This window comes from Azospirillum brasilense (genome assembly GCF_007827815.1).
In the GTDB taxonomy this organism is placed as follows: domain Bacteria; phylum Pseudomonadota; class Alphaproteobacteria; order Azospirillales; family Azospirillaceae; genus Azospirillum; species Azospirillum brasilense_C.
This window is the reverse complement of sequence record NZ_VITH01000016.1, coordinates 114,730-165,298: the sequence shown is the minus strand read 5'-3', so window position 1 is coordinate 165,298 and position 50,569 is coordinate 114,730. Positions and strand designations below refer to the sequence as shown.

Annotated in this window: 34 protein-coding genes and 1 pseudogene (1 of these 35 cut by a window edge); 27 read left to right on the top strand and 8 right to left on the bottom strand. The window is 68.1% G+C overall.

The genetic code is table 11. The features are described 5' to 3' along the window. Positions 1-407: pseudogene (locus FBZ83_RS26325) on the bottom strand (hypothetical protein); the annotation flags it as partial. Positions 408-566: 159 nt separating this feature from the next. Further along, positions 567-2,033, bottom strand: coding sequence for a DUF2142 domain-containing protein (locus tag FBZ83_RS26320; protein ID WP_145689780.1), 1,467 nt, complete (start codon positions 2,031-2,033; stop codon positions 567-569). Positions 2,034-2,247: 214 nt separating this feature from the next. Between FBZ83_RS26320 and FBZ83_RS26315 the strand changes: the two genes are divergently transcribed. From FBZ83_RS26315 to rfbA, 11 genes are all read left to right on the top strand, one after another. Further along, complete coding sequence (locus FBZ83_RS26315) at positions 2,248-3,756, top strand: glycosyltransferase (protein ID WP_186466194.1); 1,509 nt, start codon at positions 2,248-2,250, stop codon at positions 3,754-3,756. Positions 3,757-3,921: 165 nt separating this feature from the next. Further along, complete coding sequence (cysD, locus tag FBZ83_RS26310; protein ID WP_145689778.1) at positions 3,922-4,827, top strand: sulfate adenylyltransferase subunit CysD; 906 nt, start codon at positions 3,922-3,924, stop codon at positions 4,825-4,827. Beyond that, entirely contained in the window at positions 4,827-6,719 is a 1,893-nt protein-coding gene (gene cysC / locus FBZ83_RS26305) for an adenylyl-sulfate kinase (protein ID WP_145689777.1), read from the top strand. Before cysD ends, cysC begins: the two co-directional genes overlap by 1 nt. A 147-nt stretch (positions 6,720-6,866) precedes the next feature. Next, positions 6,867-7,826: a UDP-glucuronic acid decarboxylase family protein gene (locus tag FBZ83_RS26300; protein ID WP_145689776.1), complete on the top strand. Its 960-nt coding sequence runs from the start codon at positions 6,867-6,869 to the stop codon at positions 7,824-7,826. A 437-nt stretch (positions 7,827-8,263) separates the two neighbouring features. Further along, positions 8,264-9,202 carry a replication protein RepA gene (locus FBZ83_RS26295; protein ID WP_094305486.1) on the top strand — a complete coding sequence of 313 codons (939 nt, stop codon included), beginning with the start codon at positions 8,264-8,266 and terminating at the stop codon, positions 9,200-9,202. Between the two features lie 138 nt (positions 9,203-9,340). Further along, complete coding sequence (locus FBZ83_RS26290; RefSeq protein ID WP_145689775.1) at positions 9,341-10,438, top strand: glycosyltransferase family 4 protein; 1,098 nt, start codon at positions 9,341-9,343, stop codon at positions 10,436-10,438. Positions 10,439-10,806: 368 nt separating this feature from the next. Further along, a complete protein-coding gene (locus FBZ83_RS26285) occupies positions 10,807-13,119 on the top strand; it encodes a glycosyltransferase family 2 protein (protein ID WP_247888482.1) in 2,313 nt (770 codons plus the stop codon). Between the two features lie 3 nt (positions 13,120-13,122). Then, positions 13,123-13,674 (top strand): dTDP-4-dehydrorhamnose 3,5-epimerase, encoded by a 552-nt coding sequence (rfbC, locus tag FBZ83_RS26280; protein ID WP_145689773.1) that lies wholly within the window; start codon positions 13,123-13,125, stop codon positions 13,672-13,674. 19 nt (positions 13,675-13,693) lie between these two features. Further along, positions 13,694-14,749, top strand: a complete 1,056-nt coding sequence (gene rfbB, locus FBZ83_RS26275) for a dTDP-glucose 4,6-dehydratase (RefSeq protein ID WP_145689772.1) — start codon at positions 13,694-13,696, stop codon at positions 14,747-14,749. Beyond that, positions 14,746-15,645, top strand: a complete 900-nt coding sequence (gene rfbD, locus FBZ83_RS26270) for a dTDP-4-dehydrorhamnose reductase (protein WP_145689771.1) — start codon at positions 14,746-14,748, stop codon at positions 15,643-15,645. The genes rfbB and rfbD overlap by 4 nt, the downstream gene beginning before the upstream one ends. 27 nt (positions 15,646-15,672) lie before the next feature. Beyond that, positions 15,673-16,536 (top strand): glucose-1-phosphate thymidylyltransferase RfbA, encoded by an 864-nt coding sequence (rfbA, locus tag FBZ83_RS26265; RefSeq protein ID WP_145689770.1) that lies wholly within the window; start codon positions 15,673-15,675, stop codon positions 16,534-16,536. A gap of 18 nt (positions 16,537-16,554) precedes the next feature. Here rfbA and FBZ83_RS26260 read toward each other — a convergent pair whose 3' ends face one another. The 5 genes from FBZ83_RS26260 to FBZ83_RS26240 form a co-directional block, all read right to left on the bottom strand. Beyond that, entirely contained in the window at positions 16,555-17,091 is a 537-nt protein-coding gene (locus FBZ83_RS26260) for a D-glycero-alpha-D-manno-heptose-1,7-bisphosphate 7-phosphatase (protein ID WP_145689769.1), read from the bottom strand. A 132-nt stretch (positions 17,092-17,223) separates the two neighbouring features. Next, a complete protein-coding gene (locus FBZ83_RS26255) occupies positions 17,224-19,596 on the bottom strand; it encodes a hypothetical protein (RefSeq protein ID WP_145689768.1) in 2,373 nt (790 codons plus the stop codon). 138 nt (positions 19,597-19,734) lie between these two features. Next, positions 19,735-20,781, bottom strand: coding sequence for an acyltransferase family protein (locus tag FBZ83_RS26250; protein WP_145689767.1), 1,047 nt, complete (start codon positions 20,779-20,781; stop codon positions 19,735-19,737). Between the two features lie 104 nt (positions 20,782-20,885). Continuing rightward, positions 20,886-22,244, bottom strand: coding sequence for an ABC transporter ATP-binding protein (locus tag FBZ83_RS26245; protein ID WP_145689766.1), 1,359 nt, complete (start codon positions 22,242-22,244; stop codon positions 20,886-20,888). Next, on the bottom strand, positions 22,234-23,028 hold the full coding sequence (locus tag FBZ83_RS26240; protein WP_145689765.1) for an ABC transporter permease: 795 nt from the start codon (positions 23,026-23,028) through the stop codon (positions 22,234-22,236). The genes FBZ83_RS26245 and FBZ83_RS26240 overlap by 11 nt, the downstream gene beginning before the upstream one ends. 377 nt (positions 23,029-23,405) lie before the next feature. On the opposite strand from FBZ83_RS26240, the gene FBZ83_RS26235 reads away from it, so the two are divergent. From FBZ83_RS26235 to FBZ83_RS26190, 10 genes are all read left to right on the top strand, one after another. Then, the gene (locus tag FBZ83_RS26235) at positions 23,406-24,374 is read left to right on the top strand and encodes a kinase (protein WP_200477207.1); all 969 of its coding nucleotides are present in this window, start codon (positions 23,406-23,408) and stop codon (positions 24,372-24,374) included. 179 nt (positions 24,375-24,553) lie between these two features. Continuing rightward, positions 24,554-29,254, top strand: coding sequence for a glycosyltransferase (locus FBZ83_RS26230; protein ID WP_145689763.1), 4,701 nt, complete (start codon positions 24,554-24,556; stop codon positions 29,252-29,254). A 32-nt stretch (positions 29,255-29,286) separates the two neighbouring features. Beyond that, positions 29,287-30,246, top strand: a complete 960-nt coding sequence (locus FBZ83_RS26225; protein ID WP_145689762.1) for an NAD-dependent epimerase/dehydratase family protein — start codon at positions 29,287-29,289, stop codon at positions 30,244-30,246. A gap of 31 nt (positions 30,247-30,277) precedes the next feature. Continuing rightward, the gene (locus tag FBZ83_RS26220; RefSeq protein WP_145689761.1) at positions 30,278-32,215 is read left to right on the top strand and encodes an HAD-IIIA family hydrolase; all 1,938 of its coding nucleotides are present in this window, start codon (positions 30,278-30,280) and stop codon (positions 32,213-32,215) included. A 145-nt stretch (positions 32,216-32,360) separates the two neighbouring features. Continuing rightward, complete coding sequence (locus tag FBZ83_RS26215) at positions 32,361-33,815, top strand: UbiA family prenyltransferase (protein WP_200477204.1); 1,455 nt, start codon at positions 32,361-32,363, stop codon at positions 33,813-33,815. 16 nt (positions 33,816-33,831) lie between these two features. Further along, complete coding sequence (locus FBZ83_RS26210) at positions 33,832-35,250, top strand: FAD-binding oxidoreductase (RefSeq protein ID WP_145689759.1); 1,419 nt, start codon at positions 33,832-33,834, stop codon at positions 35,248-35,250. Then, positions 35,247-35,987: an SDR family oxidoreductase gene (locus FBZ83_RS26205; protein WP_145689758.1), complete on the top strand. Its 741-nt coding sequence runs from the start codon at positions 35,247-35,249 to the stop codon at positions 35,985-35,987. The genes FBZ83_RS26210 and FBZ83_RS26205 overlap by 4 nt, the downstream gene beginning before the upstream one ends. A gap of 14 nt (positions 35,988-36,001) precedes the next feature. Beyond that, the gene (locus FBZ83_RS26200) at positions 36,002-36,973 is read left to right on the top strand and encodes an NAD-dependent epimerase/dehydratase family protein (protein WP_145689757.1); all 972 of its coding nucleotides are present in this window, start codon (positions 36,002-36,004) and stop codon (positions 36,971-36,973) included. A gap of 32 nt (positions 36,974-37,005) precedes the next feature. Then, positions 37,006-38,289, top strand: a complete 1,284-nt coding sequence (locus FBZ83_RS26195) for an NAD(P)/FAD-dependent oxidoreductase (RefSeq protein WP_145689756.1) — start codon at positions 37,006-37,008, stop codon at positions 38,287-38,289. Further along, positions 38,286-38,714: a GtrA family protein gene (locus FBZ83_RS26190; protein WP_247888481.1), complete on the top strand. Its 429-nt coding sequence runs from the start codon at positions 38,286-38,288 to the stop codon at positions 38,712-38,714. Before FBZ83_RS26195 ends, FBZ83_RS26190 begins: the two co-directional genes overlap by 4 nt. 38 nt (positions 38,715-38,752) lie before the next feature. Here FBZ83_RS26190 and FBZ83_RS26185 read toward each other — a convergent pair whose 3' ends face one another. Then, the gene (locus FBZ83_RS26185; protein ID WP_145689755.1) at positions 38,753-39,871 is read right to left on the bottom strand and encodes an NAD(P)/FAD-dependent oxidoreductase; all 1,119 of its coding nucleotides are present in this window, start codon (positions 39,869-39,871) and stop codon (positions 38,753-38,755) included. Between the two features lie 573 nt (positions 39,872-40,444). On the opposite strand from FBZ83_RS26185, the gene FBZ83_RS26180 reads away from it, so the two are divergent. The 6 genes from FBZ83_RS26180 to FBZ83_RS26155 all read left to right on the top strand — a co-directional run. Next, positions 40,445-43,309: a DUF4347 domain-containing protein gene (locus FBZ83_RS26180; RefSeq protein WP_145689754.1), complete on the top strand. Its 2,865-nt coding sequence runs from the start codon at positions 40,445-40,447 to the stop codon at positions 43,307-43,309. Positions 43,310-43,761: 452 nt separating this feature from the next. Then, a complete protein-coding gene (locus FBZ83_RS26175; protein WP_145689753.1) occupies positions 43,762-46,071 on the top strand; it encodes a DUF4347 domain-containing protein in 2,310 nt (769 codons plus the stop codon). Between the two features lie 184 nt (positions 46,072-46,255). Then, on the top strand, positions 46,256-47,263 hold the full coding sequence (locus tag FBZ83_RS26170; RefSeq protein WP_247888480.1) for an AAA family ATPase: 1,008 nt from the start codon (positions 46,256-46,258) through the stop codon (positions 47,261-47,263). After that, complete coding sequence (locus FBZ83_RS26165) at positions 47,253-48,143, top strand: ParB/RepB/Spo0J family partition protein (protein WP_145689751.1); 891 nt, start codon at positions 47,253-47,255, stop codon at positions 48,141-48,143. Before FBZ83_RS26170 ends, FBZ83_RS26165 begins: the two co-directional genes overlap by 11 nt. Before the next feature lie 488 nt (positions 48,144-48,631). Then, positions 48,632-50,029, top strand: a complete 1,398-nt coding sequence (locus tag FBZ83_RS26160) for a glycosyltransferase (protein ID WP_247888479.1) — start codon at positions 48,632-48,634, stop codon at positions 50,027-50,029. Positions 50,030-50,315: 286 nt separating this feature from the next. Then, on the top strand, positions 50,316-50,569 hold the 5' end (the start) of the coding sequence (locus tag FBZ83_RS26155; protein WP_186466193.1) for a site-specific integrase. Its footprint extends 853 nt past the window's final position; the window shows 254 of its 1,107 coding nt (coding positions 1-254); it begins with the start codon at positions 50,316-50,318; its stop codon lies off the right edge, out of view.

Here is a 50,569-nt window from a genome sequence, read left to right as displayed (position 1 = left end):
CGCCCGGCGCGGGCGGCGAAACCGGGGTCGATGCCCTGGACCGACCAGCCGAAGACGGTGCGCGCGACGTCGAGCGAGAAGCCGAAGCCGCAGCCGATCTCCAGATAGCGGCGGACCTTGGACGGGTCGATGGCGGACAGCGGCTCGGCCATCACGTCGATGCCGGCCCCCTGCTCCAGGTAGAAGGCGAGCGCGGCCTCGGTCGCATGCGCGCTTTCATACTCCGGCTGCCGGAGCGTCGGGAAGAAGGCGGTGCCGCAGCGGCCGCACAGGGCGAGCGGCAGCAGCGGGTTGGGCGGAACGGCCGAATGGACGGTCAGGCGAACGGACTTCGGGCTGGTGTCGGCGCAGGCCGGGCAAACCGCGTCGATGGGCGCGGCGCTGCTGGTGTTCCAGTCGATGTGCATCCTGCTCACAACCTGAAAAGGGTCCGGATCGGCCGGAAAGGGGAGTCCTGCGGCAATAGCAGAATACGCAACGGACAGGCAACCGCGCTGACGCCGCGCTCCGCCGCAAGCCCCCCGTTTTCCTCCGGCCTTCCGGAACGGCGTCCGCCCGGCCGGCCGTCAGCCGCCGCAGCAGCCTGCGACGGGCCAGAGGCTCCCCCAGACGCCCAGAACCTCCACGAGCACGGCCCCGCCCAGGGCCAGGGCGGCGGCGAAGAGGGCGAGGCGCAGGCCGCGGCGCGCCGCGGCCGGGTGCCAGGCGCCGGCCGCGGCGGCCAGCCCCAGAAGAACCAGGGCGTGCATGGGCAGGAAATAGCGCCCCTGGACGCCGTCCACGGTGGCGCCGCCGACCGGCGTGTAGCCGATCCAGAAGACCACCAGGAGGAGGAGCGCGTAGGCCGGCGCCGGAACGAGGCAGCCGACCGCGAAGCCGGGGTCGCGCCGCCGCGCGCCGTCGCACAGGGCGAGGGCCGGCAGCACCCAGAGGGCCGGCAGCACCCAGCGGTCGGACGCGTAGCCGTGCCAGGGCTGGGGGTGGCCGCCGTAGCGCCCGTAGCCGTCGCGCCACCACATCACCGCCCAGTCGCGCACCGTGGCGGCGAACACCCGCAGGGCCTCCAGAGGGTCGGCGCGCAGGCGGGCGAGTTGCGCGGCCGGATCGGCGGCGGTGCCCCAATAGGGTCCCGGGACGAAGGGATAGGCGGCGTTCCACAGGATGGCGACGCCCAGCGCGACGGCGAGGCACAGGCCGCCCAGCGCGACGCGCGACCGTTGGGTGCCCCCGGCGACCGCCGCAGGCAGGTAGAGCACCGCCCCGGCGAAGGGCGCCATGGTGAGCTTGAGCAGGCCCAGCCCCGCCGACAGGGCGACCAACCCCGCCCCCGTCGCCCGGCCGATCGGCGTGCCGCGCTCGCGCAGCCGCCAGACCAAAGCCAGCAGCAGGACGGGCAGGGTCAGGTTCAAGGGATCGGCGCTCAGCGAACAGGCGCTCTGCAGGGCCACCGGCGACAGGGCCAGGGCCAGGACGGCCACCCGGCCGGCCGGAAGCGCCCGCAGGATCGCGGCGACCATCAGGGCGTAGACGGCGAAATTGCCGGCACGCCCCGCCTGCATCTGGCCGAGCGGCCCCAGACCGGCGACGCGGGCCACGGCGACGCCCGCGGCCTGCGGCAGGTAGGCGAGCGGCGCGAAGCTGGCCGAACTGGGAAAGGCCACCACCTCCAGCGCCGGCGGCTGGGCGGCGAGGTGGTCGGACAGGGCCTGGGCCTCCGCGGGGTCGACCGGGCCGTGCTTCTGTATCCGGTCGATGTGGTAGAGCATCTGGAGATAGCCGGCCCGGTCGATCGGACCGCCCCAGGCGTTGGGGCCCAGCGTCTCCGCCAGAATATGGCCGTCGGCGATCTGCAGCACGCGCTGCCAGTGGAAAGCCTCGTCCTGGCCGGCGAAGGGCGGCGTCCGGGCCAGAAGCATCCCGCCGAACAGCAGGGCGTAAGCGGTGGCCAGGACCGCGATCAGAAGTGGCTCCAGCCGGACGGCGGCACCCGTCCGCGCGGGGAACCGGCGGACGAGGGGCGTGCCGCTGGACATCTGGCTTTTCCTGTTCCGTGTTCCCTTGGGCCCGGCCGCGATCCGGAGCGGCCGGGCCCGGTCGGACAGAAGCACAAGGCAGGCTTGCTTGGGAATGGCGAAGCGTCCTCGCCACGCCACCGGAGGGCTGTTAGAGTGCCCGCCCCGCACCCCCCCGACACCACCGCACCGGTTCCAGCCGAAGGCCGAGGCCGGTTCCGCCGAAGGCCGAGGAATGTCCGCCACCCTCCTGCATCTCGATCCCGGCCTGCCTCCCCGCGTTCCGCCACACAACGACCTGGTCTGGGGCTTTTCCGGATGGGCCTGCCGCCCGGGCGTCCGCCTGAGCGCGGCCACGATGGTGGTCGGCGCCGCGCGTTTCCCGGCCGCCGGTCTGAACACGCTCCGGCTCGACGCCGAGGCCGCGCAACGCCGCCACGGCGTCGAGCCGGATCTGGCCTGCGGCTTCTGGGGGCTGGCCACGCTGCCGGCGTCCGCGGAGGGCGGGACGCAGAGCGCGGTCCTGGCGCTGGAATGGACGGACGGCACGCGGGAGGAATGGCCGGCGGGTACGGTGGCCGTCACCGACACGGCGCTCCCGCCGCCGGCCGAACCACCGCTGGCCGAACCACCACTGGCCGAACCACCGGAAAACGCTCCAGCGGCGGGCGGGCCGCTCGTCGCCATCGCCATGGCCACCTACAACCCCGACCGGGCCCTGTTCCGGGCGCAGATCGAGTCCATCCGCTCCCAGACGCACGAGCGCTGGGTGTGCCTGATCGAGGATGACGGGTCCGACGACGCCCATTGGCAAGACATCATCGAGGCGACCTCCGGCGACGGCCGCTTCCGCCCGCTGCGCAACGGCGTCAACCTCGGCTTCTACCGGAACTTCGAGCGCGCGCTGGGCCGCGTCCCGGCCGAGGCGGAGTTCGTCGCCCTGGCCGATCAGGACGACCGCTGGGCACCCGGCCGTTTGGCCGCCCTGGTTGCCGCCCTGGAAAGCGGACCGGCGGGCGGACCCATCCTGGCCTTCGGCAACATGCGGGTGGTGGACGGCGCCGGCCGGGTCGTGTCGGAGACCTTCTGGCCCGGCCTGGACAGCCGGCACGACAGCCTCGACGCGCTGCTGATGGCCAACGCCGTCACCGGCTGCGCCTGCCTGTTCCGGGCCTCGCTGCTGCGGCAGGCCCTGCCCTTCCCGGCGCTCGGCCGGCTCGCCTACCACGACCACTGGATCGCCTGCTGCGCCGCGGCGGAAGGCACGATCGCCTATCTGCCGCAGTCGCTGGGCGACTATGTCCAGCACGGGGCCAACAGCCTGGGCTACCGGCGGCGCCCCGGCCTGCGGCTGGCCGCCAAGCTGTCGGCCGCGCTCGCCCTTGCCCCCGCCCTGGCGCTCGCCGCCCAATCGGCCGCGGGCCGCCGCCGGCTGGCCGGTTCATTGAAACTCCTGGTTTCCGTTCCGGACGCCGAGCTGGTCTGCCGCGCCGCCTTCGCGGAGACCCTGCGTCGGCGCACCGCTTGGGGGGGCGGATCGGAGGGCGACGCGCAGCGGACGGCGACGGACACCTTCCTGCCCGGGCCACGGCCGGGCCGCCGCCTGCTGGCCGCCCTGCTGCGGCGCGGACCGCGCGGACGCGCCTTCCGCGGGGTGGCGGCGCGCCTCCTCACGGGGCTTGTCATCGGGCGGCTGACGGGTTTGCTGGCGCGGCTGCGCCCGCCCTCCGCGGCGGAACGGTAACAAAACTGGGCGGACGCGCCAAAGTTCTTGGCACACTGGCTCACGTTGCGGTAAGCCCGGCAACAGCCCGTCTTGGTTGTTCATCCGGCCTCGTCTTCCGTCTGTTCGGGCCACCCGCCTGTTCGGACCGTCTGTTTTCAGGCCATATGTTTGTTTAGGAATCCAATGCCGAACCTGCCGGATGACTTGCGACTGCTCGAAGCGGAATCGATCGCCATTTTGCGCGAGGTCGCGGCGGCCTTCGCCCGGCCGGTCCTGCTCTACTCCATCGGCAAGGACAGCGGCGTCCTGCTGCATCTGGCGCGCAAGGCCTTCCATCCCGGACGGGTGCCCTTTCCGCTGCTCCACGTCGACACCGGCTGGAAGTTCCGCGACATGATCGCCTTCCGCGACGAGACGGCGCGCCGGCTGGAGCTGGACCTGATCGTCCACATGAACCAGGAGGGCGTCGCACGCGGGATCGACCCGATCCACTCCGGCTCCGCCGTCCACACCCGCGTCATGAAGACGGAGGCGCTGCGCCAGGCGCTCGACCGGTATGGTTTCGACGCGGCCATCGGCGGGGCGCGGCGCGACGAGGAGAAGAGCCGCGCCAAGGAGCGCGTCTTCTCCGTCCGCACCGCCAGCCACAGCTGGGACCCGCGCGACCAGCGGCCGGAGCCGTGGCGTCTCTGGAACACGCGCATCCGGCCGGGGGAGTCGGTCCGCGTCTTTCCGCTGTCCAACTGGACCGAGATGGACGTCTGGCGCTACGTGGCGGCGGAGGGGCTGCCGGTGGTGCCGCTCTACTTCGCGGCGGAGCGTCCGGTCGTCCATCGCGCCGGCACCCTGATCATGGTGGACGACGACCGCCTGCCGCTGAACCCCGGCGAGACGCCGGAGATGCGCCGGGTCCGCTTCCGCACGCTCGGCTGCTACCCGCTGAGCGGGGCCATCGAGTCCGGCGCCACGACGGTGGAGGACATCATCGCGGAGATGCGGGCGTCGCGGACCTCCGAACGGCAGGGACGCCTGATCGACGGCGATGAGCCGGCCTCCATGGAGCGCAAGAAGCGCGAGGGCTATTTCTGATGAACGCCGGCACGAACCCCACTCCCCTTCCCACACGGGGGCTGCTGCGCTTCCTGACCTGCGGGTCGGTGGACGACGGCAAGTCGACTCTGATCGGCCGGCTTCTGCACGACGCCGGGCTGGTGCCCGACGACCAGCTGGCGCAGATGCTGCGCGACAGCCGCGGCCGCACCGACGAGGAGGGCGGGATCGACTTCTCGCTGCTGGTGGACGGGCTGGAGGCCGAGCGCGAGCAGGGCATCACCATCGACGTCGCCCACCGCTTCTTCGCCACCGACCGGCGCAGCTTCATCGTCGCCGACGCGCCGGGGCATGAGCAGTACACCCGCAACATGGCCACCGCCGCCTCCACCGCCGCCCTCGCGGTGCTGCTGGTCGACGCGCGCAAGGGCCTGCTGACGCAGACGCGCCGCCACGCCATCGTCTGCTCCCTGATGGGCATCCGCCACGTGGTGCTGGCGGTCAACAAGATGGATCTGGCCGGCTGCGACGAGTCGGTCTTCGCCGCCATTGCGCAGGACTTCGCGGCCTTCGCCGCCCCGCTCGGCTTCGCCACGGTGACGGCGATCCCCCTGTCGGCCCGGCGCGGCGACAACGTCGTCCACCGCTCCGCCGCCATGGACTGGTATCGGGGCCCCGCCCTGCTGGAGCATCTGGAGACGGCGGCCGTGGAGGACGGGGACGCGCTCGCCGGGCCGCTGCGCTTCCTGGTGGAGTGGGTGAACCGTCCGAACGCGGACTTCCGCGGTCTGTCCGGAACCCTGCTGTCGGGCCGGCTGGCGCCGGGCGACGCGGTGACGGTGTGGCCGTCGGGGCGGCGCGCGCGGGTTGCCCGCGTCGTCACCTTCGACGGCGACCGGCCGCTCGCGCGGGCCGGCGACGCGGTGACCGTGACGCTGGAGGAGGCGGTGGACGCCGCGCGCGGCGACCTGCTGGCCGGCCCGGAGGAGGATGCGGGCGCGACGCCGGAGGTGGCCGACCAGTTCGCCGCGCACCTGCTGTGGATGGCCGAGGAGCCGCTGATCCCCGGCCGCTCCTACCTGCTGCGGATCGGCGCGCGCTGGATGCCGGCGACGGTCACCGCGCTGCGCCACGCGGTGAATGTGGAAACGCTGGAACACACCGCCGCCGCGACGCTGGTCATGAACGCGGTCGGCCTGTGCAACCTGTCCACGGCGGCGCCCCTGGCCTTCGACGCCTACGCGGCCAACCGCCACACCGGCTCCTTCATCCTGGTGGACCGCTTCTCCAACCGGACCGTCGGCGCCGGGATGATCCTGCACCCGCTGCGCCGCGCCGCCAACCTGCACCGCCAGGAGCTGGCCGTCTCGGCGGCGGAGCGTGCCGCAGCCAAGGGGCAGCGCCCGGCGGTCCTGTGGTTCACCGGCCTGTCGGGGGCCGGCAAGTCGACCGTCGCCAACCGACTGGAGCGGCAGCTGCACGCGCTCGGCCACCACACCATGATGCTGGACGGCGACAACGTCCGGCTGGGGCTCAACCGCGACCTCGGCTTCACCGACGCCGACCGGGTCGAGAACATCCGGCGCGTGGGGGAAGTGGCGAAGCTGATGGCGGAGGCCGGGCTGATCGTGCTCTGCGCCTTCATCGCCCCCTTCCGGGCCGAGCGGGAGGCCCTGCGCGCCCTGTTCCCGGAGGGCCTGTTCCTGGAGGTGTTCGTGGACACGCCGCTGGAGGAGTGCATGCGGCGCGACCCCAAGGGGCTCTATGCCAAGGCCCAATCCGGGAGCCTGCGCAACTTCACCGGCGTCGACTCTCCCTACGAGCGGCCGGACGCGCCGGACCTGCGGCTCGACACCACGGCGGAGGACGCCGACGCCCTCGCAGCGCGGGTGGTGGAGGATCTGCGCGCCCGGGGCATCCTCGGCACCTGAACCGAACCGCCTCCACCGGAGCTCCGCGCCCGACCCGTGGCGCGGCGCCACCACGCCCCCCAAATCTCTGGACATCCGGCCGCCGGCACGCGCATTCCTCGCCTTGGGGGCGGGCCGCCCCGGAAAAACGTCACCCAGGGGGACAGCATGGCCGGAATCCGCAGCTACAATCGACGCGTCCTGGTGACCGGCGGCGCCGGCTTCCTCGGTTCGCACCTGTGCGAACGCCTCCTTGCCCGCGGCGACGAGGTGGTGTGCGTGGACAACTACTTCACCGGCTCGCGCACCAACATCGCCCACCTGCTGGGCAACCCGCGCTTCGAAGCGATCCGGCACGACGTCACCTTTCCGCTCTATGTGGAGGTGGACGAGATCTACAACCTCGCCTGCCCCGCCTCGCCGGTCCATTACCAGCACGACCCGGTGCAGACGACCAAGACCAGCGTGCACGGCGCCATCAACATGCTGGGGCTGGCCAAGCGGCTGGACGCCCGCATCCTCCAGGCCTCGACCAGCGAGGTCTACGGCGACCCCGCCGTCCACCCGCAGCCGGAGGAGTATTGGGGCAACGTCAACCCCATCGGCCCGCGGTCCTGCTACGACGAAGGCAAGCGCTGCGCCGAGACGCTGTTCTTCGACTACCACCGCCAGCACCAGCTGGCGATCAAGGTGATGCGCATCTTCAACACCTACGGGCCGCGGATGCATCCCAACGACGGCCGTGTCGTCTCCAACTTCATCATGCAGGCGCTGCGCGGCGAGCCGATCACCGTCTACGGCGACGGCACGCAGACCCGGTCCTTCTGCTACGTCGACGACCTGATCGACGGCATGATGCGGCTGATGGATTCCGACCCCGCCATCACCGGCCCGATCAACATCGGCAACCCCGGCGAATTCACCATGCTGGAACTGGCCGAGCGGGTGATCGCGCTGACCGGCTCGCGCTCGACCGTGGAGCACCGCCCGCTGCCCCAGGACGACCCCCGGCAGCGCCGCCCGGACATCGGCAAGGCCAAGACCCTGCTGGGCTGGGAACCGGCAGTCCCGCTGCCCGAGGGGCTGGCCCGCACGATCGACGATTTCCGCCGCCGCTTCTTCTCCTGAAGCCGGCCACGGGCTCCTGCGAAGTTGGAGTCTTGTCGCGCCCCCCCGGTCCCATGGACGCCGGCCGGGGGCCGATCGTGCCGGATTCCCCGTCGCCACCCGCTCAAACCGAGAACGGCGAGTCGCACGGCGAATCGCCATCACGCCCGATTCGCCACAAAACCGCGATTCGCAAGGCTAGACCTGGAGTTTTGTCGCATCGACCCAAGCTTCCACAGGTGGAATGGGTTATCCCCTGGAGTGTTGTCGCGGGATTCCTGGAGTCTTGTCGCGCGACTCGCGATTCTCTACTGGAGTCTTGTCGCTCAAACAAATAGGTAAATCTAGTAACCTTACAAATAGTCTGCGCGACAAGATTCCAAATTGCCGCCACCAACCCGTCGTGTTATGGATCGAAACCTAAGTTGACCTGGAACAAACGGCGAGAACAGCGCGCTATGGGCCAGTTGCATCGCCTGATCAGTCAGGTGGGCCGCGAGCAGGCGAAAGCACTCCAGAGCGATCCGGATCAGCGCTCGCTGGTCGACATCGCTGCGGCGGTCTTGGAGGAGGAACGGCAAGAGCTTGGCATTACCTATTCAGGTTTTGCCTTGACCGCTCTTCCGCATCGCCGTCTGCCCGACGATCAGCCCTGGGAGCGGCGCGGTCACCGCATTCGTCTGTTGATCGAGCCCGGTCGACTGCCCGTGCGTGGCGGTGGCTTCAAGCTCTACGGCGTTCCTTACGGAAGCCGCGCGCGCATGATCCTGCTCTATCTGCAAACCCGGGCTCTCCAGACCGACAGCCGCGAGGTCGAGCTGGGCCGCAGCATGCACGACTGGCTGGACCGCATGGGCCTGTCCGTGGGCGGCCAGACCTACCGCGACATCCGGGAGCAGGCCTCGCGCATCGCCGCCTGCAACCTGACCTTCGCCTGGGAAGATGCCAACAGCCTGGGGTTCGAGAAGGATTCGATCGTCAAGGGCGGCATCCATTTCTCATCCGAGCACAACTCCCCGCAAGGCACGCTGTGGGAAGACCGCGTCCTGCTCTCCGAAGCCTTCTTCCGCGAACTGAAAGCGCACCCGGTGCCCATTTGGGAACCGGCGCTGCGCCACATCCAGAACAACAGCACGAGCATCGACATCTACATCTGGCTGGCCTACCGGCTGCACAGCCTGAACAAGTCAACCACGATCACCTGGCCGGCGGTTTTCGAACAGTTCGGCGCCGGTTACGCGCGGTTGCGCGATTTCAGGAAACGCTTCATCGAGGCCTTGCAGCTTGCGCTCGCGGTCTATCCCGACGCCCGGGTCGACGTGGAGGAGCACGGCCTGCTCCTGCACCCGTCACCGCCGCCGATTCCCGAACGGAACATGGCTCAGCTGATGCGATGACCCAACGGTCCCAGGCCACCCGGGGCCTCGCGACAAGACTCCAAACGCCCCGGCGGACCGGAGAGCGGCCAAAGGCGGAGGGCACGGCTTTCTTCGCGACAACATTCCAGGTGCAGCGCGCTTCCTGGTCCTCCTGTGATGCTCGCTGACGCCGCCCCCGGACCATCGGTCCTCCTGCTGAGCCGCTACGAGCGGTTGGGCGCCAGCAGCCGGCTGCGTTTCCTCGCCTACCTCCCGGCCTTGCGGGCCGCAGGCCTCCGGGTGACCGAGGCACCGTTGCTCGACGACGAGTATTTGCGGGCGCTCTATACCGGCCGACGGATCGACCGGTCGCGCATCGCCAAGGCCTACGCGCGGCGCCTTGCCGCGTTGCGGTCGGCACGGCGTCACGATCTCGTCTGGTTGGAGAAGGAGGCCCTGCCCTGGTTACCGGCACGCGTCGAAGCGGCGGCGGGGCTCGGCGCGGTTCCCTATGTCATGGACATCGACGACGCCTGGTTCGAGCGCTATGCCCGCCACCGGCTGGCGTCGGTGCGCGCCCTGCTCGGGACGAAGTTCGCGACGCTCGCGCGCAACGCCCGGATCGTGCTCGCCGGAAACCCCTATCTGGCCGACTGGGCGGCCGGCGCCGGCGCCCGCGACGTCCGCATCCAGCCGACCGTCGTCGAGCTGGGGCATTATGCCGCGCTCCCCGTTTCGGAGCGGAAGCCCGGCGATCCGGCAACGGTCGGCTGGATCGGCTCGCCCTCCACGGCGCACTATCTCGCCCCCATTGGCGGCGCGCTTGCCCGGCTCGGCCCGGCGGTGCGGCTGAGGGTGGTCGGGGCGGCCGGCCTCGACCTTCCCGTGCCCGCGACCTTCGTTCCCTGGCGTGAGGAAAGCGAGGCCGAGGAACTGGCCCGCTTCGACATCGGCGTCATGCCGCTCCCCGACGAACCTTGGGAGCGCGGCAAGTGCGGCTACAAGCTGATCCAATACATGGCGGCCGCCCGGCCGGTCGTCGCCTCGCCGGTCGGCGTCAACACCACGCTGGTGCAGGATGGTGTGAACGGCTTCCTTGCGGAAGGCCCGGAGGCCTGGGCCCAGGCGCTCGGCCGGCTGGCCGCCGACCCGGACCTGCGCGCCCGCATGGGAGCGGCCGGGCGCCGCATGGTGGAGGAGCGTTACAACCTCGCCGTCGCCACACCGCCGCTCGTGCAGGCTCTGCGCGAGGCGGTCCGTCCGGCGGCGCCCTGACGGCCGAACCCGGCCCATCCGCGGAATCGTCTGTATGGGCACGGATTTTTCAAGACGCGGCCCAAACAATGTTCAAGGCATCCGGCTTGCGTTCGCTCAATGGCCCGCGTATGCCTGTCGCTGGCCGCACAGGGCGACAGGGCCTGCCAATCGCAACAGTCACTCGGGTTTGACAGCGTGCTGCCGCATAAGAGATACGAAATCGTCAGGTCCTGGACAGCCATCCTCTTCAAAACGGTCGAAGGGCGGATGGCCGTGGATGCAGGCTTGGCGGAACAAAGGCGATTGTGGACTCTTCTATGAAGGACCTGGGTTCCTATAGGTTGCGTCGTCTGCGCCGACCGGTCAGGCTCCTTTCCCCGCAGTCCATGACGTCGACCCTCGGGGCGACTCTGGGCGCGGCCCTGACGCGCGTTCTGGGCGCCGGCAAGGGCGCCGGCCGCTTCTACCGGTACCGGCTGCACCGGATGACGCTGGAGCCGCTGCACGACCTCAAGGCGGATCCGGCGGGCGGATACGAGAGCATCGGCGGCGACCCGGCCTTCCTGCTGCGCTCCGACCGTGGCCGCGCCCCCCGCGACTGGTGCGTGATCTCCTACACGGTGCGCCGCGCGTCGGCCCCGGTCACCCCGGTGCTGTATGTGGACGAGGGTGACGGTTTTACCGACCGATCCGTGATCCGCCTGCCGGTGGACACCACCGGCACGATCCGCCAGCTGGTCTGCCTGCCGCAGGGCACCAGGGCCCTGCGCTTCGATCCGGCGACCCGGCCGCTGTCCTTCGACATCGCGGATTTCACGATCTGCGAGATCGGCAAGGGCAACCTCGTGCTCGACCATATGCGGCGCCACCGGCCGCTTCCCGTCCTGATGCACCTGTGGCGCCACGGCTGGACCGCGACCAAGCAGCGCGTGCTCCAGGAGATGCAACCGGGCAAGACCGCCGATTACGAAACCTGGATCAGGCTGTACGACGCGCTGGTGCCCGAGGAGCTTGCGGCGATCCGGGCCGACGTGGCACGGCTGGCGTGGCGTCCCCTGATCTCCGTCGTCATGCCGGTCCACGACACGCCGGAATCCTTCCTGCGCGAGGCCTTGGAGTCTGTGCTGGAGCAGCTTTATCCCGACTGGGAACTGTGCATCGCCGACGACGCCTCGACCGCGCCGCACGTCCCGGCGCTGCTCGCCGAGTACCAGGCGAGGGACCATCGCATCAAGGTGGTCCGGCGCGCGCGGAACGGCCACATCTCGGCCGCCAGCAACAGCGCGCTGGAACTGGCGACCGGCGAATTCGTCGCCCTGATGGACCATGACGACCGGTTGACGCCGCACGCGCTCTACATGATCGTGGCCGAGCTGAACCGGCATCCCGACGCCGACATCCTCTATTCCGACGAGGACAAGATCGACGCCAGGGGGCGGCGCCACGACCCGTACTTCAAGTCGGACTTCAACCTCGATCTGCTGCACGGCCAGAACATGATCAACCATCTCGGCGTGTTCCGCCGCTCGGTGGTCGAGCGGATCGGTGGATTCCGCGAGGGGTTCGAGGGCAGCCAGGACTACGACCTGACCCTGCGGGCGGTCGAAGCCACCGTCCCGGAGCGCATCCGCCACATCCCGGCGGTCCTCTACCATTGGCGGGTCTTTCCGGAATCCACGGCCTTTTCCATGGTCGATCTGCCGCGGGCCACCGCGGCGGCGCACCGGGCGCTGACCGAGCATTTCCAGCGGCGCGGCGTCCAGGCCAGCGTGGAGGTCTCGCCCTCCACCCACCGCTTCACCCGCATCCGCTACGCCCTGCCCGACCCGCCGCCCCGCGTGTCGCTGATCGTGCCGACGCGCGACAAGGTCGGGTTGCTGAAGGGCTGCGTCGACGGGCTGCTGCAGCGCACCGACTACCCCGACCTCGAAGTCATCATCGTCGACAACAACAGCGAAGAGGCGAAGACCTTCGCCTATTTCGACACGCTGAAGGACGAGCCGCGGGTCCGGATCCTGCGCTGCGAGGCGCCCTTCAACTATTCCGCCATCAACAATTTCGCGGTGGCGCGGGCGACGGGGCCGGTGATCGGCCTGATCAACAACGACATCGAGGTGATCGGGCCGGACTGGCTGACGGAAATGGTCGGCCACGCGCTTCGCCCCGAGGTGGGAGCCGTCGGCGCCAAGCTCTACTACGCCGACGGCACGATCCAGCACGCCGGCGTCATCACCGGCATCGGCGGCGTGGCGGGCCATGGGCACAAGGGGCTGCCACGCGACGCCCACGGCTATTTCAGCCGGGCGCAGCTGACCCAGAACCTGTCCAGCGTCACCGCCGCCTGCATGGTCATGCGCAAGGCGGTGTTCGACGAGGTCGGCGGTCTGGATGACAAGAACCTGGCGGTCGCCTTCAACGACGTCGATTTCTGCCTGCGCCTCCGCGAGGCCGGCTATCTGGTCGTCTGGACGCCCTTCGCCGAACTGTATCATCTGGAATCCGCCTCGCGCGGGCCGGACACGGCCCCGGACAAGGTCCAGCGGTTCAACGCCGAAGCCGCCTACATGAGCCGGCGCTGGGGGGACCGGATGGCCCGCGACCCCTACTACAACCCCAACCTGACCTTGGATTCCGAGGATCTCGAGTTGGCCTTTCCTCCGCGTGTCACGAAGCCCTGGTTCGACAAGGAAAGCACCTGACCCATGGACGTCATCTCTCTTGCCATTCCCGACGTGAAAATCATCCGCCCCAAGAAGTTCGGCGACTCCCGCGGCTTCTTCTCGGAAACCTACAGCAAGAAGGCGTTCGAGGCGGCCGGGCTGCATTACGATTTCGTGCAGGACAATCAGTCCCTGTCGGCCGAGGTGGGCACGGTGCGGGGCCTGCATTTCCAGCTGGCGCCCTTCGCGCAGGACAAGCTGGTGCGCGTGGTGAAGGGTGCGATCCTGGACGTCGCGGTGGACATCCGGAAGGGCTCGCCGACTTACGGGCAGCATGTCAGTGCCGTCATCAGCGCCGAGGAATGGAACCAGATCCTGGTCCCCATCGGCTTCGCGCACGGATTCTGCACGCTGGAACCGGACACGGAAGTCATATACAAAGTGACGAATTTCTACTCGGCCGAGCATGACCGCGGCCTTCTGTGGAACGATCCGGATCTGGGGATCGACTGGCCCGTCGCGGCCGACAAGGCCCTGCTTTCGGACAAGGACCGCAAGCAACCCCGCCTCGCCGACCTCGGCGACTGGTTCTGACAGGATAACAGGTGCCTCAATGAAGAAGATCATTGTCACGGGGGGAGCCGGTTTCATCGGCTCCGCCGTCGTCCGTCAGCTCCTGGCCGAAACCGACGCCTCCGTCGTCAACCTCGACAAGCTGACCTACGCGGCCAACCTGTCCTCGCTGCCGGGCGCGGCCGAAAATCCCCGCTACGCGTTCGAGAAGGTCGACATCTGTGACGGTGACGAGCTGCGCCGGGTCTTCGCGGAGCACCAGCCGGACGCCGTCATGCATCTGGCCGCGGAGTCCCATGTGGACCGCTCCATCGACGGGCCGGGCGAGTTTATCCAGACCAACGTGGTCGGCACCTTCCGCCTGCTGGAGGCGGCGCGCGGCTACTGGACGTCGCTGCCGGCGGAGAAGCGCGCGGCCTTCCGCTTCCACCACATTTCCACCGACGAGGTCTTCGGCACGCTGGGCGACGACGGCTTCTTCACCGAGACGACCTCCTACAGCCCGAACTCGCCCTACTCGGCCAGCAAGGCGTCGAGCGACCATCTGGTGCGGGCGTGGCACGAGACCTACGGGCTGCCCGTGGTCCTGACCAACTGCTCGAACAACTACGGCCCTTACCATTTCCCGGAAAAGCTGATCCCGCTGATGATCCTGAAGGGTCTGAAGGGGGAGCCGCTGCCGGTCTACGGCAAGGGCGACAACATCCGTGACTGGCTCTACGTCGAGGATCACGCCCGCGCCCTGCGGCTGGTGCTGGACAAAGGTGTGATCGGCGAAAGCTACAACATCGGCGGCTACAACGAGCGCACCAACCTGGACGTGGTGCGGACGCTGTGCGCGCTCTTGGACGAGCTGGCCCCGGCCGGCGCGCCGCACGACCGGCTGATCACCTTCGTCGCCGACCGGCCGGGCCACGACAAGCGCTACGCCATCGATGCCTCCAAGATCACCCGCGAGCTGGGCTGGACGCCGCAGGAGACCTTCGAGACCGGCCTGCGCAAGACCGTGGAGTGGTACCTGGAGAACCGGTCCTGGTGGGAAGCCATCCTGAACGGCTCCTACCGCGGCGAGCGGCTGGGGCTCGACGCGGCATGAAGATCCTCATCCTCGGCACCAGCGGGCAGGTCGGCACCGAACTGATGCGCGCCGCCTGGCCGCAGGGCACCGACCTGGTCGGGCTGGCCCGGCCGGACGTCGACATGGCCCGGCCGGAGACGGTGGAGGCGGCGATGGCCGCCCACGCCCCCGACCTCGTCGTCAACGCCACCGCCTACACCGCCGTGGACAAGGCCGAGGGCGACCGCGAGGCGGCCTTCGCCGTCAACCGCGACGGCCCGGCCCGGCTGGCGGCGGCCTGCGCCGCGCGCGGCGTGCCGCTGGTCCACATCTCCACCGACTATGTGTTCGACGGCACCAAGCCGGCCCCCTACACAGAGGACGACCCGGTCGCCCCGCTCGGCGCCTACGGCGCCAGCAAGGAGGCCGGCGAGGCGGCGGTGCGCGCCGCGCTGCCGCATCATGTCATCCTGCGCACCTCCTGGGTCTACGCCGCGCACGGGGCCAACTTCGTCAAGACCATGCTGCGCTTCGGGCGTGAGCGGGAGGAGATGCGCGTGGTCGCCGACCAGCACGGCGCGCCGACGGCCGCCGCGGACATTGCCACCGCCATCGTGGCCATCGCCGTGCGGATCGCCGCGGCGAAGGACACAGGACGCGACGTTCCCTGGGGCACCTACCACTTCACCGGAACGGGCGAGACGACCTGGCACGGCTTCGCCGAGCGCGTTTTCCAGCGGCTGGAGGCGGCCACCGGCCGGCGTCCGCGCCTGCTGGCCATCACCACGGCGGACTATCCCACCCCCGCCCGTCGCCCGGCCAATTCGCGGCTGGACTGCGGCCGGATCCGGACCGCGTTCGGCATCGAGGCCCCGCGCTGGGAAGACAGCCTGGACCGCGTGCTCGACGCGTTGCTTTCCCCCACCGCATCCTAGAACGACCTCACGACAGGCGGCGCGATCATGAAGGGCATCATCCTGGCCGGCGGGTCCGGCACGCGGCTTTATCCGGTGACCCGGGCGGTCAGCAAGCAGCTTCTGCCGATCTACGACAAGCCGATGATCTATTTCCCGCTCAGCACGCTGATGCTGGCGGGAATCCGCGACATCCTGGTCATCACCACGCCGCATGACCAGGCGCTGTTCCAGACGGTGCTCGGCGACGGGGCGCAGTGGGGCATCAACCTGACCTACGCTGCGCAGCCCTCGCCCGACGGGCTGGCCCAGGCCTTCATCATCGGCCGCGACTTCGTCGGCACCGACAGCTGCGCGCTGGTGCTCGGCGACAACATCTTCTACGGCCACGGCCTGACCAGCCTGCTGCGCCAGGCCGGCGAGAACACCCAGGGCGCCCGCGTCTTCGCCTACGGCGTCCGCGACCCGGAACGTTATGGCGTGGTCGAGTTCGACGAGCAGGGACGCGCGCTCAGCATCGAGGAGAAGCCGGTCAACCCGCGCTCCAAGTGGGCGGTCACCGGGCTGTACTTCTACGACAACGACGTGCTGGACATCGCGGCGTCGGTGAAGCCATCGCCGCGCGGCGAGTTGGAGATCACCTCGGTCAACGCCGCCTATCTGGAGGCCGGCCGCCTGTCGGTCGAGCAGATGGGCCGCGGCTACGGCTGGTTCGACACCGGCACCCACGACAGCCTGCTGGAGGCGGCCGAGTTCGTCCGCACCATCCAGCACCGGCAGGGCCTGCAGATCGCCTGCCCGGAGGAGATCGCCTTCACCTCCGGCTGGATCGACGCCGAGCAGGTGCGCCGCCTCGCCGAGCCGCTGAAGAAGAACGAGTACGGCCGCTACCTGCTGAGCCTGACGGAGTAGCGGAACGGCGCCGGCGCGTCAGCGCAGGCGGGGAATGAGGTCCGTCAGGCGGCCGATCGTCAGGGAGGCCGCCTGGTCGCCGTCTTGCGTGTCGCTCAGTTGCACCCGCAGGCCGACGCCGGCGGTGAGGGCGGCCTGCATGTCGGTCGCCTGATCGCCCAGGAACACCGACCGGGACAGATCAAGGTCCAGCCGCCGCGCCGCGTCCAGGATCATGCCGGGGTTGGGCTTGCGCCAGAAGCTATCCCGCGTGTAACGCGCGACCGGGCCTTTGGGGTGGTACGGGCAATGGAACAGCCCGGCCAGCTCCACGCCATGCTCGCGGAACGCGGCGCGCATCCACTCCGACAGCTCCAGGAAGGCGGCTTCCGTGTAATAGCCGCGGGCGATCCCGGACTGGTTGGTGACGATCACCACGCGGAAGCCGCGGTCCACGGCGTGGCGCGCCAGCTCGAAGATACCGTCCACGAAGACGAAGCGTTCCCGCTCCACGACATAACCGTGATCGACGTTCACAACGCCATCGCGGTCGAGCAACAAGGCCCGGTTCAGCATGATCTGGGTCCTCTGACCTTCTGTCGCTCCATCCATGGGTGGCATTGCAGGGCACCCTGGTCTTTCCTAGGACCGTTTCTGATTTCGGCACAAGCGGGCTGTGCCGAAACCAGCTTCAAGAAAATCAGTTGGTTACGGGACAATCGCGACGTTTTGCCAGTAAGCCCAATCCCACGAGCAATTGCCGCCGCAGTCCGTCTCAAACGTCAGTCGCCCCCCTGCCGGCAACTCGGCATCGATGGAGACACTCTGCACGCCCCGATCCGCGAGGGCGGTTGTCGGACGAAGGCAGCGCTCCCAAGCCTTTACGGAGGCTCCGTCGGGAGCGGCCATGGATATCCGGAAGCAAACACCATCGGTCGCGGTGTTGGCCTGCCAAGCCACGTCTCTGATCCCGAATTCCACGTCCACACGTTGCGCCGATGCGACGTCGAGGAACATGGAGGTGGGAGCATGCGCCAAAAGCTTCTGTTCGCTGATTTCGACAAAGGGTGCCCGCACGGAGGACGAGGACGCTAATGTCCGCAGCGTCTCGTACATGGCCAATTCCCGGCGCACGCCTTCAGCCAAAGTGGGCTGCCTCAGCCCATCGACATGCAGCGGCTGGAAATGAAAATGAATATTCGGCTTCACCCAGGGCAAAAAATTGTCTGTATCCAGACGGATGGAAACAACCTTGAGGTTCGGGAAAAGCTCTGGCATTCCAGCGGAAAGAGCTTCGAACGCAAAATTGTTCTCTATGTGTGGTGATATAATGAAACCAGATTTTGCGATGCCTGGAATAAGGCGGTATTTCTTTTCCTCTCCCCCGGCCAAGGTGACCGTCATGTCGACGGTCGGGACGCGAAATACGGTCTTAAGCAGTTTCCCAAGCAAGGTCATGTCAATGTCGACAGACATGAACAGTGCATCCGCATCCTGCGGAAGGGCAACATTTTCGGAGAAGCCGGCGCTGACGGTGTGCGCATCAGCGAGAAGCAATGGAGCAGGTATGGACCGCTTTCGCATCATCAGCATCGACGATTCGAGACGGACCGGTTCGTAGCGTTGGAGGATGTCGGGCCAAAGGGGACCCTCCGCCAAGGCGGGATGCCGATTATCAATCGAGCCGACGCTGAACAAGAGGTTGTCCGGAGCACGATCCCCAAGCAGGAAACGCCGGTTTGCTTCAATCAGCATTGGGGTGTACGTCGAGTACTCCTGGAAAATCGGCCGTGGACGATACTCATTGCCGCTTGCCAAGACCGCAGCCTGGATGGATGGCAAAACGTCGACCGTTCCCTGCAGGACAGGAATTGGCTCAGCTTTGCGAAGGGCCTCCAAGTGTCGATTGTAGTCTTCCTGCTTCTGCTCAATCCAATGGGAAGGGTTTGAGGCGAAGGCAGCAATATCGTTCAACGACTGCTTCGGCTTTGCGACGAACTGGCCATAGAGAAGTGGCCCGAATGGATAATTCTGGTCCGTGGAATACCGATAAGGTGCCACCAAGGACATCAAGAGCGCCAGCCCAAGCAGGAAGCTTGTCAACAGCCCTGCCCGCGTATTGTTGCCGAGAGAAGCGACGTACAGAGCAATCCCGCAACCGGCCGCAGCCCAAGCGATCATGCTGTGCAAGTCATGGCGAACAAAGCCAGCCTTGAACACCATAAACCAGAAAAGACCGAGACCGGCCAAAAGAGCCAGAACATCAAGCGGCCGCCCGGCCAAGCGACCGTTGCGGTATTCGATGGCTACAATGGCAAGGAATGAGATTGCTGACAAAACAAGGAAAGATACCAGTTCTGATGTGGAACCTGGCATTGCCATTGCTTCGCTGTATCCAGAAACTACTTGAAATCCGAGCGTCAAGAAATCAGCAAAATAGTGTAGATCTTGTCCAGATATGACATAGAAAAATAGAACGCTCGAGACGAATACGGGCGTGAAAACAGGAGGATTTTTCCTAAAAATGCGGTGGGCGTCGATTAGGATGACAATGGCCAAGGCCAAGGCACCAAACGAAATTTTGATCAATGCTGACAGGCCAGCCGCAACAGTGAACAGAACAAGGCGCCACGTTGGGACGGCTGTAGGAAGTCGAAAATATCCGGTCAGAATGAACAGAGGAAATGCAAAATAGAAGCTGTCTTCGAGAAGGGCAAATGCTCCTAAGATCAATGCTGCGCTAGTTATTATTGCGCGCACGAAATTTATGTTGGCAATAAGGCCGACGGCTCCAATGCCAAATACGATAGAGAGTGCGGCGCTTATCGAAACAACAGAGCCCCAAAGATTGCTCTGGAAGGTATGAGAGTAAAGATATCCATAAGGGCCAAAAGTAAAAATAACATCTCTTCCCCATTGCCATCCCTCTACAGCCGCTTTGGCGATTACGGCATTCCAGGACGGATCTAGGCCAGATTGAGGCATCTGTAGTCTGAAAGGCGATGAAATTAGAAAAATGATAGAAATAAGGGCGGCTGATGCCACGATCTTGCTGATTTTAGGCTCGGATGACTTGTTCATTTTTCTTTCAACCATACCCATATGCCAAGAAGGTATATCATTCAATTTGGCTCTCGAATGCCCAACGGTGCGTGAAACATCGTCTTGCATGGTGAGGGCCTGGGATTGTTCGGTGTTACGTCGCGGCGACACCGACGTTCAAAGCGTCACTGGTTTCTTGTCCGCCACCGGGGCATCGACCAGCTTTTTCCGGGCGTCGATCAGTCGTTTCAGGCGTTGGTAGAGCGTGAACTCACAAGAACCAAAGAAGATGCCACCCGCCAAGGCCATCAGAAGACCGGTCAGATAAATACCGAGGCCGTGCTGCCCGGAACCGGCATAGACACATCCCAAGATGGTCACGTGCATCAGGTAAAGGCCATAAGATGCGTTGCCCCAACGCACCAGGGGATGGTCCGCAGCGAAGCGCTCGCTGAACCGGGGGTCCGAGGCGCCAAGCACGATAAGGGATGCGCCAGCCACGACGAAAAGTTCCCGCATCAAGGGCCAGGTGATGATCAGGTCCCCGAGAAGCAGAACAATGCCGAGAATGAAGAAGTCACGGAATCGGCCGACTCCCGTTCCCTTCAGGTGCCAGCAGAAGTAGCCTGCAATAAAGCCCAGGTTGTACTGTGAAAGCAGGATTTGGGACGCGTTCGGCAACAGATGGGTGGACTCGCCGCCGAAGGCCATGATGACCACCATCCAGGCCAGCATCACGCCGATTCGCACAGCCGGATAGCGCAGTGCGATGAGAAGCGCGATCACCGCGTAGAAGGCGATTTCATAGACCAAGGACCATTCGACGCCCAGGGGATAGCCGATCTCTCCGAACGGCAGCAAGGAAACCGATTTGAAGGAGATGAGCTGCATGGGGTACGAGCCGAACACCGCTGTCTTGGCGGCAACGGCGATCGCGATGGCGGCGATGTACCCGAAGTAAATGCGCAGAGCGCGATGCCATAGGAATTTGCCGATGGATAGTCTTTCGGCCGACATCGCCATGATGAAACCCGAAATTACGAAGAATATCGCGACTCCTCGCGATAGAAGTCCGGGGTCGAAATAATCATGAAACTTTATGGGCGTCCCGCTCAAATTGTCATAATAAATAAAACTGTGATAAATTGTGACCATCGACGCGGCAACAAAACGGAGAACCTGAATTCCGTTGTATTGATGCTTGGGTGGGTTGTTCGGACTCAATTCTTCACTCCCGCGTCAAAAAACTGAATGGCTGTCAGCATGGCCCTTGAATCCAAACCAATTCATTGGTTCAAGGAACAAAGGGCTTTGGCGTCGAGAGTGGGTCACTCCTCCCAACCCGGCATCCGGACGCCGTCCACCTCCAGCGCGATGTCGTGCATGGGCAGTCCGATCAGGCCGCGGATCAGGTGGCTGGAATGGACGCGGAAGAACATGGCGTCGTCCAGCCAGTGGTGCTGGACGTGATCGTCCTGGGTGCCCTCGGCCACCGCGACGGTGACGGCGAAGTCGCCCGTCGGCAGATAGGGAAGCTGGAAGCGGAAGGAGGCGGCGAAGCTCTGTCCAGCGGGGACGGTGACGGGCAGCCCGCGGTAGGTCAGGTAGGTGTTGTCGCCGAACAGGTTCTGGCCCAGCTTGTCCTTGACGTAGAAGCCGACGATGGGGCCGTTGATCTCCTTCTGGGTCTGGCAGGTGACCTTCAGCACCACCTCTTCCCCGCCCTCCAGCGAGGGCAGCACCTCGCCCTGGGTGTTGAGCAGGTTGATCCCGACGATGCGCGCGCCCTGCGCCCCGAACCACGGGCTTTCGTCGTTGAAGTCGAAGATCTCGATCTCGTTGCGGTGCTGGGACGACTTCAGCAGCTCGCTGCGCGGGTCCCTGACCGGGGCCGCCGCGACCGGGGCGGTGGCGCGGTTGCCGCCGATGCGGAAGGCGTTGGAGGTGTCGCGCTCGCTGTGCAGATCCGCGATGTAGCGATAGCAGACGTCCTTGGCCGGGCCGATCTCCTGCACCTGGCCGCGGTCCAGCCACACCGCGCGGTCGCACAGGCTGACCACCTGGGCGGTGTCGTGGGACACGAAGAACAGCGTGCCGGTCTCGCGGAACTTGTGGATGAAGCGCATGCATTTCTGGGTGAACGCCGCGTCGCCGACCGCCAGGATCTCGTCGACGATCAGGATGTCCGCGTCCACATGGGCCGCGACGGCGAAGGCCAGGCGGGCGTACATGCCGCTGGAGTAGAGCTTGACCGGCTGGTTGATGAAGTCGCCGATGTCGGCGAAGGCGGCGATGGCGTCATAGCGCTGGTCGATCTGCTCGTTGCTCAGCCCCAGGACCGAGGCGGCGAGATAGACGTTCTCGCGCCCGGTGAACTCCGGGTTGAAGCCGGCTCCCAACTCCAGAAGCGCCGCGATCCGGCCGTTGACGGCCAGCGTGCCGCAGGTGGGGGTCAGCGTGCCGCACACCAGCTGCAGGAAGGTCGACTTGCCCGATCCGTTGCGGCCGATGATGCCGATCGTCTCGCCCTTGTGCACGGTGAGATCGATGCCGCGCAGCGCCCAGTACTCGTCGTAATAGCGCCGCCGGCCACGGGCCAGCATCTGCTTCAGGCGGTCCTGGGGCTTCTTGAAGATGGCGTAGGCCTTGCCGAGCCCGGCGGCCTGGATGGCGATTTCAGACGACATCGGCGAAGCCTTTGCGGGTCTTGACGAACCAGGCGTAGCCCAGCCAGGCGACGGCGTAGCTGAAGACGACCGACAGCAGCCACGGTCCCCAATCGGGCAGCGTTCCCCAGAACAGCAGGCCGCGCGCCTGCTCCAGGATCGGCACCAGGGGATTGAGCGCCAGCAGCGACCGCAGCTCCTCCGGAATGGCGGACGCCGGGTAGAAGATCGGGCTGAGGAACATGAGCATGGTCACCGCCACCCCGATGAACTGGCGGATGTCGCGCAGGAACACGCCGGCCGACGCGAGGAACCACGAGACCCCCAGCGTCAGCAGGGCCAGCGGCACCACCACCAGCGGAGTCAGCAGAACGGTCCAGGGCGGGATCCCGAACACCGGTCCGTAGAACAGCGCCAGCACCACGAGGCCGATCCCGGCGTTGTACAGCGCCCCCAGCAGCACCACGGCGGGCAGGATTTCCAGCGGAAACACCACCTTCTTGATGTAGCTGACGTTTTCCAGCATCAGCCCGGGCGCGCGGTTGACGGATTCGGCGAACACGTTGAACAGGATCAGGCCGGCGAACAGCAGGAGCGCGAACTCGCCGTGGCCGCCCCCCGACCCGTCGGTGCTCCAGCGGGCCTTGAACACGGTGCGGAAGACGAAGGTGTAGACCGCCAGCATCATCACCGGTGTCAGGATCGCCCACACCATGCCCAGCATCGAGCCGCGATAGCGGGCCATCAGTTCGCGCCGGGCCAGCCGGCCGATCAGCACGCGGTGGGCCCACAGATCGCGGATCATGGCCAACGGCCCGATGGATGCGGGCTTGCTCGATTGTCCGCTGATCACTCTCACTTCACCCTTACGCTTGCTGCGGCGGCAATCACCGGCGAGCCCTCCGCCGATGGCCGCGGAATTTAGAGCAGAAACGGATTTGTGCTCTAGTGTTTTGTACCGCCGGGCCTTTCGCACTGGGCCCGACGCTGCGGCGTTCCAGCCTTTTCTGCGACGCTCTTTTTTGCGACGCCGGGGCGCTCCTTTGTAACATGCGCCCCGCCGGCTAGACGTTTACGGGATGGATGCGTCGGTGTATAGGTCCTGCCGTCCGCACGCAATGCCCGCCCTCCAGGGAACAGACACCGTTTCGCCTCATGATCATCAGCAAGACCCCCCTGCGCATGAGCTTTGTCGGAGGCGGAAGCGACCTTCCGGGCTTTTACCGGCGTCATGGCGGCGCGGTGCTCAGCACCAGCATCGACAAGTTCATCTATGTGAACGTCAACCGCAAATTTGACGACGGCATCCGCATCGCCTACTCCCGGACCGAGGAGGTCTCCAGCATCGACCAGATCGAGCACCAGCTCGTGCGGGCGTGCATGGAGCATCTGGGGCTGGCGGGCGGCATCGAGATCACGACCATCGCCGACATCCCGGCCAAGGGGACCGGTCTGGGCTCCTCCAGCTCCTTCACGGTCGGGCTGCTGCACGCGCTCAACGCCTACCAGGGGCGCTACGTGTCGAAGGAGACGCTGGGCGCCGACAGCTGCCACATCGAGATCGACCGCTGCGGCGAGCCGATCGGCAAGCAGGACCAGTACGCCGCCGCCTATGGCGGGTTCAACCTGATCGAGTTCCACCCCGACGACCGGGTGGCGGTCACGCCGGTGATCTGCCGGCCCGAAACCCTGCAGACCATTGAGGAGAGCATCCTCGTGTTCTACACCGGCATCACCCGCTCGGCCTCGAAGCTGCTGGCCCAGCAGTCGGAGCAGGTGGACCGGCAGGCGGACAAGCAGCAGGTCCTGCGCCGCATGGTGCAGCTGACCCACGACCTGTACGCGGAGATCCAGGGCAACAACGAGGCGGTCTTCGGCGAGATCCTGCACGAGAACTGGATGCTGAAGAAAAGCCTGACCCAGGGCATCAGCACCGACGACATCGACGACTGGTACGCGGCGGCCCGCGCCGCCGGGGCCACCGGCGGCAAGATCCTCGGCGCCGGCGCGGGCGGTTTCCTGATGCTGTACGCGCCCAAGGAGCGGCACGAGGCGATCGCGGCGGCCCTGCCCGCCCTGCGCCGCATCAGGATGGGCTTCGAACGCCAGGGCAGCGCCATCATCTTCTACCAGCGCAACCAGGGGGCTTGAACGCCGTTGGGGCAAAAGAGCGGTTCGGAGACAAGGCGCAAGATTGAGCGAGCACGCCGCCGCCCCAACGCCACCAGGATTCATGCAGGCGCCGTGCGGAGCGCCCGACAAGGCCTGATCCATCCGCCGCGCCGTCACGATCCCGCGCCGACACCGCCTTATCAACGGAAAAGCCCGTCATGCCGGCAAGCCTGAACGACGACATCGCCCATCTCCTCCGGTCCGCGGTGGTCTGCGCCGAACCCCAGCGGCTGGTCTGGCCGCCGCCCTGGGTCGGCCATATCCCCTTCGCCTTCTGGGTGATCGAGCAGGTGCGGCCCGGCTGCCTGGTCGAGCTGGGCACTCACACCGGCAATTCCTACTGCGCCTTCCTTCAGGCGGCGGTCGCCTGCGACCTGCCGCTCAAGGCCTACGCCGTCGACACCTGGGAAGGCGACCCGCAGGCGGGCTATTACGGCGACGAGATCCACAACGCGCTCGCCGCCGACCACGACCGGCTCTATGGCGGGATGTCGCGCCTGCTGCGCATGACCTTCGACCAGGCTCTGACCTACTTCTCCGAAGGCTCCGTCGACCTGCTGCACATCGACGGCCTGCACACCTACGACGCGGTCAAGCACGACTTCGACAGCTGGCTGCCGACGATGAGCACGCGCGGTCTGGTGCTGTTCCACGACATCAACGTGCGCGAACGGGATTTCGGCGTCTGGAAGCTGTGGGAGGAGGTGACGGCCCGCTATCCCACCTTCGCTTTCGACCATTCCAACGGCCTGGGCGTCGCCTATGTCGGCAGCGAGCCGATGCCGGACGGCCTGCGTTGGCTGATCGAGGAGGTCGCGCCGTCGCCCGAGCGGCTGGCCACGGTGCGGCGTTTCTTCGCCCGGCTGGGGGCCGGCCTGTTCGACCGGCTGTGGTCGCAGGAGCGCGCCCGCCTGCTGGACGAGCGGGCGGCGGAGATCCGGCGCTTCAGCGACATGGTGGTGGAGCGCGACGGCCGTCTCGGTGCCCTCTACGCCGAGGTCGATCGCCTGAACCAGGGGATCGCCGACACCGCGTCCGCCCACCAGGCGGAGCAGCGCGCCCTCAGCGACGAGATCGTGGCGCGCGACCGGCGGCTGGGCGAGCTGTACGCGGAGATCGAGCGCCTGCAGGCGGCGATGGACGGGATGCGGGCCGGCCATGAGGAGGAGGCTCATCGCCTGGCCGGCATGGTGGAGGAACGCGACGGCCGGCTGGGCCTGCTGTACCCGGAGGTCGACCGCCTGAACGGCCGCATCCGGGACCTGGAGACCCGGTTGGCGGCCGTCCATGCCTCCTCCTCCTGGCGTCTGACCGCCGGCCTGCGCTGGGGAACGGCGCGTGCCCGGAGGCTGAAGGGCAAGGGCTGCCTCGCCGCCCGGGCCGGCCTGCGCGTCGCCCGGGCCCTGGCCAGCCGGCCGGAGGCGATTCCCGGACGCCTCGCCGCCGCCGTGGGCCACCTGCGTCGGCATGGACCGCGCAGCGCCTTGCGCCGTCTGATCGGCAAGCTCCGTCCGAACGGCGTTCCGGAGGTCGATCCGGGCGCGCTGTTCGACCGCGCCTGGTATCTGGAGCGCAATCCCGACGTGCGCGCCGCCGGCACCGATCCCTGGGCGCACTACGCGACGTCCGGGGCGGCCGAGGGCCGCAACCCGAACCCGCTGTTCGACACCGCCTGGTATCTCGGCCGTTACCCCGACGTGCGGGCGGCGGGCTGCAATCCGCTGATCCATTACCTGCAGACCGGGGCGGCGGAGGGGCGCGATCCCGGTCCCGGCTTCGACACCGACTGGTACCTCGCCTGCAATCCCGACGTGGCGCGGACCGGGGTGAACCCGCTGCTCCATTACCTCGCCTCGGGGAAGGCCGAGGGCCGTGCGCCCAAGCCGGCCGCCGGGACGGACGTCTGGCAGGCCCCGGAGCCGCTGGCCCCTTACGAGGCGTGGATGTCGGTCAACCGGCTGAGCCGGGCCGACGTCGCCGAACTGCGCGCCGCCCTGGCCGAACGGGCCGGGCGGACGCCGACGATCTCGCTGGTCACCCCCGTCTACAACACCGACCCCGCCCTGTTCGGGGAGCTGGTGGACTCGGTGCTGGCCCAGGTCTACGAGAACTGGGAGCTGTGTCTGGCTGACGACTGCAGCCCGTCGCCTCATGTGGCGCCGATGCTGGAGGCCGCGGCGGCCCGCGATCCGCGCATCAAGGTGACCCGGCTGCCGGCGAACGGCGGCATCAGCGCCGCGACCAACGCCGCCGTGGCCATGGCGGGCGGGGAGATCGTCGCCTTCCTCGACCACGACGACCTGATCACCCCGGATTGCCTGGCGGAGCTGGCGCTCTATTACGCCGACCACCCCGACGCCGACATCGTCTACAGCGACGACGACAAGATCGACATGGAGGGGCGGCGCTACGCCCCGCAGTTCAAGCCGGACTGGTCGCCGGTGCTGCTGCTGTCCTTCATGTATTTCGGCCACGTCTTCAGTGTCCGCCGCTCGCTGTTCCAGGAGCTGGGCGGCTTCCGCAAGCCGTTCGACGGCTCGCAGGACTACGACTTCGCCCTGCGCGCCACCGAGCGGGCCCGCCACGTCGGGCATGTGCCCAAGATCCTCTACCACTGGCGCGCGGCGCCCGGATCGACCGCCGTGTCGGCCGACGGCAAGCCGGCCAGCATCGAGGCCGGCCGCCGCGCGGTGGAGGAGGCGATGGCGCGGCGCGGCGTCGCCGACGTCCGGGTGACCCATCCCGACTGGGCCGCCGCCGCCCGCTGCGGCATGTTCGAGATCCGCTTCCCCGACCATGGCCCGTCGGTGACCATCGTCATCCCGACCAAGAACCAGACCGGCTACCTGAAGACCTGCCTGGAGTCCCTGGAGCAGACCACCTACCGCGACTACGACGTGCTGGTGGTCGACAACGAGAGCGACGATCCGGCCGCCATCGCCTATCTGGACTCCCTGCGCTCCAACCCGCGGGTGCGCGTGGAGCGCATCCCGAGCCCGGGCGGCCGCTTCAGCTTCGCCAACCTCAACAACGAGGCGGTGCGGCGCTGCACGGCCGACTACGTTCTGTTTCTCAACAACGACACCAAGGTCATCACGCCGGGCTGGCTCGGGCAGATGATGGGCTACGCCCGCATGCCGGGCGTCGGCGCGGTGGGGGCGCGGCTCTATTTCGAGGACGGCACCATCCAGCACGCCGGCATCGTCCACGGCTATCACGAGGGGCTGGTCGGCCACGCCTTCCGCAACAACCCGCCCCACGACTGGGGCTACATGGGCTTCGTGCGCACGGCGCGGGAGTATTCCGGCGTCACCGCCGCCTGCATGCTGACCCCGCGCGCCCTGTTCGAGGAGCTGGGGGGCTTCGACGAGGTGAACTTCGCCGTCGCCTACAACGACGTCGACTACAGCTACCGGGTGGTGCGCGCGGGCCGGACCTGCGTCTACTGCTCCACCGCCGAGCTGTTCCACTTCGAGGGCAAGTCGCGCGGCTTCCGGGACGACCCGCAGGAGCGGGTGAACTTCCGCCGCCTGTACGGCGACTGGCACGACCGCTGGTACAACCCGAACCTGTCGCTGGAGAACGAGCGCTTCGAACCCGCGACGGTGCGCCCGCAGACCCGGCGGACCGGACCGGTGCGGGCCGTGATGGTGACCCACAACCTCAACCACGAGGGCGCTCCGGCCACGCTGATGGACCTGACCATCGGGCTGGTCGAGCGGGGGGCGGTGTCCGCCCATGTGCTGTCGCCGACCGACGGCCCGCTGCGCGCCATCTACGAGGCGGCGGGAATCGCCGTCCACATCCTGCCCCGCCAGCCGCTGCAGGGCGTGCACGACGCCGCCACCCTGGCGCGGGCGCACGACGCGCTCGCCGCCTGGCTGAAGGAGGTCGGGGCGGAGGTCGTGGTGGCCAACACGCTCCAGACCTTCTGGGCGGTCACCGCCGCGTCCCGCGCCGGGCTGCCCGCGCTGTGGTGCCAACACGAGAGCGAGCCGTGGGAGACCTATTTTGACCATCTGCCGCCGGCGCTCCGCACCGCCGCCTACGGCGCCTTCGCGCAGGCCTACCGGGTGCTCTACGTGGCCGAGGCCACGCGCCGCAGCTGGCGGGCTCTGGACAGCCGCCGCACCTTCCAGGTCATCCGCCACGGCATCCCGCCGCAGCGCCTGGCCGAGGAGGTCTCCCGCTGGGGCCACGCCGACGCCCGTGCCCGGCTCGAGGTCGGCGATGACGAGCTGGTGATCGAGATCGTCGGCACCGTCTGCCACCGCAAGGGCCAGATCGACATGGTGAAGGCCTTCGCCCAGCTGCCCGAGTCGGTGCAGAAGCGGCTGCGCGTGTATCTGGTCGGCCGGGTCGGGGAAGCGGACTACGGCGAGGCCATCGCCGCGGAGATCGCCCGCCTGCCGGCGGCGGTGGCCGACCGCGTGGTGGTCACCGGGCCGGTGGACGATCCGTTCCTGTATTACGCCGCCGCCGACATCTCGGTGTGCACCTCGCTCATCGAAAGCGCGCCGCGGGTGATCGTGGAGGCGATGGCCTGTGGCCTGCCCATCATCACCACCCCGGTGTTCGGCATCCCCGAGCTGGTGCGCGAGGATGTGAACGCCCTGTTCTACCCGGCGGGCGACGCCGGGGCCCTGGCCGCCCTGACCGCCCGGCTGGTGGAGGACGGGGCGCTGCGCCGTCGGCTCGCCTCCAAGAGCCGTGCGGTTCTGGACGGCCAGCCGGGCTTCGCCGAGATGGTCGTGGGCTACGCCGAGGTGCTGCGCCAGGCCGTCAATCTCGACGCCGTTCCGAACGACGGGATGGCCGGCGGGGTCGCCGGCGGGACCGCCCTGGAAACAGTGTCCTGATTCTTTCCAAACCAACCGGATAAAGGTTCGCCATGACGATTTTCATCACCGGCGTCGCGGGTTTCATCGGTTCCAACATCGCCCGCCGGCTGGTGGCGGAAGGGCACCGGGTGGTCGGCTTCGACAATCTGTGCCGGGGGGTGGAAAGCAACCTCGACGGGCTGGTCGGCAACCCGCTGTTCGCCTTCGAGACGCTGGACCTGTCCGACCTCTCCGCCTACCGCGCGGCGCTCGCCCGCGTCCACGCCGCCGATCCGGTGACCGAGGTCTGGCACATGGCCGCCAACTCGGACATTCCGGCCGGCATCGCCGACGCCAACGTCGACCTGCGCGACACCTTCATGACCACCTTCAACACGCTGGAGGTGATGAAGGAGCTGGGCATCAAGACGCTGGCCTTCGCATCCAGCTCGGCCATTTATGGCGACTTCAAGGGCGAGCGCATCCGCGAGGACATGGGGCCGCTGCTGCCCATCTCGAACTACGGCGCCATGAAGCTGGCCTCCGAGGTCGCCATCAGCGCCGCGGTGGAAAGCTGGCTGGACCGCGCCCTGCTGTTCCGCTTCCCCAACGTCATCGGCATCCCCGCCACCCACGGCGTGATCTACGACTTCGTGCACAAGCTGCGCGCCACCCCGGACCAGCTGGAGGTGTTCGGCGACGGCACCCAGCAGAAGGCCTATCTGCACTGCGGCGATCTGATCGACGCGATGATCTTCATCCGCGACAAGGCGCCGGAGAAGCTGGCCTTCTACAACATCGGCCCGGAGGACGATGGCGTGACCGTGCGCTCCATCGCCGAGGAGGTGGTGGCGGTGGCCGCCCCGCAGGCCCGCATCAAGTTCGGCGAGGGCAACCGCGGCTGGGTCGGCGACGTGCCGAAGTTCGCCTACTCCACCGAGAAGCTGCGGACGCTGGGCTGGGCGCCCCGTCTGGATTCCCAGGCCGCCATGCGGCTGGCGGTGCGCCAGATCGTCGAGCAGTCCTTTTAAGTCCAGGCGTTCTCAGGAAGGAGTGGAGATCATGCGGCAGGCCGTCATTCTGGCGGGGGGCAAGGGAACCCGCTTGCGCGAGCGTCTGGGCGGCCTGCCCAAGCCGCTGATCGACATCGTCGGCATGCCGCTGCTGGAGCGGCAGATCCTGCTGGCCAAGCAGCACGGCATCGACGACATCCTGATCCTGGTCAACCACGCGGCGGAGCACATCGTCGATTTCTGCGCCCGCCGCGACAACTGGGGCCTGAACATCGCCTGCATCGACGACGGCGAGCCGCGCGGCACCGCCGGAGCGACGCTGGCGATCCTGGACCGTCTGGCCGACGAGTTTCTGGTCATCTACGGCGACACCATGCTGGAGGTCGACCTCGACCGCTTCGTGGCCTTCCACCGCGCCCGGCCCGACGCGGCGGCGACGCTGTTCGTCCACCCCAACGACCATCCCCACGATTCCGATCTGGTGGAGGCGGAGGAGGACGGGCGCATCGCCGCCTTCCACCCCTACCCCCACGATCCCGACCGCCATTACCCGAACCTGGTCAACGCCGCGCTCTACTGCGTGCGGCGCGCCGCGCTGGAGCCGTGGCGGGGCACGCCCGGCATGCTGGACTTCGGCAAGGACCTGTTCCCGGCGATGCTGGAGCGCGGGTTGACGCTGCAGGCCTACAACAGCCCGGAATACATCAAGGATTGCGGCACCCCGGCCCGGCTGGACAAGGTGTGCGGCGACCTCACCTCCGGCCGCATCGCGCGGGCCAGCCTGTCCGTGCCGCAGGCGGCGGTGTTCCTCGACCGCGACGGCACCATCAACCTCGACGGCGGCCACATCGCCAGCCCGGACCGCTTCGAGCTGCTGCCCGGCGTCGGCCCGGCGATCCGCCGGCTCAACCGCTCCGACTACCGCGCCATCGTGGTGACCAACCAGCCGGTGCTGGCGCGCGGCGACTGCGACGCCGCCGGCCTGACCGCCATCCACAACAAGATGGAAACCCTGCTGGGCCGGGACGGCGCCTATCTCGACCGCATCTATCATTGCCCGCACCACCCCGACCGGGGCTTCCCGGGCGAGGTGCCGGAACTGAAGATCGCCTGCGACTGCCGCAAGCCCGCCACCGGCATGATCGAGCGCGCCGTCGCCGAACTGAACGTCGATCCAGCGCGCTCCTGGATGGTCGGCGACACCACCGTGGACATGATGACCGCCCGCCGCGCCGGCCTGCGCGCCGTTCTGGTGGAAACCGGGGAAGGCGGCCTGGACGCCCGCCACGGCGCGGTTCCCGACTACGCGTTCCCCGACCTGCCGGCGGCGGTGGACTTCATCCTCGACGGGCACCCGCGCCTGCTGGCGCAGTGCGACGCGCTGACCGCCGACGTCGCGGCGGGCGACATCATCGTCGTGGGCGGGCTGGCCCGGGGCGGCAAGAGCACCTTGGCGGCCGGCTTGGCGGAGAGCCTGCGTGCCCGCGGCCTCGGCGCGGCGGTGGTCGCCACGGACCGCTGGCTGCGGCCGGCGGCGGAGCGGCAGGACGGGGTTCTCGGCCGGCACGACATGGCCGAGCTCACCGCGGTGACCGCCGCCTTGGCCGGGCGCGTGGCGACTCCCGGCGGAACGCGGCTGGAGGTTCCCGTCTACGACAAGAAGGCTCGCGGCCCGGCCCGCCACCGCGAGGTCCTGGAGATCCCCGCCGGCGCGGTGCTGGTGGTGGAGGGCGTGGCCGCCTTGTCGCTGACGGACGCGCTGACCGAAGCGCTGTCCGGCACCGGACGGCGGGTCCACGCCCTGGCCGTCGAAGCGGACGAGGAGGTCCGCCACCGGCGCATCCTGCGCGAATACGCGCGGCGCGGCATGGCGCCGGACGAGGCCGAGGCGCTGTACCGCAGCCGGATGGAGGACGAGGCCCCGGTGATCCGGGCGGCCGTTCCCGCCGCCGCCCGGCGCGTCCGGCTGGACCCGTCGGACGAATGACTCCGAACCGTCACGCGGGGCGCTTTGACATCGCGGGTTGTTTTTGCGACTTTCACCGGGATTTCGCACCCTTTTCTCCCAATGCGCTCCAAAAAGGATCACGGCCCTGTCTGTGGTGATGTCCACCCGTTCCGACGCCGGTGAGATGGCGGATACGCACCGATCGCCGCAGGAGGAGGCTCCGCCGCTCGTCGTCGACGTCGACGGCACGCTCCTGCGCACCGATCTTCTCTACGAAAGCGTCATCCTGCTTCTGCGGCACCGTCCATGGTGCGTTTTCCTGCTGCCCTTCTGGCTCCTCGCCGGCAAGGCGGTGATGAAGCGCGAGATCGCGCGCCGGGTGCAGCCCGACATCGCCAGCCTGCCCATCCACGAGGAGCTTCTGGCGTGGCTTTGGGAAGAGCGCAGGAAGGGCCGCCGGCTTGCCCTGATCTCGGCCTCCGACGAACGGCTCGTCCAGAGCGTCGCCGCGCGCTGCGCGGGCCTGTTCGATGTGGTGGCCGGCAGCGACGGCACGACCAACCTCGCCGGTTCCGCCAAGCTCGTCGCCATCGAGCGGCTGTTCGGCCCGCGCTTCACCTATGCGGGGGACGGCAAGCACGACATCGTCATCTGGGAGCGTTGCCGCTCGGCCGTTCTGGTCGGGCGCACCGCGGCGCTGGGCCGTCTCCTGTCGCCGTCGGTGACGGTCGCGACGGCCTTCGACGTTCCGCGGGCGGGCCTGAAGACCTGGATGCGGGCGCTGCGCCTGCATCAGTGGGCCAAGAACACCCTGCTGTTCGTCCCGCTCCTGCTGTCCGGGCGCATCTTCAGCCTGCATGACGTGGCTCTGGTCCTGCTCGCCTTCGTGGTGTTCGGGCTGCTCGCGTCCGGCTCCTATCTGGTCAACGATCTGCTGGATCTGGCGGCGGATCGCCAGCACCGGTCGAAGCGCAACCGTCCGTTGGCCTCGGGCGAACTGCCGACGCTGCATGGGCTGCTCGCCATTCCCGTCATCGCGGTGGTGGTGGGCGCGCTTCTGCTGCCGCTGCCCTCCGCCTTCGCCGCTGCGGCCGGAGCCTACCTCGTCATCACGCTGGCCTACTCGCTGTGGCTGAAGCGCAAGCCGATCCTCGACATGCTGGTGCTGGCGCTGCTCTTCACCTTGCGCATCGTGGCCGGCATCGCCGCGGTGGGGACCGCGATGTCGCCGTGGCTGCTGGCCTTCTCGATGTTCTTCTTCCTCAGCCTCGCCTGCATCAAGCGCTACAGCGAATGCCTGGTGATGAAGGAACAGGGTGTCCAGGCGATTCCCGGGCGCGGCTACCGGACCGGCGATGCGCCGTGGCTGATGAGCATGGGGGCGGCGAGCGGCTTCTGCTCCACCCTGATCTTCTTCATCTTCCTGACCGACGCGCAGTCGCCGATGTCGCATTACAGCACACCGGAATGGCTGTGGCTGATCTGCGGGATTCTCGGCTACTGGCTGGGCCGCGCGTGGCTGCTGGCCGGACGCGGCGAGATGCACGACGACCCCGTGCTCTTCGCCGTCAAGGACCGCCTGTCGCTGTGCCTGGGCGCCCTGTGCGCGGTGTCCATCCTGCTGGCCAACTTTGCGTGAGCCGTCTGAGACCGCGATGCCCCCCTCCCCTTCCCACGGCCCCTTCCGCGACAGCAGCGGTCCCCTGTCATGGGGACGCATCGTCCGCGCCCCGCACCGGGTGGCGCGGCCGGGCGGCCGGGCGGAGGCCGCCGCCGCCCTGACGGCGCTCCCGCCGGGCGAGACGCTGCTTGCCTGCGGCATGGGGCGTTCCTACGGGGACAGCGGCCTCAATCCCGGCCATTGCCTGATCGACATGCGCGGGCTCGACCGCTTCGTCGCCTTCGATCCCGACACCGGCGTCCTGGAGTGCGAGGCCGGCGTCACCCTGGCCGACATCCTGCGCCTGCTCGACCGGCGCAACCGGCCGGGGCGCTCCTGGTTCCTGCCGGTCACCCCGGGGACCAAGTTCGTCACCGTCGGCGGCGCCATCGCCAACGACGTGCACGGCAAGAACCACCACAGCGCGGGGTGCTTCGGCAACCATGTGCTGTCGCTGGAACTGCTGCGTTCCGACGGCGCCCTGCTCCGTTGTGCGCCCGACGAGAACGCGGCGCTGTTCGCCGCGACCATCGGCGGGATCGGCCTGACCGGGGTGATCCTGTCGGCGCGCATCCAGCTGAAGCCGGTGCCGGGGCCGTGGCTGGAGAGCGAGGACATCCGCTACAGCGATCTGGACGCCTTCCATGATCTGGCGGAGGAGTCGGTCGCCGACTGGGAGTACACGGTCGCCTGGATCGATTGCCTGGCGCGCGGCCCCCAGCTCGGCCGCGGCATCTTCTCGCGGTCCCGCCACACCGCGGACGGCCCGGCGGGCAGCCCGGCCAGGGCGGCGGCCTTCGAGCCGCGCTTCTCCATGCCGGTCGAGCTGCCCAACCTCGCGCTCAACCACCTGTCCGTCTCTGCCTTCAACGCGCTCTACTGGCGCAAGGCGCCGCCGCGGCCGGTCGCGCGCGTCCTGCCCTGGGATCCGGTGTTCTACCCGCTCGACGCGATCGGCCAGTGGAACCGCATGTACGGCCGGCGCGGCTTCTACCAATTCCAGTGCGCCGTTCCCAAGGCGACGGCGCGGGACGCCGTGCGCGAGCTGATGCGCACCATCGCCGCCGCGGGAGAGGCCTCCTTCCTGGCGGTGCTCAAGACGCTGGGCGGCCGGCCCTCGCCCGGCCTGATGTCCTTCCCCATGCCGGGAGCGACGCTGGCGCTCGACCTGCCCAACAACGGGCCGCGCACGCACAGCCTGCTCGACCGCCTGGAGCGCATCGCCGGCGAGGCGGGCGGGCGTGTCTACCCGGCCAAGGACGGGGCCGTCTCGTCCGGCGCCTTCCGGCGCGGCTACCCGCGGCTGGACGAATTCGCGCGGCACGTCGACCCACGCTTCTCCTCCGGCTTCTGGCGGCGGGTCGATGGCGCGGCGGCCGGATCGGGAGCGAACAAGGAAGAACCCACATCATGAAGCGTGTCCTGATCTTCGGCGCGACCTCGGCCATCGCCGAGGCCACCGCGCGTCTCTTCGCGGCCGAAGGCGCCCGGTTGTTCCTGGTCGGCCGCAACCCCGAGAAGCTGGAGGCGGTGCGCCGCGACCTGCAGGCCCGCGGGGCCGAGGCGGTGGAGACGGCCGTGGCCGACCTCGCCGACCCGGCGCTGCACAAGGGCCTGGTGGAGCGCGCCTGGGCCAGCCTGGGCGGCATCGACGCCGCCCTGATCGCCCACGGCACGCTGTCGGACCAGCGGGCCTGCGAGGCCGATTCCGCCCTGGCCCTGTCGGAGATCGCCGGCAATTTCCTCAGCCCCGTCTCGATCCTCACCCACCTCGCCAACGCGATGGAGGTCCAGCACCGCGGGGCCATCGCCGTCATCGGCTCGGTGGCCGGCGACCGCGGGCGGCAGAGCAACTACGTCTACGGCAGCGCGAAGGGCGGCCTGCGCGTCTTCGTCGAAGGGCTGCGCCACCGCATGGGGCCGAAGGGCGTCGCGGTGACCCTGGTCGAGCCCGGGTTCGTCGACACCCCGATGACCGCCGCCCTGCCCAAGGGCGGCCCCCTGTGGGCCACGCCCGACCGCGTGGCGCGCGACATCCATAAGGCCTTGAACCGCGGCCCGGCGGTGCTCTACACCCCGTGGTTCTGGCGCTGGATCATGCTGGTCATCCGCCACGTGCCGGATGCGATCTTCCAACGAACTCGGCTTTGAGGGCCACCTCCACCATGTCCAACAGCGTGCCGAACACCTCCCTCGTGAAGCCGGACGACAAGCTGGTCCTGTTCGGCGGCGCCGGCCTGGTCGGCCAGAACCTCGTGGTGCTGCTGAAGGAGCAGGGCTTCACCAACCTCGTGGTGGTGGACAAGCATCCCGCCAACAGCGCCATCCTGCGCCGGCTGCACCCCGACGTGACGCTGATCGAGGCCGACATGGCCGAGGCCGGCCCGTGGGAGGACTGCGTCGCGGGGGCCGCGGCGGTGGTCATGCTGCAGGCCCAGATCGGCGGCGAGATCGAGGCGGAGTTCAACCGCAACAACATCGTCTCGACGGAGCGGGCGCTCGCCGCCTGCCGCCGGCACGAGGTGCCCTACATCGCGCACATCAGCTCCTCGGTGGTCAACTCCCTGGCGCGCGACTGGTACACCGAGACGAAGAAGGCGCAGGAGAAGCTGGTGGTGGAGAGCGGGATCGCCCACTGCGTGCTCCGCCCGACGCTGATGTTCGGCTGGTTCGACCGCAAGCATCTGGGATGGCTGTCGCGCTTCATGAAGCGGATGCCGGTGTTCCCGATCCCCGGCCACGGGCGCTACATGCGCCAGCCGCTCTACGTCATGGACTTCTGCCGGATCATCCTGTCCTGCCTGCAGACGCGACCGAACGGCGGCGCCTACAACATCACCGGGCGCGAGAAGATCGACTACATCGACATCATCCGCACCATCAAGCGCACGACCGGCGCCCGGGCGAGGGTCCTGACCATCCCCTACGGCCTGTTCTGGCTTCTGCTGAAGACCTACGCGGTGGTCGACAAGAATCCGCCCTTCACGACGAAGCAGCTGAAGGCGCTGTCGACGCCCGACGATTTCGAGCTGATCCCCTGGTGGGACATCTTCAAGGTCCCGCCGACTCCCTTCGAAGAGGCGGTGCGCAAGACCTACGGTCCCGGCGAATACGCCGACGTGGTCCTCGAATTCTGAAGCGGACTGCAATCCAAGGGAGTGTTTGCGCGATGACCGATGTGGCCGTGATCGGCGCCGGCGCCATGGGGCTGGCCGCCGCCTACCATCTTCTGAAGGCCGGGCACCGGGTGGAGGTGTTCGAGGCCGACGACCGTCCGGGCGGAATGGCGGCGCATTTCGATTTCGACGGCCTGTCGATCGAGCGCTTCTACCATTTCCTGTGCAAGGCGGATGCGCCGACCTTCGCGCTGATGGAGGAGCTGGGGATCGCCGACGCGGTCCGCTGGCGGCCGACCCATATGGGTTATTTCTACCAGGGCCGGCTGCACCCCTGGGGCGATCCGCTGTCGCTGCTGCGCTTCCCGCATCTGGATCTTCTCACCAAGCTGCGCTACGGCGCGCAGATGTTCCTGTCCACCAAGCGGACGGACTGGCGTCCGCTCGACCGGGTCCACGCCGACGACTGGGTGCGCGCCTGGGGCGGCGAGCGCGCCTGGACGGTGCTGTGGGAGAAGCTGTTCACGCTGAAGTTCTACGAGCTCAGCCACGACATCTCGGCGGCCTGGATCTGGACCCGCATCAAGCGCGTCGGCACCTCGCGCCGGAGCGTGTTCCAGGAAGAGCTGGGCTACATCGAGGGCGGGTCGGAAACCCTGGTCCGGCGGCTGGTCGAGCGCATCGAGGCGATGGGCGGGCGCATCCACCTGTCCTGCCCGACCAGCGAGATCCAGGTGGAGGACGGCAAGGTCACCGGCATCATCGCCGGCGGCGAGCGGCGGCCCTTCGGCGCCGTCATCAGCACGGTGCCGATGCCGCTGATTCCCGCGATGATCCCGGGCCTGCCCGGCGCGTTGAAGGAGCGCTACGCCGCCCTGCGCAACATCGGCGTCGTCTGCGTCGTCCACAAGCTGAAGAAGCCGGTCACCCGCAACTTCTGGCTCAACACCAACGACGACCGGATGGCGATTCCCGGCATCATCGAATTCTCGAACCTGCGGCCGCTGGGCAAGGACCATGTGGTCTTCGTGCCCTACTACATGCCGCAGGACAATGCGAAGTTCGCCCAGCCGGACCAGGCCTTCATCGACGAGTCCTTCGGCTACCTGAAGATGGTCAACCCCGACCTGGGCGATGCCGACCTTGCGGCCTCGGCGGTCGGTCGGCTGAAATATGCCCAGCCGGTCTGCCCGCCGGGCTTCCTGGACATGGTGCCGCCGGTGGTCACGCCGATCGGCGGGCTGCAGATCGCCGACACCTCCTCCTACTATCCGGAGGACCGCGGCATCGCCGAGAGCGTGCGCATCGCCAAGGAGATGGCGGAGCGTGTGTCGTGATCCGGCGGCTGCGGGAAAGCCAATTCGTCCGCTTCCTGGTGACCGGCGGCATCGCCGCCGGTGTGAACGTGGTGTCCCGCTATCTCCTGATGTCGACGATGAGCTACCGCTGGGCGGTCGTTGTCGCCTACCTGTGCGGCATGACCACGGCCTGGCTCCTGTCGCGCCTGTTCGTCTTCCAGAGTTCCGGCCGGAGTTGGGCCGACGAGTATGGGCGCTTCGCCTTGGTCAACATGGTGGCGGCCGCCCAGGTCTGGCTGATTTCGGTCGGGCTCGCCGAATATCTGTTCCCTGCCGTCGGCTTCACCTTCCATCCCGAGGACGTGGCGCATCTGATCGGCGTCGTCGTCCCGGTGTTCTCAAGCTACATCGGCCACAAGCATTTCAGCTTCGCCCGCAAGGGGACCGCGCAGGGGGCGGGGTAACGCATCCGCGTCCTGTTGCCCATGGCCGCCCACGAGTCTCAGGCCAGCCGCGCCGCCACCTCGTCGGCGATGGCGAGGCAGGAGGTCAGACCCGGTGATTCGATGCCGAACAGGGTGACGAGGCCGGGGATGCCGTGCGCTTCCGGCCCCAGGATCAGGAAATCGGCCTGCGGCTGGCCGGGGCCGCCCAGCTTCGGACGGACACCGGCGTAGGCCGGCACGAGGGCGCCGTCGGGCAGGCCCGGCCAGTAGCGCCGGACCTCGCCGTAGAAGCTCTCGGCGCGCCGAGGATCCACCGCGTAGTCGATGCGGTCGTAATCCTCCGGCACCAGCCATTCCACGTCGGGGCCGAAGCGGGCCTGTCCGGCGAGGTCGAGCGTCAGGTGGACGCCCAGGCCGCCCTCCACCGGGACCGGGTAGACCAGCCGTGAAAAGGGGGAGCGCCCCCGGGTCAGGGCGTAATAGTTGCCTTTGGCCAGAACGCGCGGGGGGATCCGATCCGCGGGAAACCCCTCCAGGCTCCGTGCCACGGTCCAGGCGCCCAGCCCGGCGGCGTTGACCAGGGTGGTGCAGGCGATGCGCACCGGCTCCGCACCGCCGACCGCCAGTTCGAAGCCGTCGGCGGTGCGGTGGCCGCGCTCCAGCGGGCTCCGCAAGGCGAGCATGGCGCCGGAGTCCTCCGCGTCGCCCTGAAGGGCCAGCATCAGCCCGTGGCTGTCGATGATGCCGGTGGAGGGCGACAGCAGGGCGCCGACGCAGCGCAGGTTCGGTTCCAGCGCGGCCGCCTCGGCGGCGGAAAGCGCGCGCAGATCGTTTACCCCGTTGGCCGCGGCCTGCGCCTGGATGGCCGCCAGGCGAGGCAGCTGGGCTTCCTCGGTGGCGACGATCAGCTTGCCGATGCGCTGGTGCGCGACGCCATGCGCGGCGCAGAAGGCGTACAGCGCGTCGCGCCCGGCCACGCACAGCCGCGCCCGGACGCTTCCCGTGGGGTAATAGAGTCCGGCGTGGATGACCTCGGAATTGCGCGAACTGGTGCCCGTGCCGATGGCCTCGGCGGCTTCCAGAATCACCACGTCCCGGCCGGCGCGCGCCAGCCGCCGGGCGACCGCCAGCCCGATCACTCCGGCCCCCACCACGACGCAGTCCACCCGCTCCATCGCGTTCCTCTCCGCTCCGCTGCGCCTGCTTCACCGCGCATGACCATAGAAACGCCAGACGGGCTGTGCCGCACAAGGCTGTAGCGCCCCGCGCCGTGCCGTTTCCTCCGCGGACAGGGAAAAGCGGCACGGGAACCCCCCCCCCCCCCGCTCCGCCTGTCCCAAAGCTGCCCCCATGTCGGAAGGCGGTGCGACGACCGGAGCGTCGAAGGAGGGTGGGCGTAACGCGAAAGGGGGGTGGACGCATCCGCATGATGGGCGCCCGCGCCCCCTCTCCCTTCGAAAATGCGGTGTAGGAAGAGCGCTAGCCCCTCGCGCCCCTCTTCCGGAGGTTCCGGATTATCTGGGTGTCTCCAATAAAATCAGAAATATGCGACTGACGAACTCACTTTGGCCGTGCCTGTCTTTTGGCGCGTCACGGTAATACGGAGGAGCTTGGATTATTTCTTCTTAGAGGATTGCAGGAATACGCCATGAAAATTCATGTCATAGGATGTCGCCACCTTCCCAATGTCCGCGAAGGAGGCGATCTGGCATCCCAACGATCACAACAAAATCCACGGAGAGTCTCCCTTGACCGAAGTCATCATCGCGGACGCTGGCCTTGAGGATCTCGACGGACTGCTCAGCCACCGCCGTCCCGGCGTTCAGGTCACGCTCGTCTCCGCCACCGACGATGGCCATGCCGTGCTGGCCGCGGCCCTCGCCGCGCGCCCGTCCGTCCTGCATCTCGTCGCCCATGGCGAGCCGGGGCGGGTGCTGATCGGCTCCAGCCCGCTGGACGCGCGGTCGCTGCTCGACCGTTCCTGGCCGGACGCGCGCGGCACCGAGATCCACATCCACGCCTGCCATGCCGGTGCGGGCGAGGCGGGCCGCCTGTTGCTCGACCGTTTGACCGCCGCCACGGGCGCCACGGTCGCCGCGTCCTCGGGGCCGGTCGGCCCGGCGGAGCGCGGCGCGTCCTGGAAGCTCGACGTGCACACCGCGCCGGTCTTCACCCCCTCCCCCTTCGCCGGGGTCGAGGGAGCCGGTGCGCGCGGCTGGGCCCATGAGCTGGCCGTGACCGGCACGCCGACCGACGGCAACGACACGCTGACCAGCGATGACGCGGCGGACAACATCAACGGCGGGGCCGGCAACGACATCCTGATCGGCAACGGCGGCAACGACACGCTGATCGGCGGCATCGGGCACGACACGATGGACGGCGGCGCCGGGGCCGATGTGTTCGATGGCGGCGACGGCTTCGACGTCGTCACCTACGAGAACGCCACCGCCGGCATGGTCATCGACATCGGCAACCCGGCGAACAGCACCGGCGATGCCGCGGGCGACACCTTCACCGGCATCGAGCGCTGGATCGGCTCCAACTTCGCCGACACGATGGTGGCCGGAAACGACCCCGTGTGGTTCTGGGGCCATGCGGGCGACGACGTGGAGATCGGCGGGGCCGGCAACGACACGATGGAGAGCGGCGACGGCAACGACACCGTCTATGGCGGCGCCGGTGACGACCAGATCTACAGCCGCGCCGACAACGACGTGCTCTATGGCGAGGACGGCAACGACCTGATCTACGGCGGCTGGGGCAACGACATGCTCGACGGCGGCGCCGGCAACGACACCCTGTTCGGCGAGGGCGACGCCGACACCATGTACGGCGGCGCCGGCGACGACAGCATGGACGGCGGCCAGGGCAACGACCTGATGTACGGTGGCGACGGCAACGACACGCTGATCGGCGGCATCGGGCACGACACCATGGAGGGCGGCGCCGGTGCCGACGTGTTCGACGGCGGCGACGGCTTCGACGAGGTCACCTACGCGAACTCGACCGCAGGGATCATCCTGGACCTGCGCAACCCGGCGAACAGCACGGGCGACGCCGCGGGCGACAGCTTCACCAACATCGAGCGCTGGATCGGCAGCGAGTTCGACGACCAGCTGATCGGCAACGACAACGGCGTCTGGTTCTGGGGCCATGGCGGCAACGATCTCGAGATCGGCGGCGCCGGCAACGACACGATGGAAAGCGGCATCGGCAACGACACGATCTACGGCGGCGGCGGCGACGACCGGGCCTTCGGTCGGGCCGACGACGACATGCTGTACGGCGAGGCCGGCAACGACCTGCTGGCCGGCGGCGGCGGCAACGACATGCTCGACGGCGGCACCGGCAACGACACGCTGATCGGCGACTGGGGCGTCGACACCATGATCGGCGGCGACGGCGACGACGTCTTCTACAGCGGCGCGCACGATCCGCTGCCCGAGGCCGACATCATCCAGGGCGGGGCCGGCAACGACACCTTCATCATCGCCGCGCAGAGCGACGCCGGCACGGTCTCCTACGACGGCGGCGACGGCACCGACACGCTGCGCATCAGCTCCGACAACGTCGCCGATCCGGAAAACAAGATCACCACGGCGACGCCACAGATCGACATCTCCGGGATGACCCTGACCAGCGTGGAGAGGCTGGAACTGGTCGGCAGCGTCCGCCACACGGTGACGATGACCATGGCCCAGGCCAACGGCTTCACCAGCGGCATCACTGGCGCCACCGGCGGCGACGTCTTCACCATCACCGGCACGGCGCTGTCCGGGACGGTCACCGCCGGCAACGGCAGCCAGCTCACCGCCGGGCAGGTCCAGGCGGAGACGGTGAACGGCGTCACCCTGCTGCACATCGGCACCGACGCCACGGCGGGCGCCGACGTCACCCTGCGCTTCGCCGGGGGCTTCACGGCGGACCAGTTCCAGGTCAGCGGCAGCGGGATCACCCTGAGCGGGACGCCCTCGACGCCGAGCACGGAGCCGCCGACCACGACTCCTCCGACGACCGAACCGCCGACCACCACCCCGCCGACCGGTACCGAGCCGCCGGTGGACAACCGTCCTTTCGCGTCGATGCAGCGCACGGTGGGGGGCGTGACGGAGGACGTGAAGGCCTACGCCTACGACGGTCCGGTCTCTGGCCTGCAGTGGAGCTTCCTGGGCGACGACCGCGGCGAGGTGCTGGGCGGCTCCGACGGCAACGACTTCCTCAACCTGCTGGGCGGTGACGACGCGGCGGCGGGCGGCGGCGGCGACGACGTGCTGGACGGCGGTGCCGGCTCCAACTGGCTGATCGGCGGTGCGGGTAAGGACACCTTCTTCGTCGACGCCCGCGGCGGCCAGATCACCTGGTCCACCGTCACCGATCTGGAGCAGGGCGAGTGGTCCACCCTGTGGGGCTACAAGGAGGGCGTCTCCAAGCTGTCCTGGGAGGAGATGGGCGGTGCCGAGGGCTACAAGGGCGCCACGGTCCGCTGCGACATCGACGGCAATGGCACCATCGACGCCAGCATGACCTTCACCGGCAAGTCGGTGGGTGCGATGAGCATGACCACCGGCTCGGTGGGTGACCAGAGCTACATCGCGTTCATCAACCTGTGACCGCGGATCACGCGGTTCAAAACGCCGTGATCTGAAACGGCCCGCAAAGCGCCGGCCCGGAGTCCGCTCCGGGCCGGCTTTTTTGCGCTCTGCGGCCTGCTCTGGCGGCCCGGTTCGGTTGTCAGGACGAATAAGGTTAGCCCTTTTGGGCAAGGCCTGCCCCGAAATTTCAGGGCGCGGTCGCCATATTTTCTTCAATTACCCCTTGATGGGGAAAGTTTATATTCAGTTCTCATAGGACTTTGACCGATCATATGAGTAAAGAGTTTTCCGTTATCAAGTAAGATAACGCACTAATTAAGTTCCCGTGATGACGATGTGTTATTTCTTCTTGGGCAATTGCAGGATGCCTCTCCGAAGGCGCATGTGAATGGGTGTCGCGCTACCCCGTATCCGTGAACGATGCGACCGGGCGCCCCAGCGATCACAACAAAATCCACGGAGAGTCTCCCTTGACCGAAGTCATCATCGCGGACGCTGGACTTGAGGATCTCGACGGGCTGCTCAGCCGCCGCCGTTCCGACGTCCAGGTCACACTCGTCTCCGCCGCCGACGATGGCCATGCCGTGCTGGCTGCCGCTCTCGCCGCCCGTCCGTCCGTCCTGCATCTGGTCGCCCATGGCGAGCCGGGGCGGGTCCTGATCGGCTCCAGCCCGCTGGACGCCGGGTCGCTGCTCGACCGCTCCTGGCCGGACGCGCGCGGCACCGAGATCCACATCCACGCCTGCCACGCCGGTGCGGGCGAGGCGGGCCGCCTCCTGCTCGACCGTCTGGCCGCCGCCACCGGTGCGGTGGTCGCCGCCTCGTCGGGGCCGGTCGGCCCGGATGCGCTGGGCGCGTCCTGGACGCTCGACCGCAGCACCGCGCCCGTCGTCACCCCCTCCCCCTTCGCGGGCACCGAAGGCTGGTCCCATGTGCTGGCCGTCACCGGCACCACGACGGCGGGTCCCGACCTGCTGACCAGCGACGATGAGCCCGACGTCATCGAGGGCGGCGCCGGCAACGACACGCTGATCGGCGGTGGCGGCAACGACACGCTGATCGGCGGGGCCGGTGCCGACGTGCTGAATGGCGGTACCGGTTTCGACGAGGCGTCCTACGAGACCGCCACCACGGGCCTCGTGCTCGACCTGCTGACTCCGGGGAACAGCACGGGTGACGCCGCGGGCGACACCTTCATCGACATCGAGCGCTGGGTCGGCAGCAACTTCGACGACACCATGGTGGCCGGCAACGACCCCGTGTGGTTCTGGGCCCATGACGGCGCCGATTCGGTGACCGGCGGCGCCGGGAACGACACGCTGGAGAGCGGCAACGGCAACGACACCGTCCATGGCGGCGCCGGCAACGACCAGATCTTCGGGCGCGCCGACGACGACATGCTCTACGGCGACGACGGCGATGACCTGCTGGTCGGCGGTGGCGGCAAGGACAGCCTCATGGGCGGTGCCGGCAACGACACGCTGATCGGCGACTGGGACGCCGACACCATGATCGGCGGCGACGGCGACGACGTCTTCTACAGCGGTGAACACGGCACCATGGACGAGGCCGACGTCATCCAGGGCGGGGCCGGCAACGACACCTTCATCATCGCCGCCCAGGGCGACGCCGGCACGGTCTCCTACGACGGCGGCACCGGCACCGACACGCTGCGCATCAGCTCCGACGACGTGACCGATCCGGAAGGCAAGATCACCACGGCGACGCCGCAGATCGACCTCTCCGGCATGACCCTGACCAGCGTGGAAAATCTCGACCTGGTCGGCAGCGTCCTCCACGCGGTGACGATGACCATGGCCCAGGCCAACGGCTTCACCAGCGGCATCACCGGCGCCATGGTGGGCGACGCCTTCACCGTCACCGGCACGGCGATGTCCGGGACCGCCACCGCCGGCAACGGCAGCCAGCTCACCGCCGGGCAGGTCCAGGCGGAGACGGTGGACGGCGTCACCCTGCTGCACATCGGCACCGATGCCACGGCGGGTGCCGACGTCACCCTGCGCTTCGCCGGCAGCTTCACCGCCGGTCAGTTCCAGGTCAGCGGAAGCACCGTCACGCTGGTGGACGCCCCCACCACGCCGCCGACCACGGAGCCCCCGACCACCGAACCTCCCACCACGACGCCCCCGACGACGGAGCCGCCGACCACCACGCCTCCGACGACCGAACCGCCGACCACCACCCCGCCGACCGGCACCGAGCCGCCGGTGGACGACCGTCCCTTCGCGTCGATGCAGCGCACGGTGGACGGCGTGACGGAGGACGTGAAGGCCTACGCCTACGACGGTCCGTTCTCGGGTCTGCAGTGGAGCTTCCTGGGCGACGACCGCGGCGAGGTGCTGGGCGGTTCCGACGGCAACGATTTCCTCAACCTGCTGGGCGGCGACGATGCGGCCTGGGGCGGGGCGGGCGACGACGTGCTGGACGGCGGTGCCGGCTCCAACTGGCTGATCGGCGGCTCGGGCAAGGACACCTTCTTTGTCGATGGCCGCGGCGGCGCGACGACCTGGTCCACCGTCACCGATCTGGAGCAGGGCGAGTGGTCCACCCTGTGGGGGTATCAGGAGGGTGTCTCCAAGCTGTCCTGGGAAGAGATGGGCGGTGCCGAGGGCTACAAGGGCGCCACGGTCCACTGCGACATCGACGGCAACGGCACCATCGACGCCAGCATGACCTTCACCGGCAAGGCCGTGGGCGCGATGAGCATGACCACCGGTTCGGTGGACGGCCAGAACTACGTCGCCTTCATCAATCTGTAAGGCGAGGCAATCTGTAAGGCGAGGCGGTTCCAAACGCGCCGGCCCGGGGGACGCTCTCCCCCGGGCCGGCTTTTTCCTGTTGATGCCGGCTGTTGATGCAACAGGAGTGACCGTCAACCTTGACCGATTCGGGGCTCCGTCGTATCGGTTGAACACGGCAAGCGCATTCGCTGTGGAGGTTGACGTGCGTGGCGAAGACATGAGGCTCCTGCGGGAGGAGCGCAAACTCTCACAGCCGGATTTCGCGGCCTGGCTGAACGAACGGCTGGAACGGCGCTACGACCGCTCCAAGATCTCCCGGTGGGAAAGCAACAGCGAGAAGATCCCCGACGCGGTGGTCCGCTTCCTGCTGAAGGAGACGACGGTGGTGGACGGCAAGCACGGCCCGGCGCTGGTCGTCTGCCTCGCCAACCAGAAGGGCGGGGTCGGCAAGACCACCTGCACGGTCAACACCGCCAGCATCCTGGCGCGCGAGGGCTACCGCGTGCTGATCATCGACGCCGACCCGCAGGCCAACGCCACGGCGCATCTCGGCATCGACCTGATCGAGTACGAGGAGGGCCGGCGCAAGTCGCTCGCCCATGTGCTGCGCGAAGAGGTCGCCGTCGAGGACATCGTGGTTCCGGTGGGCGACATCGGGCTGGAGATCGCCCCGTCGAGCATCGAGCTGGCGTCGGTCGAGGTGGAACTGACCGCCGACCCCAGCGGCCCGATGGCCCTGCGGGAGCGGCTGCAGGACGCGCGGGCCGCCTACGATTTCATCTTCATCGACTGCCCGCCGAACCTGGGCCAGTGCACGGCCAACGGCCTGGTCGCGTCGGACGTCATCGTGATCCCCTGCCAGACCGAGTATCTGTCCTCCATCGGCGTGAACCATCTGCTGAAGACGATCAACAAGTTGAAGCGGCGCTGCCATCCCAGCCTCGCCGTCCTGGGCATCCTGCCGACCATGCACAACGCCCGCCTGAACCAGCACCAGGTGACCCTGGAGCAGCTTCACAGCGCGCTGGGTGGCACGCTGCGCATCTTCCCGCCGGTGCCGCGGGCGACCATCTACGGCGACGCCGCCCTTGCCGGACGCGCCGCCCTGGAGGCGGTGCCCGACGCGCCGGGGGCGTCCTCCTACCGGGCGCTTGCCGACGCCATCGCCGCGGAACGGCACAAGCGTGTGGAGGTGGCCCATGTCGCGTAAGCTCGGAACCGGAAACCTCGCCCGGCTGAACGCCATGAGCCGCGGCGCGCTCGCCGTCTTCGCGGAACCGGAGCAGGGCGTGAGGCTCGTCTACCCCGACGTGGAGTGGATCGAGGCCAATCCCGACCAGCCGCGCCGCCGCTTCGACGAGGCGGACCTCGCCGCGCTGACCGATTCCATCCGCAAGCACGGCCTGCAGCAGCCGATCGGGGTGCGGGAGCTGGGGCCGAGCCGCTTCCAGCTCGTCTTCGGGGAGCGGCGCCTGCGCGCGGTCCGCGCCCTCGGCCAGCAGACGGTCCCCTGCATCCTGGTGCCGGACGGCATCGACACCGCCGAGGTGGCGGTGGTGGAAAACGTGCTGCGCGCCGAGCTGACACCGTTCGAAGAAGCGGACGCCTTCGTGGCCCTGGTGGAGAAACACGGCTACTCCCACGCCGATCTCGGCCAGATCATGGGACGCGACCGTGCCGAGATCACCCGGACCATCGCCCTGACGAAAGTGTCCGCTGCGGTGCGCGAGCGGTATGAAACCGCCCCCAGGAAGCTCGCGCGCTACAAGCTGTACCAGGTCGCCGCCCTCGACGATCCGGGGGCGCAGCTTCGCCTGTGGGACACGCTGGTCAACGATCCCCTGCCCGCCGCCGCCCCGCCCCGGGCCGGGGATGGCGCCGCGCCGGGCGCGCGGCCGCCCCGCCGGGAGGATGAGCCGGAGGCCGTGCTGAGCGCCTTCAGCCTGCGCGTGTCCCGCAACATCCTGCGGACACGGGACGCCCTGCAGGCGTTCCAGGAAAAGCCGAAGCGGCTGGACGGCGTGGACCGCGAGGTTCTGCGCGCGTTGCGCAGCAGCATCGACGCTATCTTGGACGGCGATCCGGAGTGACGGCCGACGGTGAGAATTCTCACCGTTGTTCCCCTCTGGGCATAACGGTGAGAATTCTCACCGTCTGGAAACCGACCCTCCGGCAGCGATGACCGGACTTCCAACATCCTGGGGTCCATGTTCCAGGGCGGCGGGAGGCAATCACGACGGCAGGCCACCGCCATCCGCCGCCGTCCCGGAGGTCCGCGGGGCCGCCGCTTGGTGACAAACACCGGCTTGTGTCCTCTGGTAAGCGCTTCCACACCTCGGTTGCATTTTGCCGGGTTCGGTATCACTGTGACGCCCGCCCGTTGGACTGTCGTCCGGACCACCGGCCTTTGCCGGCTGCCGCGCTTGGCTTGCCCTGTTCGGCGGAGGCCCGGTTGCTTCCGAACACGTTGTCACGGACCTTATTTATGACTGTTGAGAGTTTCGAAGACGCTGCAGCCGGTGCGCCCACCCGAGCCGGTGACGCAGGTTCCCTGTCGCCCCGCCAGAAGAGCGTGCGGATGCTGTTCGACAGCCTTGCTCCCGAGCGCGACCGCTGGGTCGAGCGCAACCGGGCCTTCCATGAGGCCGATCGCGCCTATCTGCGTTTCCTCATTCCGGAGAACGCGTCGGTCCTGGAGATCGGCTGCGGCACCGGCGACACGCTGTCCTTCCTGGAGCCGTCACGCGGGGTGGGCATCGACCTCAGCCCGGCGATGATCGAACGGGCGCGGGAGCGTCATCCGGGGCTGGAATTCCACATCGGCAACGCGGAGGACCCCGCCGTCCTGGCGGAGATCGAAGGGCACTTCGACGTCATCCTGCTGTCCGACACCGTCGGCTTCCTCGACGACATCGAGGAGACGCTGCGCCAGCTCCATCGCTTCGCCACGCCGCAGACGCGCATCATCGTCAGCTACCATTCCCGCCTGTGGGAGCCGGTCCTGGCCGCCGCCGAACGGTTCGGCCTGAAGATGCCGCAGGGGCAGATGAACTGGCTGTCCAGCGCCGACATCGCCGGCCTGCTGACCCTGGCCGGCTGGCAGCCGGTGAAGCGCGAGTGGCGGCAGCTCGTGCCGCGTCGGCTGCTCGGTCTCGGCACGCTCATCAACCGCAGCATCGCCCCGTTGCCGGGAGTCCGGAAGCTCTGCCTGCGCAACTACGTTGTGGGCCGTCCGGTCGCCCGGGCGCCGGAGCGACAGCCGTCCTGCACCGTGCTGATCCCCTGCCGCAACGAGCGCGGCAACATCGAGAACGCCATCCGGCGCATGCCGCGCTTCTGCCCGGATCTTGAGGTGATCTACGTCGAGGGCAACAGCCAGGACAACACCTACGAGGAATGCCTGCGCGTCCAGGCCGCTTATCCGGACTGGGACATCAAGGTCATGAAGCAGCCGGGCAAGGGCAAGGGCGACGCGGTGAGGGCCGGCTTCGCCGCGGCGCGGGGCGACATCCTGATGATCCTCGACGCCGACCTGACCGTGCCGCCGGAAAGCATGCCGAAATTCTACCGCGCCATCGCGTCCGGGCAGGGGGAGTTCATCAACGGCACCCGGCTGGTCTATCCGATGGCCGATGAGGCAATGCGCTTCCTGAACTGGATCGCCAACCGCGCTTTCGCCCGCATCTTCTCGTTCCTGCTGAACACGCGCTTCACCGACACGCTGTGCGGCACGAAGGTGCTGTGGCGGCGCGATTACGACCAGATCGTCGCCAACCGCCATTACTTCGGCGACTTCGATCCGTTCGGTGACTTCGACCTGATTTTCGGCGCCTCGAAGCTGAATCTGGAGATTGTCGAGGTGCCGATCCGCTACGCCGACCGCAGCTACGGCGAGACGCAGATCAGCCGCTTCACCCATGGTTGGCTGTTGCTGCGGATGGTGCTGTTCGCCTGGAAGAAGCTGAAGGCGCTTTGATCCCCGCCGGCCCCGCGCGCGTGCGTCCCGTCCCGTCCAAGGGGCGGGCGCGGGCGCGTGGACGGTCACCGTCGCGGGTGATGATACCATTTCGGAACTTTGCTTCCGTCAGTGAACGATCCTTTTGCGCTCTTCGCCAATGATCGCGAACACACACTGCGGCGCGGTGCAGAGGGGCGGAGCTGTTCCGTCCGACAATAGGCATTTCCGGACGGAACCCTTGCGTGCGCCGCCGCGATCCCGCATCCTCCGCGCGAACCCCCGCTTTCGCCGCCGACAAAACCCGATGCCGCAGGACACGCCGGACGATCCGATCCCCCGCCTTTTCCCGGACGGGACGGGCGCCGCTTGGCCGGCGCCGGACGCCGGCGTCGCCGTCGAGACCGGAATCTTCGGCCGCCTCGTCGTCCCGGCGGACCCGGCGCGCGCCGCGGAGATCCAGGACCTCGCCCGGCAGGCCGCTGTCTGGGCGACGCGGGCACGCGGGGAGGGCACGCTGCGCGCCTACCGCTCCGCCTGGACGGCTTACGGCGCGTGGTG

Excerpts from the sequence above, each read along its gene's own strand:
- FBZ83_RS26300 (WP_145689776.1), top strand. The coding sequence starts at position 6,867 with ATGGCCGGAATCCGCAGCTACAATCGACGCGTCCTGGTGACCGGCGGC.
- FBZ83_RS26255 (WP_145689768.1), bottom strand. The coding sequence starts at position 19,596 with ATGAACAAGTCATCCGAGCCTAAAATCAGCAAGATCGTGGCATCAGCC.
- FBZ83_RS26285 (WP_247888482.1), top strand. The coding sequence starts at position 10,807 with ATGACGTCGACCCTCGGGGCGACTCTGGGCGCGGCCCTGACGCGCGTT.
- FBZ83_RS26215 (WP_200477204.1), top strand. The coding sequence starts at position 32,361 with ATGGCGGATACGCACCGATCGCCGCAGGAGGAGGCTCCGCCGCTCGTC.
- rfbB (WP_145689772.1), top strand. The coding sequence starts at position 13,694 with ATGAAGAAGATCATTGTCACGGGGGGAGCCGGTTTCATCGGCTCCGCC.
- FBZ83_RS26160 (WP_247888479.1), top strand. The coding sequence starts at position 48,632 with ATGCTGTTCGACAGCCTTGCTCCCGAGCGCGACCGCTGGGTCGAGCGC.
- FBZ83_RS26165 (WP_145689751.1), top strand. The coding sequence starts at position 47,253 with ATGTCGCGTAAGCTCGGAACCGGAAACCTCGCCCGGCTGAACGCCATG.
- FBZ83_RS26235 (WP_200477207.1), top strand. The coding sequence starts at position 23,406 with ATGAGCTTTGTCGGAGGCGGAAGCGACCTTCCGGGCTTTTACCGGCGT.
- rfbD (WP_145689771.1), top strand. The coding sequence starts at position 14,746 with ATGAAGATCCTCATCCTCGGCACCAGCGGGCAGGTCGGCACCGAACTG.
- FBZ83_RS26185 (WP_145689755.1), bottom strand. The coding sequence starts at position 39,871 with ATGGAGCGGGTGGACTGCGTCGTGGTGGGGGCCGGAGTGATCGGGCTG.
- FBZ83_RS26195 (WP_145689756.1), top strand. The coding sequence starts at position 37,006 with ATGACCGATGTGGCCGTGATCGGCGCCGGCGCCATGGGGCTGGCCGCC.
- FBZ83_RS26200 (WP_145689757.1), top strand. The coding sequence starts at position 36,002 with ATGTCCAACAGCGTGCCGAACACCTCCCTCGTGAAGCCGGACGACAAG.
- rfbA (WP_145689770.1), top strand. The coding sequence starts at position 15,673 with ATGAAGGGCATCATCCTGGCCGGCGGGTCCGGCACGCGGCTTTATCCG.
- FBZ83_RS26315 (WP_186466194.1), top strand. The coding sequence starts at position 2,248 with ATGTCCGCCACCCTCCTGCATCTCGATCCCGGCCTGCCTCCCCGCGTT.
- rfbC (WP_145689773.1), top strand. The coding sequence starts at position 13,123 with ATGGACGTCATCTCTCTTGCCATTCCCGACGTGAAAATCATCCGCCCC.
- FBZ83_RS26240 (WP_145689765.1), bottom strand. The coding sequence starts at position 23,028 with ATGATCCGCGATCTGTGGGCCCACCGCGTGCTGATCGGCCGGCTGGCC.
- FBZ83_RS26295 (WP_094305486.1), top strand. The coding sequence starts at position 8,264 with ATGGGCCAGTTGCATCGCCTGATCAGTCAGGTGGGCCGCGAGCAGGCG.
- FBZ83_RS26230 (WP_145689763.1), top strand. The coding sequence starts at position 24,554 with ATGCCGGCAAGCCTGAACGACGACATCGCCCATCTCCTCCGGTCCGCG.
- FBZ83_RS26205 (WP_145689758.1), top strand. The coding sequence starts at position 35,247 with ATGAAGCGTGTCCTGATCTTCGGCGCGACCTCGGCCATCGCCGAGGCC.
- FBZ83_RS26220 (WP_145689761.1), top strand. The coding sequence starts at position 30,278 with ATGCGGCAGGCCGTCATTCTGGCGGGGGGCAAGGGAACCCGCTTGCGC.
- cysC (WP_145689777.1), top strand. The coding sequence starts at position 4,827 with ATGAACGCCGGCACGAACCCCACTCCCCTTCCCACACGGGGGCTGCTG.
- FBZ83_RS26260 (WP_145689769.1), bottom strand. The coding sequence starts at position 17,091 with ATGCTGAACCGGGCCTTGTTGCTCGACCGCGATGGCGTTGTGAACGTC.
- FBZ83_RS26245 (WP_145689766.1), bottom strand. The coding sequence starts at position 22,244 with ATGTCGTCTGAAATCGCCATCCAGGCCGCCGGGCTCGGCAAGGCCTAC.
- FBZ83_RS26290 (WP_145689775.1), top strand. The coding sequence starts at position 9,341 with ATGCTCGCTGACGCCGCCCCCGGACCATCGGTCCTCCTGCTGAGCCGC.
- FBZ83_RS26320 (WP_145689780.1), bottom strand. The coding sequence starts at position 2,033 with ATGTCCAGCGGCACGCCCCTCGTCCGCCGGTTCCCCGCGCGGACGGGT.
- cysD (WP_145689778.1), top strand. The coding sequence starts at position 3,922 with ATGCCGAACCTGCCGGATGACTTGCGACTGCTCGAAGCGGAATCGATC.
- FBZ83_RS26210 (WP_145689759.1), top strand. The coding sequence starts at position 33,832 with ATGCCCCCCTCCCCTTCCCACGGCCCCTTCCGCGACAGCAGCGGTCCC.
- FBZ83_RS26225 (WP_145689762.1), top strand. The coding sequence starts at position 29,287 with ATGACGATTTTCATCACCGGCGTCGCGGGTTTCATCGGTTCCAACATC.